This is a genomic window from Chryseobacterium sp. WG23 (genome assembly GCF_024586575.1).
Lineage (GTDB): Bacteria > Bacteroidota > Bacteroidia > Flavobacteriales > Weeksellaceae > Chryseobacterium.
The window spans coordinates 57,672-115,342 of the sequence record NZ_JALCZE010000016.1 but is presented as its reverse complement, the minus strand read 5'-3'; the positions used below and the strand labels follow the sequence as shown (position 1 = coordinate 115,342).

General features: G+C 35.8%; 54 protein-coding genes and 1 tRNA gene (2 of these 55 cut by a window edge). 15 read left to right on the top strand and 40 right to left on the bottom strand.

Annotation, left to right across the window (positions count from 1 at the left end; genetic code table 11):
* The 4 genes from MP477_RS21375 to MP477_RS21360 all read right to left on the bottom strand — a co-directional run.
* Positions 1–1,237: the 5' portion of a carbohydrate porin gene (locus MP477_RS21375; protein WP_257192022.1), read on the bottom strand. Its footprint begins 62 nt before the window's first position; the window shows 1,237 of its 1,299 coding nt (coding positions 1–1,237); it begins with the start codon at positions 1,235–1,237; its stop codon lies beyond the left edge, outside the window.
* A 562-nt stretch (positions 1,238–1,799) separates the two neighbouring features.
* On the bottom strand, positions 1,800–4,088 hold the full coding sequence (locus tag MP477_RS21370) for an NADP-dependent malic enzyme (RefSeq protein ID WP_257192021.1): 2,289 nt from the start codon (positions 4,086–4,088) through the stop codon (positions 1,800–1,802).
* Positions 4,089–4,103: 15 nt separating this feature from the next.
* Entirely contained in the window at positions 4,104–4,955 is an 852-nt protein-coding gene (locus MP477_RS21365; RefSeq protein ID WP_257192020.1) for an ATPase, read from the bottom strand.
* A gap of 84 nt (positions 4,956–5,039) precedes the next feature.
* Positions 5,040–5,303, bottom strand: a complete 264-nt coding sequence (locus MP477_RS21360) for a hypothetical protein (RefSeq protein WP_047496631.1) — start codon at positions 5,301–5,303, stop codon at positions 5,040–5,042.
* Between the two features lie 457 nt (positions 5,304–5,760).
* On the opposite strand from MP477_RS21360, the gene MP477_RS21355 reads away from it, so the two are divergent.
* From MP477_RS21355 to MP477_RS21320, 8 genes are all read left to right on the top strand, one after another.
* Positions 5,761–9,117: a T9SS type A sorting domain-containing protein gene (locus MP477_RS21355; RefSeq protein WP_257192019.1), complete on the top strand. Its 3,357-nt coding sequence runs from the start codon at positions 5,761–5,763 to the stop codon at positions 9,115–9,117.
* A 205-nt stretch (positions 9,118–9,322) separates the two neighbouring features.
* A complete protein-coding gene (locus MP477_RS21350; protein WP_257192018.1) occupies positions 9,323–9,781 on the top strand; it encodes a GtrA family protein in 459 nt (152 codons plus the stop codon).
* 3 nt (positions 9,782–9,784) lie between these two features.
* Positions 9,785–10,513 (top strand): lysophospholipid acyltransferase family protein, encoded by a 729-nt coding sequence (locus MP477_RS21345; protein WP_257192017.1) that lies wholly within the window; start codon positions 9,785–9,787, stop codon positions 10,511–10,513.
* A 40-nt stretch (positions 10,514–10,553) separates the two neighbouring features.
* Positions 10,554–12,323, top strand: coding sequence for an MFS transporter (locus tag MP477_RS21340; protein WP_257192016.1), 1,770 nt, complete (start codon positions 10,554–10,556; stop codon positions 12,321–12,323).
* Positions 12,324–12,414: 91 nt separating this feature from the next.
* Positions 12,415–13,371 (top strand): DUF3810 domain-containing protein, encoded by a 957-nt coding sequence (locus MP477_RS21335; protein WP_306552799.1) that lies wholly within the window; start codon positions 12,415–12,417, stop codon positions 13,369–13,371.
* Between the two features lie 708 nt (positions 13,372–14,079).
* The gene (locus MP477_RS21330; protein ID WP_257192014.1) at positions 14,080–15,588 is read left to right on the top strand and encodes a vitamin K epoxide reductase family protein; all 1,509 of its coding nucleotides are present in this window, start codon (positions 14,080–14,082) and stop codon (positions 15,586–15,588) included.
* Positions 15,589–15,934: 346 nt separating this feature from the next.
* Complete coding sequence (locus MP477_RS21325) at positions 15,935–18,127, top strand: peptidase domain-containing ABC transporter (RefSeq protein WP_230041061.1); 2,193 nt, start codon at positions 15,935–15,937, stop codon at positions 18,125–18,127.
* A gap of 54 nt (positions 18,128–18,181) precedes the next feature.
* Positions 18,182–19,480, top strand: a complete 1,299-nt coding sequence (locus MP477_RS21320) for an HlyD family secretion protein (RefSeq protein ID WP_230041062.1) — start codon at positions 18,182–18,184, stop codon at positions 19,478–19,480.
* Positions 19,481–19,541: 61 nt separating this feature from the next.
* Here the strand turns inward: MP477_RS21320 and MP477_RS21315 are convergent, their stop codons facing one another.
* From MP477_RS21315 to greA, 9 genes are all read right to left on the bottom strand, one after another.
* The gene (locus MP477_RS21315) at positions 19,542–20,915 is read right to left on the bottom strand and encodes a hypothetical protein (RefSeq protein ID WP_257192013.1); all 1,374 of its coding nucleotides are present in this window, start codon (positions 20,913–20,915) and stop codon (positions 19,542–19,544) included.
* On the bottom strand, positions 20,912–22,648 hold the full coding sequence (locus MP477_RS21310; protein ID WP_257192012.1) for a hypothetical protein: 1,737 nt from the start codon (positions 22,646–22,648) through the stop codon (positions 20,912–20,914). The genes MP477_RS21315 and MP477_RS21310 overlap by 4 nt, the downstream gene beginning before the upstream one ends.
* 877 nt (positions 22,649–23,525) lie before the next feature.
* A tRNA-Met gene (locus MP477_RS21305) sits at positions 23,526–23,599 on the bottom strand.
* A 44-nt stretch (positions 23,600–23,643) separates the two neighbouring features.
* Positions 23,644–24,936, bottom strand: a complete 1,293-nt coding sequence (locus tag MP477_RS21300; protein WP_257192011.1) for a TlpA disulfide reductase family protein — start codon at positions 24,934–24,936, stop codon at positions 23,644–23,646.
* 61 nt (positions 24,937–24,997) lie between these two features.
* Positions 24,998–25,210: a signal peptidase gene (locus tag MP477_RS21295; protein ID WP_257192010.1), complete on the bottom strand. Its 213-nt coding sequence runs from the start codon at positions 25,208–25,210 to the stop codon at positions 24,998–25,000.
* Positions 25,211–25,215: 5 nt separating this feature from the next.
* Positions 25,216–27,177, bottom strand: a complete 1,962-nt coding sequence (locus MP477_RS21290; protein WP_257192009.1) for a T9SS type A sorting domain-containing protein — start codon at positions 27,175–27,177, stop codon at positions 25,216–25,218.
* A gap of 73 nt (positions 27,178–27,250) precedes the next feature.
* Positions 27,251–28,438, bottom strand: a complete 1,188-nt coding sequence (gene clpX, locus MP477_RS21285; protein WP_209804660.1) for an ATP-dependent Clp protease ATP-binding subunit ClpX — start codon at positions 28,436–28,438, stop codon at positions 27,251–27,253.
* Between the two features lie 64 nt (positions 28,439–28,502).
* Positions 28,503–28,892 carry an HIT family protein gene (locus tag MP477_RS21280; RefSeq protein ID WP_257192007.1) on the bottom strand — a complete coding sequence of 130 codons (390 nt, stop codon included), beginning with the start codon at positions 28,890–28,892 and terminating at the stop codon, positions 28,503–28,505.
* Between the two features lie 56 nt (positions 28,893–28,948).
* Positions 28,949–29,419 carry a transcription elongation factor GreA gene (gene greA, locus MP477_RS21275; RefSeq protein ID WP_230041068.1) on the bottom strand — a complete coding sequence of 157 codons (471 nt, stop codon included), beginning with the start codon at positions 29,417–29,419 and terminating at the stop codon, positions 28,949–28,951.
* A 110-nt stretch (positions 29,420–29,529) separates the two neighbouring features.
* Here greA and MP477_RS21270 point away from each other — a divergent pair, with 110 nt between their 5' ends.
* Positions 29,530–29,970, top strand: a complete 441-nt coding sequence (locus MP477_RS21270) for a hypothetical protein (RefSeq protein ID WP_230041069.1) — start codon at positions 29,530–29,532, stop codon at positions 29,968–29,970.
* A 36-nt stretch (positions 29,971–30,006) separates the two neighbouring features.
* On the opposite strand, the gene MP477_RS21265 is transcribed toward MP477_RS21270, so the two are convergent.
* The gene (locus MP477_RS21265; RefSeq protein ID WP_257192006.1) at positions 30,007–30,843 is read right to left on the bottom strand and encodes a GLPGLI family protein; all 837 of its coding nucleotides are present in this window, start codon (positions 30,841–30,843) and stop codon (positions 30,007–30,009) included.
* A gap of 283 nt (positions 30,844–31,126) precedes the next feature.
* Between MP477_RS21265 and dtd the strand changes: the two genes are divergently transcribed.
* The 3 genes from dtd to MP477_RS21250 all read left to right on the top strand — a co-directional run bounded on the left by dtd (position 31,127) and on the right by MP477_RS21250 (position 34,094).
* The gene (gene dtd, locus MP477_RS21260) at positions 31,127–31,576 is read left to right on the top strand and encodes a D-aminoacyl-tRNA deacylase (RefSeq protein WP_230041071.1); all 450 of its coding nucleotides are present in this window, start codon (positions 31,127–31,129) and stop codon (positions 31,574–31,576) included.
* A gap of 8 nt (positions 31,577–31,584) precedes the next feature.
* Positions 31,585–32,181 (top strand): hypothetical protein, encoded by a 597-nt coding sequence (locus tag MP477_RS21255; protein ID WP_257192005.1) that lies wholly within the window; start codon positions 31,585–31,587, stop codon positions 32,179–32,181.
* 260 nt (positions 32,182–32,441) lie between these two features.
* Positions 32,442–34,094, top strand: a complete 1,653-nt coding sequence (locus MP477_RS21250) for a S8 family peptidase (protein ID WP_257192004.1) — start codon at positions 32,442–32,444, stop codon at positions 34,092–34,094.
* 57 nt (positions 34,095–34,151) lie between these two features.
* Here the strand turns inward: MP477_RS21250 and MP477_RS21245 are convergent, their stop codons facing one another.
* The 9 genes from MP477_RS21245 to MP477_RS21205 all read right to left on the bottom strand — a co-directional run bounded on the left by MP477_RS21245 (position 34,152) and on the right by MP477_RS21205 (position 39,555).
* Positions 34,152–34,664: a hypothetical protein gene (locus tag MP477_RS21245; RefSeq protein WP_230041074.1), complete on the bottom strand. Its 513-nt coding sequence runs from the start codon at positions 34,662–34,664 to the stop codon at positions 34,152–34,154.
* Between the two features lie 58 nt (positions 34,665–34,722).
* Positions 34,723–35,244, bottom strand: coding sequence for a hypothetical protein (locus MP477_RS21240; protein ID WP_257192003.1), 522 nt, complete (start codon positions 35,242–35,244; stop codon positions 34,723–34,725).
* Between the two features lie 79 nt (positions 35,245–35,323).
* Positions 35,324–36,013: a DUF1361 domain-containing protein gene (locus MP477_RS21235; protein WP_257192001.1), complete on the bottom strand. Its 690-nt coding sequence runs from the start codon at positions 36,011–36,013 to the stop codon at positions 35,324–35,326.
* Positions 36,014–36,020: 7 nt separating this feature from the next.
* Positions 36,021–37,391: a DUF4153 domain-containing protein gene (locus tag MP477_RS21230; protein ID WP_257192000.1), complete on the bottom strand. Its 1,371-nt coding sequence runs from the start codon at positions 37,389–37,391 to the stop codon at positions 36,021–36,023.
* Positions 37,392–37,428: 37 nt separating this feature from the next.
* Complete coding sequence (locus MP477_RS21225) at positions 37,429–37,722, bottom strand: hypothetical protein (protein WP_230041078.1); 294 nt, start codon at positions 37,720–37,722, stop codon at positions 37,429–37,431.
* Between the two features lie 11 nt (positions 37,723–37,733).
* Complete coding sequence (locus tag MP477_RS21220) at positions 37,734–38,219, bottom strand: ubiquinone biosynthesis protein COQ4 (protein WP_230041079.1); 486 nt, start codon at positions 38,217–38,219, stop codon at positions 37,734–37,736.
* 14 nt (positions 38,220–38,233) lie between these two features.
* Positions 38,234–38,530 (bottom strand): hypothetical protein, encoded by a 297-nt coding sequence (locus MP477_RS21215; RefSeq protein ID WP_230041080.1) that lies wholly within the window; start codon positions 38,528–38,530, stop codon positions 38,234–38,236.
* Between the two features lie 71 nt (positions 38,531–38,601).
* Positions 38,602–38,892 (bottom strand): transcriptional regulator, encoded by a 291-nt coding sequence (locus tag MP477_RS21210; RefSeq protein WP_230041081.1) that lies wholly within the window; start codon positions 38,890–38,892, stop codon positions 38,602–38,604.
* 45 nt (positions 38,893–38,937) lie between these two features.
* Positions 38,938–39,555, bottom strand: coding sequence for a hypothetical protein (locus tag MP477_RS21205; protein ID WP_257191998.1), 618 nt, complete (start codon positions 39,553–39,555; stop codon positions 38,938–38,940).
* A gap of 142 nt (positions 39,556–39,697) precedes the next feature.
* Between MP477_RS21205 and MP477_RS21200 the strand changes: the two genes are divergently transcribed.
* Positions 39,698–40,222 (top strand): hypothetical protein, encoded by a 525-nt coding sequence (locus MP477_RS21200; protein WP_257191997.1) that lies wholly within the window; start codon positions 39,698–39,700, stop codon positions 40,220–40,222.
* Between the two features lie 70 nt (positions 40,223–40,292).
* On the opposite strand, the gene MP477_RS21195 is transcribed toward MP477_RS21200, so the two are convergent.
* Positions 40,293–41,057: an enoyl-CoA hydratase/isomerase family protein gene (locus tag MP477_RS21195; RefSeq protein ID WP_230041084.1), complete on the bottom strand. Its 765-nt coding sequence runs from the start codon at positions 41,055–41,057 to the stop codon at positions 40,293–40,295.
* A 277-nt stretch (positions 41,058–41,334) separates the two neighbouring features.
* On the opposite strand from MP477_RS21195, the gene MP477_RS21190 reads away from it, so the two are divergent.
* Positions 41,335–41,880 carry a phage tail protein gene (locus tag MP477_RS21190; protein ID WP_257191996.1) on the top strand — a complete coding sequence of 182 codons (546 nt, stop codon included), beginning with the start codon at positions 41,335–41,337 and terminating at the stop codon, positions 41,878–41,880.
* A 19-nt stretch (positions 41,881–41,899) separates the two neighbouring features.
* Complete coding sequence (locus MP477_RS21185; RefSeq protein ID WP_257191995.1) at positions 41,900–42,721, top strand: T9SS type A sorting domain-containing protein; 822 nt, start codon at positions 41,900–41,902, stop codon at positions 42,719–42,721.
* Positions 42,722–42,801: 80 nt separating this feature from the next.
* Here MP477_RS21185 and MP477_RS21180 read toward each other — a convergent pair whose 3' ends face one another.
* The 16 genes from MP477_RS21180 to paaA all read right to left on the bottom strand — a co-directional run.
* A complete protein-coding gene (locus MP477_RS21180; protein ID WP_257191994.1) occupies positions 42,802–43,488 on the bottom strand; it encodes an SMUG2 DNA glycosylase family protein in 687 nt (228 codons plus the stop codon).
* A gap of 7 nt (positions 43,489–43,495) precedes the next feature.
* On the bottom strand, positions 43,496–44,272 hold the full coding sequence (locus tag MP477_RS21175) for a DUF4241 domain-containing protein (RefSeq protein ID WP_257191993.1): 777 nt from the start codon (positions 44,270–44,272) through the stop codon (positions 43,496–43,498).
* A 304-nt stretch (positions 44,273–44,576) separates the two neighbouring features.
* Positions 44,577–45,110 (bottom strand): SMI1/KNR4 family protein, encoded by a 534-nt coding sequence (locus MP477_RS21170; RefSeq protein ID WP_257191992.1) that lies wholly within the window; start codon positions 45,108–45,110, stop codon positions 44,577–44,579.
* A 795-nt stretch (positions 45,111–45,905) separates the two neighbouring features.
* Complete coding sequence (gene paaZ / locus MP477_RS21160; RefSeq protein WP_257191990.1) at positions 45,906–48,401, bottom strand: phenylacetic acid degradation bifunctional protein PaaZ; 2,496 nt, start codon at positions 48,399–48,401, stop codon at positions 45,906–45,908.
* Positions 48,402–48,544: 143 nt separating this feature from the next.
* Complete coding sequence (locus tag MP477_RS21155; protein ID WP_257191988.1) at positions 48,545–49,372, bottom strand: alpha/beta hydrolase; 828 nt, start codon at positions 49,370–49,372, stop codon at positions 48,545–48,547.
* 251 nt (positions 49,373–49,623) lie between these two features.
* On the bottom strand, positions 49,624–50,217 hold the full coding sequence (locus MP477_RS21150) for a transferase hexapeptide repeat family protein (protein WP_230041093.1): 594 nt from the start codon (positions 50,215–50,217) through the stop codon (positions 49,624–49,626).
* A gap of 178 nt (positions 50,218–50,395) precedes the next feature.
* A complete protein-coding gene (gene pcaF / locus MP477_RS21145; RefSeq protein ID WP_257191986.1) occupies positions 50,396–51,601 on the bottom strand; it encodes a 3-oxoadipyl-CoA thiolase in 1,206 nt (401 codons plus the stop codon).
* A 109-nt stretch (positions 51,602–51,710) separates the two neighbouring features.
* Positions 51,711–52,124 (bottom strand): PaaI family thioesterase, encoded by a 414-nt coding sequence (locus tag MP477_RS21140; protein WP_257191985.1) that lies wholly within the window; start codon positions 52,122–52,124, stop codon positions 51,711–51,713.
* 1 nt (position 52,125) lies between these two features.
* Positions 52,126–52,437, bottom strand: coding sequence for a hypothetical protein (locus tag MP477_RS21135; protein ID WP_257191984.1), 312 nt, complete (start codon positions 52,435–52,437; stop codon positions 52,126–52,128).
* 73 nt (positions 52,438–52,510) lie between these two features.
* Positions 52,511–53,641, bottom strand: a complete 1,131-nt coding sequence (locus MP477_RS21130) for a 3-hydroxyacyl-CoA dehydrogenase NAD-binding domain-containing protein (protein WP_257191983.1) — start codon at positions 53,639–53,641, stop codon at positions 52,511–52,513.
* A 40-nt stretch (positions 53,642–53,681) separates the two neighbouring features.
* Positions 53,682–54,035, bottom strand: a complete 354-nt coding sequence (locus MP477_RS21125; RefSeq protein ID WP_257191982.1) for a four helix bundle protein — start codon at positions 54,033–54,035, stop codon at positions 53,682–53,684.
* Positions 54,036–54,071: 36 nt separating this feature from the next.
* Complete coding sequence (locus tag MP477_RS21120; protein WP_257191981.1) at positions 54,072–54,872, bottom strand: enoyl-CoA hydratase/isomerase family protein; 801 nt, start codon at positions 54,870–54,872, stop codon at positions 54,072–54,074.
* A gap of 192 nt (positions 54,873–55,064) precedes the next feature.
* Positions 55,065–55,529, bottom strand: a complete 465-nt coding sequence (gene paaD, locus MP477_RS21115) for a 1,2-phenylacetyl-CoA epoxidase subunit PaaD (RefSeq protein ID WP_257191980.1) — start codon at positions 55,527–55,529, stop codon at positions 55,065–55,067.
* 100 nt (positions 55,530–55,629) lie between these two features.
* A complete protein-coding gene (gene paaC / locus MP477_RS21110) occupies positions 55,630–56,379 on the bottom strand; it encodes a 1,2-phenylacetyl-CoA epoxidase subunit PaaC (protein WP_257191979.1) in 750 nt (249 codons plus the stop codon).
* 73 nt (positions 56,380–56,452) lie between these two features.
* Positions 56,453–56,734, bottom strand: a complete 282-nt coding sequence (gene paaB / locus MP477_RS21105; RefSeq protein ID WP_123945289.1) for a 1,2-phenylacetyl-CoA epoxidase subunit PaaB — start codon at positions 56,732–56,734, stop codon at positions 56,453–56,455.
* A gap of 112 nt (positions 56,735–56,846) precedes the next feature.
* Positions 56,847–57,671, bottom strand: the 3' portion of a protein-coding gene (gene paaA, locus MP477_RS21100) for a 1,2-phenylacetyl-CoA epoxidase subunit PaaA (protein ID WP_230041100.1). It continues 114 nt past the right edge of the window; only the last 825 of its 939 coding nucleotides appear in the window; the start codon falls outside the window, past its right edge; the stop codon is at positions 56,847–56,849.

Below are 57,671 nucleotides of genomic sequence, written 5' to 3'. Positions count from 1 at the left end.
TATTGAAGTCTGATACTCCTGTTATTCCCATGAAGCTATCAGACCAATGGGCATAGGTAATAAACGGTCTTATAACCGGTCTTGAATAATATCCGTAATCCCACGAAATTTGAGGGGAAAATGTTACTTTCTGCAAACTTCCTTCTATTGCAGACCTGTTATCTTTCATATACTCAGTGCCAGCTTCCAGTGCCAGATTAAAATGTTTGTTAATATAATACAGATAACGAAAGCCTATACTCAACCAGTTTTTTGCTACTTTATTATCGAGTACCACTCCATTTTCATTGGTATTGCCAATTCCAAAATCTTTGTACTGATAAGTAAGTGATACCTGCACTGCATGTCTCTGTTTATCATCATAAACAAAATTATTAATGATATCCAATGAGTTGGCATGGTCAAGATTATACATTCTTTTTCTACCTGTAAAATCTGACACCGTTTTTCCTGTATAGAAATTATTTGTAATTGAGCTTCCTTTTCTAAATATTACGGTAGAAGTATGAGTAATATTCTTTTTGGAATAAGTCCACCATCCTCCAACTGCGTATCCAAAAGATTTTGGGGTATTTTCTATTTCATTTCCGGTTTTAAGACTATACTGGCCAAGGAGGTTAATTTTAGAGTATTCTGAAACGGGAATATCCAAATACCTAAGATCAGTTACATAGGAATGGGAATCATTATTTCCGTATTTAAATCTTATGAATGCAGCGTTTAAGTTCCCGGAATTTTTAATTTTATAATTTTCTATCCCAATACCTACCTGTGAGTTTTGCGCTGAATTAAGCCAAAAATAATCCAATAATTCACTATTCCGACGATCGTAATATCGTTTTCCTATCCATAGATTGGCATTTCTGACTACGTTATTTATTTTTCCATATAATTGGGCGGTCTGAGGAAACTGTTTATAATCATCACCTCCATAAGGAATAAATTTCGCCATCATATAGGTTACTTCATACACATTTACAGAATCTTTATTTTTATACCGGTAATTAAACTGAAGCTCTCCATAATGATTGGCCTCATTACCCATTCTGAATTTATGTACATTTTCCGGAGTTGTAAAATTGACCATTTGATTTCCATCAGTACCTCCTATTCCTGTTCTTAAGTATCCATTGATAGAAAATTCATGAGGGTTGAAGTTAAATCTTTGTGAATAGCACAGGGATGCAACCATCAGAAGCAGATGGCAGCCCAACGTTGTGAATGTCTTTTTTTTCATAGTGTTTCTTTACTAAAAAGAATCAACTAAAAACCATACAGATCTTTCAACAGCATAAGGGTAACTGTTGTTGTGTTTCATAAAAAAATCAAAGGATTTTACCAGAAAGGATATATGTAAATATCAGGATATTCAAAACCAATCTTTGATTTGGCAGTAATATTCTACCTTACATATAATTCCGGAATAAAAAAGGTTTTTTTTCATTTTTTCCCATGCATCTGTATTTGCTTTTAATCTCTCTTGTGTTTTACTTTCTAAGATATTAAATAAACCCGACACTCCTCAAAAAATCCATAACAACTCATCAGAAAACCTATATTAATGAATATTTTGAACTATTTATCACAAAAACCAATACATAAATTAAGCTAACAACAAAAAATAGCAAAAAGACAAACCTACTTATCTGCATAAATAGTAAAAATAAATGCCCATTAAATAACAGAAATACTCATATCGCTCTCAAAAGCAAAATTTTATATTTCTTCACATAAAAAAACCAGACGAATATTCGTCTGGTTCTATCCCGGTTTTTAGAAAAACCATAAATACTTTATTGTTATGCCTTCTTTTCTCTTCTCTGTGCATCAAGAACAGCAATGGTGGCAAGATTCACAATCTCATCAACACTTGAACGCATTTGAAGTACATGCACCGGTTGTTTTAGCCCCATTAAGATAGGCCCTATTACCTGTGCTACTTTCATTCCTCTGATAATTTTATAGGATAAATTGGCACTTTCAAGATTCGGGAAGATAAATGTATTGGCAGGTGTTGTTCCTAATTTGGAGAAAGGATAATCACTCAAATGATCTGCATTCATCGCAAAATCCGGCTGAATCTCACCATCTACAATCATTTTAGGATATTTCTCATGAAGGATACTCACAGCCTTCGCTACTTTTTTGGAAGTATCGGAAATTGCCGCAAAGTTTTCGAATCCTAGCATGGCAATTCTAGGTTCTATAGCGAAAGATTTCACAGTAAATTCTGCCATTTTAGCAATATTCACAAGGTCTTCTGCTGTAGGATTCTGATTGATGGAAGTATCTGCAAAGAAAATAGGCTTCTTTTCAGAAAGGATCATCATCATTGCAGCTACTTTATCTACTCCTTTATCTTTTTCAATAACTTCCAAAATAGGGCGTAGTACTGATGTATAATTTTTAGAGAATCCTACAATAAGACCATCGGTATCTCCATGCTTTAACATTAGAGGCCCAAAATAATCTCTCTGACGAACATATCTCTTCGCCTTGTACTCATTCATCCCTTTTCTCTGACGAAGTTTCCAAAGTGTTTCTCTGTATTTTTTTCTGTTTTCTTTTTGGTCATCATCACTCGGATCAATGATTGGAATATCCAGGGTAATTCCAAAGCGCTCCATTTGCTCTTTGATGTATTTTTTGTCTCCCAAAAGACTCGGGTAAGCAATTCCTTCTTCATAAAGAATTTGGGCAGCTTTCAATACGTTATATTCTTCAGCATTTCCAAGGGTAATTCTTTTCGGATTAGATTTTGCACGGCTCTGCATCATTCTTACCAATCTTTCATCTCTTCCCATTCTGTCTAAAAGCTGGTGCTCATATTCTTCAAAATCGGTAATTGTTTTTCTTGCAACACCACTTTCAATAGCAGCTTTTGCAACAGCGCTTGATACTTTTGTGATCAGTCTGTTATCAAAAGGTTTTGGAATGAAATAATCTCTCCCAAACTGTAAACTCTGAACGTTGTACGCCAGAATAACAGCCTCAGGTACCGGCTCTTTTGCCAAATCAGCAATAGCATATACCGCTGCCAGCTTCATTTCTTCATTAATTCCTGTAGCCTGAACATCTAATGCTCCACGGAAGATATAAGGGAATCCCAGCACGTTGTTAACCTGGTTAGGATAATCACTTCTTCCTGTTGCAAGTATAACATCTTTACGGGTCTCAATAGCAAGATCATAAGCAATCTCCGGATCCGGATTGGCCAATGCGAATACAATTGGATTTTCTCCCATGCTCGACAACATTCCGGGTGTCATTACATTTCCTTTGGACAACCCAACGAAAACATCAGATCCTTTTACCGCATCTTCCAATGTTTCAATATCTGTCTGAGCAATAAAGTCTAATTTTTCAGGAGTAAGATTTTCTCTTTTATGGTTGATGACCCCTTTACTATCACACATCAGGACATTTTCTTTTTTCAGCCCCAATGAAATATAAAGCTTGGTACAGGCAATAGCCGCTGCTCCGGCTCCATTCACCACCATTTTCACTTCATCAATATTTTTATTGGCAATCTGCAATGAGTTAATGAGTGCCGCAGCAGAAATAATAGCTGTTCCGTGCTGGTCATCATGCATCAAAGGAATATTCAATTCCTCTTTCAGTTTTTGCTCTATATAAAATGCTTCCGGAGCTTTAATATCTTCAAGATTGATCCCTCCAAAAGTGGGAGCAATACCTTTTACAATTTCAATAAATTTATCCGGGTCTTTCTCATTGATCTCGATATCAAAAACATTGATATCAGCAAAGATTTTAAACAAAAGGCCTTTCCCTTCCATTACCGGTTTTGAAGCTTCGGCTCCAATATCTCCCAATCCAAGTACAGCAGTACCGTTAGAAATTACAGCTACCAGGTTTCCTTTTCCCGTGTAGTCATAAACCGTTTCAGGTTTTTCGAAGATCTCCATACAGGGAACTGCTACTCCCGGAGAATAGGCCAATGACAAATCTCTTTGAGAAGAGTGTGGTTTTGACGGGATCACTTCTATTTTCCCTTTAGGTTCTGCTTTATGATAGTCTAACGCGGCCTGACTAAAGTTCTTTTCGTCGCGATTATTGTTACTTGACATAGGTTTTATTTTTTGTTAGAGTATATATTTAATGTGGTAATCTACTAAGCTTTCAATTGGTTTCTGAACAACATGTCCCACATTTAAATTAAGTTCTGTAGCAACAGAACGTAGAATATTTTCGTAATAATAAGCAATGGAGCCGATAAAATTAATCTCAGCCTCTTTCACTTCATCATAAGGAAGAACCTGGTATTCAAAGAAATTTTTCATTTCTTCAAAAACCATATCTCTTAGATAAGGATGATCTTTTCTATCCACAACAAATTTATTGAAGTTAGCCAAATAAGCATTTGGCCTTGGAGCATGATACATATTTTTCAATGCATCTTCTATGGTAAGTTGATAATCTGATTCAAATTCACAGTGAAGATCAGCAGGCAGCTTTTTCATAAAATACCTGCGCACCAGCTGTTTTCCAATAGCACTTCCACTTCCCTCGTCTCCTATAAGGAAACCAAGAGACGGCAATTCAATTTTAAGATTTTCACCATCAAAAAAACAAGAATTTGAGCCAGTCCCCAAGATACAGACAATTGCCGGCTTTCCGCTATATGCAGCATAAGCTGCAGCCATCAGATCTTCCTTGACAATAATTTCTGCTTTTCCAAATACTTTCTTAAGTTCGTTTTCAATGGTTTCACAGTTTTTTTGTACTCCACATCCAGAACCATAGAAAAAAATTCTGGTAATTGAATTTCTGACCGATATTAGATTGCTGTTTTTCTCTATTTCAGGAGTGATAAGTTCTTTGTTGATAAAATTCGGATTAAAGCCGATGGTTTCTGTTTTCAGAAAGACTTTTTTAAAGTCATCAAGTATTACCCAATCCGATTTGGTAGAACCACTATCTACAATAGCAACCATATTTTAGATTTTAATTTAAGGATGCTAAATTATGAATTTATCTTCAATTAGCGTTTAAAACAAACTGGAAGCTATTTAAAATTACTAATGTTTTATATCAGTTTTTTTTTCATTGAATTGCAAAAGCCAGTCTTCGATCTCATCTTCCAGATAAGACGTTTGTAAAACCATTGCATTGATAAAATCATCGGGAACAGGTTCGCCACTGGAATTTTCAAGATTCCAAAGTTCATTAGACATATTTTCATATTCAGAATACACTCTTTTGAAGCGGGAATTTTCTCTCTCAAGAGCCTCAATATTTTTCTGTTGAAGCTGGAATTTTCTGTATTTGTTTTGACGTTTCATACAAATATTATTAAAATTTGGGTCATTAAATATAGGGGTAGTATGCTTTCAACCACGCATTACAAGATAGAAAAAACCATCAACACAAGAAGTTGAAAATGAATTTATTATCAGGTTATTTTTACACTGTTTTGAATAATAAATTTAGAAATAAATTTTATTAAAAAAAATATTTTAACATCTTTTTTCAGTGTTTAACATATAGTTATCACAATATTACCTGAAATAACTTCAGACTTACTATTTGTATTTACCTTATAAATTATCTCTTAATAAAGTATAGTGCAATGATAAAAATAAACAGGCTGCTATCATTTCTTTTGCAGTGGAATAAAAATTCATATTTAATATTGCCCTTTAACTATTTTTGTATTTTATAACAAAGTTCTACATAAAAAAAGACACTTAAAATCAACACATTAAACAACGAAATTAAATTATTACATTTTATACAAACATGAATAAACATCGATCACTTATTATTTGCAACAAAGTAGCCTTAACTTTAGGATTACTATCTTCTCACATTCTCTTTTCTCAATTTCAACAGAATACATTTCTGACAGGTGTATATTGGCCTCCAAACATTCAACCTTTTTTACATGCTGTCCCTGAAGATTACGATGGTGATGGAAAAGCAGATTTAGGTATAAAAACAGATGGAGGATCTTGGCTCATAGACTACTCCGGGAATGGATTCAATGGATGGGAATGGACTGGAACATTAAGAGGAGGGTCAGAAGCCCATCCTGTACCTGCCGATTATGATGGTGATGGAAAAGCAGACCTAAGTGTAAAAACTGACAATGGAAACTGGCTTATTGACTATGCCAGCGACGGATTCAATGGATGGGAATGGACTGGAACATTAAGAGGAGGGTCGGAAGCCCATCCTGTGCCGGCTGATTATGATGGTGATGGAAAAGCTGACCTTAGCGTAAAAACTGACAATGGAAACTGGCTTATAGATTATGCTAAGGATGGATTTAATGGATGGGAATGGACTGGAACATTAAGAGGAGGGTCGGAAGCCCACCCTGTGCCGGCTGATTATGATGGTGATGGGAAAGCTGACCTTAGCGTAAAAACTGATAGTGGCAACTGGCTTATCGACTATGCTAAGGACGGATTCAACGGATGGGAATGGACCGGAGTTCAGAAAGGAGGTATTGAGGCAAAACCTATTGCAGCAGATTATGATGGTGATGGGAAGGCTGACCTAAGTGTGAAAACCAATGAAGGAAACTGGCTTATTGACTACGCTAAGGATGGATTCAACGGATGGGAATGGACCGGAACACAAAGAGGTGGAAGCGATGCAAAGCCTGTACCAGCTGATTATGATGGCGACGGAAAAGCAGACATTAGTATTAAAACTGATTCGGACAGTTGGTACATTGACACCTATGCAGATGGAATGTTCAGCGGCTGGAATAGTATCTATAATTTGGATGAGATTACCCCATATAATCTGTTAGGGTTAAACCCTGCAGACCTTAGTAACTTTAATAGGGTTAAATCTGCCTATATAGATCTTTTAATAAGCCCGGAATCCATATTTAATAATACTCATTACACAAAAGTGGATTATTATTTAAATTTAGCTGCCCATGAGTCTTTAAAAGTACTTATTTCAAATAATAAAATTATGTCTTTTTCAGATCCAGCTTTATCAGACACGAACAATCAGCAGTTCATCAATCACTTCAAAAACAATATACCATCATTGCTTAAAGAAGCCATTTTTGGAATAAATTTAGGCGATGAACCTGCCCCTACAAACCTTCAAAATGTTAATAAGTGGAATCTTTTTTTTAAAAATAACTATAATCAAAAACCAACTTATTATAATTTATTGCCAAGATATGGGGATTTCGCGAGCGATACTGCTTACGAAAACTATCTAGACAATTTTATTAATTCAAACTCTTCAGACATCGTATCTTTTGATCATTATCCGTTTGACGGCAGTATTTTTTTAAACAGCTATTTTTATAATTTATCCAAAGTAAAAGAAAAGTCTCAAAACAAGCCTTTCTGGATGGTAATACCTTCTCATAAAGATTATTCGCCTGTACCTTATGAAGCAAAACTTAAATTTCAGGCATTTTGTCCCATTGCCTATGGTGCTAAAGGGTTGATGTATTGGTCATATGTAGATGGTTTTGAAAATGATCCTATTAAATATGAATCTATTCAAAAAATCAACCGTTTCTTAAAAGAAATTGTTGGGCCAGTTGTAATTAATAATAAAAATACTGCAACCCTGCATAAAAATAATACACCTCTAAACCAGGGTTATCCTTTTTCCACACACGAACTTATACAAGACAATAATACAGTTATCAGAGATGTAAAGAACGAAGATATTCTATTGGGTGTTTTTGAAACAGAAAAAACCAGTAATACCAAAACATCTTATGTATGGATTGTTAATAAAAATGTAAATACATCTGCTTCACAAACAAAAATTTACTTAAAGGGATATCTTGTAGGAAAGATCTTGATATCACCCCGAGTAGATAGCTATGATCCACAGTCCCCAAATTATCAAATCATTTCTGACGCATATTTTGATAATCAAAACAATCAAACAATAATTAATCTTCCGGATCTCTATCCTGGTGAAGGTATTATGTTAAAAGTCAATCAGTATATAAGTAGTACCAACAAAGATTATGATGGTGATGGAAAAGCCGATATAAGTATAAAAACAGATACCGGAAAATGGCTTATTGACTATGCTAAAAATGGATTTAACGGTTGGGACTGGACTGGAACACAAAGAGGTGGTGTCGATTCTCATCCTGTTTCTGCGGATTATGATGGTGATGGAATAACAGATTTAAGTGTAAAGACAGACACAGGAAATTGGCTTATTGATTATGCTAAAAATGGATTTAATGGTTGGGACTGGACTGGAACACAAAGAGGTGATGTCAATTCTCATCCTGTTTCTGCGGATTATGATGGTGATGGAATAACAGATTTAAGTGTAAAGACAGACACAGGAAATTGGCTTATTGATTATGCTAAAAATGGATTTAACGGTTGGGACTGGACTGGAACACAAAGAGGCAATGTCAATTCTCATCCTGTTTCTGCTGATTATGATGGCGATGGTGCTGCAGATTTAAGTGTTAAAACTGATGATGGAACTTGGCTCATTGACTACGCAAACAATGGATTCGATGGATGGGAATGGACTGGAACATTAAGAGGAGGGTCGGAAGCCCATCCTGTGCCGGCTGATTATGACGGTGATGGCTTGGCAGATCTAAGTGTTAAAACAGACGCTGGAACTTGGCTTATTGATTATGCCAAGAATGGATTTAACGGATGGGACTGGACTGGAACACAAAGAGGAGGAGGTAATGCGCATCCAGCTCCAGCTGACTATGATGGTGATGGCATGACAGATCTGAGTGTAAAAACTGATGATGGAAAATGGTACATTGACTATGCCTATAACGGTTTCGATGGATGGGACTGGACAGGAACAGATAGAGGAGACCTTGATACTTCAGTTGCTAGAAAAGCTGTGGCAAATAATATAGAGAACAAACTTTATCAAAACACACCTAATCCTTTTAATACTTCTACAACGATAGAATACTTTCTAGTTGACAGTACTAAAAATGCCGAAATAAATGTTTTCAACCAACAGGGAATACCTGTAAAAAAATATACTCTTGATAAAAAAGGAAAGGAAAGTATTAGATTAGAATCTTCCATGCTTCCTTCCGGAATCTATTATTATAATCTCATCGTTGATGGCCAACAATTGGACACTAAAAAAATGATCATACAATAACATGATTAAGTAAATAGGCTGCCTCGTACAGCCTATTTGCTTAAATTTACTGTTATAAATAATATATAGTTCTCATAGTAAGATATTCAGCCAACTATATATAGGCCTAAAAATCAAAACATTACACTAACCCCTTATTTTAAAATAATCTTTTATTCTTACATTATTAACATATAGTTATAAATTTGCAGCTCATATCTATTGAATGAAAGAATTACTCATACGCCAGAAACAGGTTTTGTTTTTTATCATAGCTGGAGGACTCAGTGCAATTGTAGAAATTGGGAGCTTTAAGGTATTCAGCACCTATCTTCCTCAATTTCTTGCCAGAGAGACCAATTTCCATGGCATTCATTATCCTTTAAGTAATATTTTCTCTACCAGCTGTGGAATTATTACCAATTACTTTCTCAGTATATGGTTTGTTTTTGAAAGAGGAAAACATTCCAAGAAAAAAGAGTTTGCCTATTTCATGGTAGTTTCCTTTATCTCCACTTTATTCAGCTTAGGTTTCTTCCAGGTATTTTACAGCTTTGTCTTTAAGGATAATATCAATTTAATTTTTTATACCTTAAGCCCTGAGATGATCAGTAAGATTGCTGCCATTCTGCTGGTTTCTATTCTCAATTATTCTGTAAAAAAGAAAGTAATTTTTAATGGTTAAACTGTGACAAAAATTTTAAATTATCTCTGGAGGTTCTGGTTGCTGTTACTTGCATTTATCCTAACAGTTACGATGGGAATCCCTGTTTATATTTTATCCTTTAATAAAAAGCATTATAAATACGCTTATAAATTTATAAGGATCTGGTGTTTCGGAATGTTCTATGGAATGGGGTTCAGGTATGACCTCATAAAACTTTCTGAACAGAAGAAAGATAAGAATAAACAGTATGTTTTCATTTCCAACCACACTTCTATTATGGATATTATGCTTACCTGCATTCTTTTTCCGGATCATCCGGTTTGTTTTGTAGGAAAAAAAGAGCTTGTAAAGATCCCTATCTTTGGAACCATCTATAAAAGAATATGCGTCATGGTAGATAGAACCAGCGCAAGAAGCAGGGCCGATGTATACAGGAGATGTGCCGAGAAAATGGGAGAAGGAAACAGCATTGCTATCTTTCCTGAAGGCGGAGTGCCTGATGATACCAGTATTATCCTGGATGAATTTAAGGATGGGGCATTTATGTTGTCTTCAAAATACCATTCTCCCATTGCTGTATACACCTTTATAGGACTTAAAGAAATGTTTCCTTTTGACAGTTCTCAGGGCTACCCTGGAAGAGTGAAGGTCTATTTCAATGGAATTATAGAACCCACAAATTCTCCAAAAGACTCAAAAGCAGAGGCTTACCACGAAATTAAAAAAACCTTATTGGAGCATTCTATTTAAAAGAAATAGTTATATTTGTTTGCGAAATTTTCAATAAAATATGTCAAAAACCAATCAGCCGACTAATTACCCGGCGCTGTACACACTTGTACTTGTATTTTTTTTCTGGGGTTTTATTGCTGCCGGCAATAGTATTTTTATCCCTTTCTGTAAAAACTATTTTTCTCTTGACCAATTTCAGTCTCAGTTAATAGATTTTGCATTTTATACAGCTTATTTCCTGGGAGCATTGGTGCTCTTTATATTCAGTACTATAAAAGGGACTGATATAATTGGTAAATGGGGATATAAAAAGAGTATTGTTTATGGGCTTCTGCTTTCTGCCGTAGGTGCTGCCATTATGATCATTGCCGTTAAAAGCAATGTTTATTACGGGATGCTGATAGGGCTTTTTGTAGTTGCATTAGGATTTTCAATTCAGCAGACTGCCGCCAATCCTTTTGCGGTTCTACTGGGAGATCCTAAAACCGGAGCAAGCAGACAAAACCTTGCAGGAGGGATCAATTCCTTTGGAACATCCATAGGACCTATCATTGTAGGGCTGGCCCTGTTCGGAACTACAGCTACTGTAGATGATGACCAGATTAAACATTTGGCTCTTGATAAAGTTATTTTACTGTATACGGCAGTGGGAGCGCTTTTCTTAATTGCTGCCGGAATTTTTTATTTTTCGAAGAAACTTCCTGACGGAATCTCTACAGAACCTATGGAAAAAGCAGGAAAAGCCAGAAAAACACTGGTTGTAATGACTATACTGGTTATTCTTTTCTTTATTCCTGTGTTCAGCAGTTATAATTCTGCAGAAGCTAAAAATATTGAAATACTGGGTAATGAAATCACGGTATTGGATCAGACTTTAGAAAAAGAAACTGATGCTGCAAAAATCACAGCAGTCAAAAAACAGATCACTGATAAAAAAACAGAACAGGAAACCATCAAACACCCTTTAGAAAAGAAGAGAATGCTTTATCTTGGAGGAGCTTTACTTGCCGTAGTGGTTTCTCTTTTATTTGCTAATAACAGTGCCAAGAAAAATTCTGAAGGCTGGGGAGCCATGAAGTATCCACAGCTTTTATTAGGAATGATTGCTATTCTGGCCTATGTGGGTGTAGAAGTTGCCATAGGAAGTAACCTTGGAGAACTGTTAAGCATGCCTGAGTTTGGCGGACACCAATCTTCTGATCTTGCCCCTTATATTTCTATGTACTGGGGAAGTTTAATGATTGGACGTTGGACCGGTGCCATTGCTGTTTTCAACCTTAATAAACAACAGCAGACTATTGCCACAATCATTGTTCCTTTTATTGCATTTTCAGTGATTATCGGGATCAATACGATTGCACAGAAAGATATGTCCCATTTATACTATTATGCAGTTTGTGTAGCCATTCAGGTTATATTATTCCTGATCAGCAAAAATAAACCTGCCGTTACCCTGATTATTTTCGGTTTATTCGGAACTGCGGCTATGATTACCGGATTACTTACAACGGGTAATTTTGCCATCTATGCATTCCTTTCCGGAGGTCTTGCCTGCAGTATTATGTGGCCATCTATTTTCACCTTAGCCATTACCGGTTTAGGAAAATACACGGCTCAGGGTTCCGCGTTCTTGGTCATGATGATTTTAGGTGGAGGTATTATTCCTCCATTACAGGGGAAACTTGCTGATATTATCGGTATTCACAGCTCGTACATTATTCCTGTGTTATGTTTTGTTTACATTACAATATTTGCTTATTTGGCTAAAAAATCTTTATTTAGACAAGGAATTAATGTTGACGTTTTAGAATCCGAAGGTGCTCATTAAGAATATACACACATATAAGAAAAAGAGATTTTGGGCAGGTTTATTACTTGCCCAATTTCTTTTGTTTTACTGTTTTTCAAAATTGAAACTGATGATTTCTCTTTTTGAAGGATTTTTTGAACTTCAAAAGCCTCTTCACCAGGTTCTTTTCAGCTGGCTCCCTTTCTCTGCAGGAGATGTTATTTATATTGCATTAGGTATCTTTTTTCTGTATCACTTCTGTGCATTATTCAGGAAGAAAACGCGGAATAATTCTATCATCCGGATGCTGGGGGTTATTAATATTTTTTATTTTACATACCAGCTATTCTGGGGAATGCTGTACTTCCAGACCCCTATTATTAAAAAGCTATCAAACCAGGACGCACCGCACCTGAATAAGGCAAAAACACTGGCTTTAAAGTATCTTGAGAAGTGTAAAATAACCCGGCAGCATGTAAAAGAAGATCATAATGGGGTATTTGTGATTACTGATCTGAAATCTATACAACAGGAAATTCTCTTTCAGCAAACCAGGCTCCCAAAATATATTTCGGGTAAAAAAGCTCCGGAGATTCTCACTATTAAACCAAGCTTATTTAAAAATATAATGAGTTTTACAGGGATTCTGGGCTACTACAATCCCTTCACTGCTGAAGCACAGTATAATTCTGAACTGCCCTCTACCTTGATCCCCTTCACAACTGCTCATGAAAGTTCTCATCAACTTGGATTTGCCAGGGAACAGGAAGCTAATTTTGTGGGATATTTAATAGGAACGCAATCTGACAATACTGATTTGCGCTACAGTACTGAATATTTTACTTTAAAAAGCCTTTTAAGATTCATTGCAGAACAGGATCCTGATTTTGTAAAATCTGCTCTTCTGGGCTACTCTCCTGCCATGAAAAGAGACCGGGCTTATGAAAAGGCATTTATTACCAGTCATCAGGGCTGGCTGGATGATTTTTTTGGGTTCACCAACAATCTATTCTTGCAGAGCAATCAACAGGAAGGCTCCGTTACCTATTCCTATTTTATAGATCTCCTTTTAAATTACGAAAAATAATATTGTATAAAAAAAAGAATCGTATCAGGCGATACGATTCTAAAAACACAAATGATGAAAAAAAATTTATTACCTTGACTTGTTCCCTCATTCAAGGCGATGTAAAAGTACAATATATTTTATAAATACAAAAACATTTAATCCCTTTTTTAAAACTTTATGAAAACTTTATGATTTTTTAAGTTTTTTTGAGTCCAAACGCTCTTATTATTAACTTTAAAAATTCCCTTATTTAATAAGAAAACATCATTAAAAGTGGCTACAGGCTATAAAAAATCTATGAAATAAAATATTTGTTTAAAGATAAAACATCCGACTTATTCTCTGTTTTTTATGAACAAAAAAATTAGAGTTATCTATCAAAAAATAAAAGTATTTCAAAAAAAATTATGCTATTTATCCTCGAAAATATTAAACGGAAATTTAACTATTTTGACGTTTAATTTCGGAATTCCGACATTATTTGTTCGATGTAATAATTAAAATGATTAGGAAAAAAATTTACTGTCCGGGCCTAAAAATGTTTTGATCTGATAGATAACAGTCATTTTTAAGATCAAAAACAAAGCAATGACAAAGAAAGCAATCGTATCAACAAAATATTGAAAGTCAAACCAAATCCTATAAGATTAAGTTATATCTCACTAATAAAAGAAAAATATTTTTGTATATTTAAAACATCTATGTATTTTAGATGAAAATATTAATATGATTTTCGACAAACTAATTAACTATCTAAAACTTGATAAACAGGAGTTTATTTTCCAGTTCAATTCCCACCCCAATTACCCTTCAGCACTGGCTTTCAGTGATACTTTAAATTTCATGGGGATAAAAAATGATGCTTATGAGCTGGATAAAGAATATTGGGACGAATTGCCGGAAGAATTTATTGCCATAGTTGAAAATTCTTTTTCATTGGTAAAAAAGTCAGGAAATAGTTATGCTGTCTATTCAGAAAAATCAAAAACGATTGATAAAGATGAGCTTTACAAAAACTCTACGGACTTTGTGCTTTTATTTGAAAAAACTGTAGCTGCAGAAAATAAGCTTACGTTTAATTTTAAACCTATTCTCTATTTTATTTTTGCAACAGTTCTTATATATTCTTTCTTGAGTCAGACCATCTACGAAGCATTATTTAATTTACTTTCTCTTGCCGGGGTATATATATCTTTGGAAATCTTTAACCAAAAATTCGGAAATACCTCTGCTGTTATTGGAAGTATCTGCGGTGGAGCATCTACGGTCCAGACCGCAAATTCATGTGATAAGATTATCAAACAGGATAAAACCAGTATTTTTGGGCTAAAATTTTCGGATTTTTCATTAATATACTTTGCTGGGCTTGCGGTATTAGGACTTTTCCTTCCTTCCACTGCTTATATCGTAAAAGGATTTACCTTTGTTTCAGTAATTGCTATAGCTTATTCCCTTTATATACAGGCTTTTGTAGAGAAAACATTTTGCAGGGTTTGCTTATTGATTATTTCTGTACTGATTGGTCAATTGGTGATCAGCAGCCTATTTTTCCAAAATCTGTCTTTTGGAATAGGAGCACTTTTATTAACCGTTATATTATGGGTTCTTATTTTCTCGGCCATATTATATTTCAATAATCTTCTTGAACAAAAAGAAAATCTTCAAAAATCAAATGCTAAAAATCTTAGGTTCAAAAGAAATTATGAACTTTTTAAAAGTCAGCTACTGGAAAATGAAAAAATAACATTTCAGGATACACAAACTTTTTCCGTAGGACAAAAAGATTCAAAGCTTCGTATTTCTATAATTTCCAACCCTTATTGTGGTTTTTGCAAAGATGGCCATAAAATAATGGAAAACCTTCTGGAAAAATATCCAAACGATATTTCCGTACAAATGAGGTTTAATTATACCCCTGAAAGAGCCAATGAAAAATATACTCAGCTTATTTCAGACCTCACTCATATTTACAACAACAAATCGGAAAAAGAATTCCTGCATGCGGTAGAAGAATGGTTTGAAAGCAAAGATGAGAATAAGATCAACCTATTATCCGGAGGAGCTCCTACTTCTGAAAACCTGAGCCCTTTAATAGCGATGTCCGCAGAAAATAATAATGCAGGGCTGAACTTTACCCCTATTTTTCTTATCAATGGATATCAGTTCCCGGACAAATATGATCGTGAAGATATTTGGTTCTTCATTGATGAATTAATAGAGGATGAAGACTTTTAAACTAAGAAATACAATTGAATTAAAAATTTCACTATCTTAGGAAAAGAAAAATAACGTTCTAAAAGCTACATGAGAGCTGCAAAACTAAAACTAATAATATGAAACATATAAAGAATCTTTCAAGAGAGAATCTAATACCTCCAAAACGAGGAATTGCTCCAGACTGTACTTTAATACAGGCTTTAGCATACTATCACGGATCGAAAACAGAACCATCTAAAGAAGGTACTACAGATACATGCAACAAATGGTGCTATTTCTAGTAATCCATTTTATTGAGTTAGAACATTGAATAAAGTAAAAAATGTCGTCACCTTATGACGGCATTTTATAATGAGTATTAGTTTTGAAGAAATTTCCTTTTTATAAGCAACCAGATGCCAAAGACTGCGGCCCTACCTGCCTCAGGATTGTAAGCAAATATTATGGCAAAAGCATATCGTTACAGCAAATTCGTGCCCTTTCTGAAACCACCCGTGAAGGAAGCAGCCTTCTGGGGCTAAGTGATGCCGCAGAAAACTTAGGATTCCGTTCCTTAGGTGTACAAATAGATTTTAATACCCTTACACAGGAAGTTCCATTTCCCTGCATTGCCCATTGGAACAAAAACCATTTCGTAGTTATTTATAAGATTGATAAAAATAACAAGGTTTATATATCCGATCCCAGCTATGGGCTCATCACCTATGACCGTGATGAGTTTATCAAATTCTGGATTGGTGAAAATGCCAATGAAAACACGGAAGAAGGTATTGTTCTTATTCTGGAAACAACACCCACTTTTTTCCAGACTGAATTTGATACTGACCAAAGTAAGGCCAGCTTTTCTTTTCTTTCCAGGTATTTATTTAAATATAAATCATTGGTCATTCAGCTGGCGGTAGGTCTTCTCGCAGGAAGTTTACTATCCCTGATTTTCCCGTTTCTTACCCAGAGTATTGTAGACGTGGGTATTCAAAATCAGGATATTAATTTTATTTATCTTGTACTTACTGCACAGATTATGCTTTTCCTTGGAAGAATGGGAATAGAAATGATCCGAAGCTGGATCCTGCTCCACCTCTCTGCCAGAATTAACATCTCCATTATCTCAGATTTCTTTATCAAACTGATGAGGCTTCCTATAAGCTTCTTCGATACGAGAATGACTGGAGATATCATGCAGAGAATTAATGACCATCACAGGATAGAACAACTTCTTACAAGTTCTTCATTAAATACCCTGTTCTCATTAGTCAATCTTATCATCTTTAGTATCGTTTTACTTTTGTATGACTACAGATTGTTTCTGGTTTATTTTGTAGGAGCTATCTTATACATAGGCTGGATCAGCTTCTTCCTTAAAAAGAGAAAGGAACTTGATTATAAGCGGTTTTCTCAGGTTTCTCAGGAGCAGAGTAAAGTAATTGAGCTTATCAACGGTATGCAGGAGATTAAAATGCATAATGCCGAAAAACAGAAAAGATGGGATTGGGAGTTTTTACAGGTAAAGCTATTTAAAATAAGAATAAAATCTCTCAGCCTTGAACAGTGGCAGTCTGTAGGAGGAAACTTTATCAACCAGATGAAAGATATCCTGGTCAGCTTCCTTTCTGCAAAATTGGTTTTAAGCGGAAACCTTACTCTAGGGATGATGCTTTCTGTACAGTATATCATCGGACAGCTTAACAGCCCACTGCTTCAGTTGATCGATTTTATAAAACAAACCCAGGACGCTAAGATCTCTCTGGAAAGATTAGGTGAAATTCATGATAAAGATGATGAAGAGGATAAAAATGAACAGTATGCTACGGATATTCCTCATAAAGATATTGAAGTAAAGGATATTTCCTTCAGATATATCGGTTCTGATGTTCCCGTTTTTGAAAATTTAAGTCTTCGTATTCCTTTTCAGAAGACTACTGCCATCGTAGGAGCCAGTGGAAGCGGAAAAACAACGCTGCTTAAACTATTAATGAAGTTTTACGATCCTGATCAGGGAGAGATCAGAATAGGAAGTACCAGTCTGAAAAATATCTCACCAAGACACTGGAGAGACCATTGCGGAGTGGTTATGCAGGAGGGTTATGTATTCAATGATACTATTGCCAACAACATTGCTGTAGGAGAAGACCATATTGATAAGAAAAAACTCAGACGTGCGGTAGAAATTGCCAATATCAAAGACTTTATAGAAAGCCTTCCCCTTAGCTATAATACAAAGATAGGAAATGAAGGAGTTGGGGTAAGTGGAGGCCAAAAGCAGAGGCTTTTTATAGCAAGAGCAGTATACAAGTCACCTGAATATATTTTATTTGATGAAGCAACATCAGCACTGGATGCCAATAATGAGAAGATTATTATGGAAAATCTTGAGCAATTCTTCAAAGGTAAAACTGCAGTAGTGATCGCCCACCGTCTTTCAACCGTAAAACATGCCGACAATATCATTGTATTGGATAAAGGAAAAGTTGTGGAAGAAGGCAGCCATGCCGAGCTTGTAGATATGCGGGGAGAATATTACAGACTTGTTAAAAACCAACTGGAATTAGGAAATTAATAAAACCGTAAAAATTGTTTCTCCCGGAACATTGATGAAATTTTACTTTAAAACATGAAAGAAGACATTTTAGACAATATAGAACTCCGCTCAGAAAGCGTACAGGATATCCTTACCCAGCCGCCACATTGGATGATACGCTGGGGAAATACCATTATTTTTGTTATTCTCCTGCTCATCCTTGTAATGAGCTACATTATAAAATATCCGGAATTTGTTCCGGCTCCCATTATTGTAACTTCTCAAAACCCTCCCGAAAAATTAGAGGCAAGAACGAGTTCCAAAATTGAAAAAATATTTATCAAAGATCATCAGGAAGTAAAGAAAAATGACCTTCTGATGGTGATGCAGTCCGCGGCTAATTATAAAGATGTACTGGAGCTGAAAAAGCTGGTAGATTCTACCGCACCTAATCAACTCTACTCTTTTCCTCTTTCCGTAACTTCAAGATTTAAACTTGGAGAACTTCAGGGGGATTATAATAATTTTGCAAAAGCATTTCAGGATGAGGAGCTTTTTACAAGACTTCAGCCTTATGCACCGGAAAACCTGGCTGCTAATCAGAGTATTTTGGAAAACAGAGGAAGAATATCTACCTTAAGACAGCAAAAAAATCTGGAGCTCGCTAAATATGACCTTACGAAGAAAAACTTCCAGAGATCTCAGGAGCTTTTTAATCAAGGGGTAATTTCTTCTTTGGAGCTTGAAAATGAAAAAATAAAATACATCCAGGCTCAGCAGAACATTGAAAACCTTAACATTTCCATCTCTCAGATGGAAGAAGGCATTTCCAATCTTAATAAAACCAAAAGCGGTACGGCCATTAATACAGAAAAAGATAAGATCACCTATTCTTCTCAAACCCTACAATTGTTTGAGCAATTGCGTAAATCTTTAAAACAATGGGAACAGAATTTTCTTGTGATCTCTTCTACAGATGGTATCGCCAGTTTCCAGCAGTTTTTCGGAGAAAATCAGTTTGTAAAAGTAGGAGACCCTATCCTATCTATTCTTCCTGAGAATAAGGAAAAATTAGTTGGCAGAATGTCTGTTCCTACCGTAAACTCCGGAAAGATTATTCCTGGAGAGAAAGTTCTTATTAAACTTGATAATTATCGTTTCCAAGAGTATGGTATCATAGAAGGTAAAGTTCAGAATATCTCACTCATCCCTGATGATAAAGGTAACTATTACGTGGATGTGGTTTTGCCGAAAGGATTAAAGACAAGCTATAATAAAACGCTTACCTTCGATAAAGAGCTTAGAGGAAGTGCTGAAATTGTCACTCAGGATTTAAGGCTTATTGAAAGGTTCTTCTACCAGATCAGAAAATTACTTGGCTACCAAAGCTAAACATAAAAATAAACCCGCAGATTTGCGGGTTTATTTTTTATAGACTTTGTAAATATTAGATTTATTTTTTAGGTTTCACTTTTAAAAAGATAAAACTATAATCTGTAGGGATATTGGTACCAATCACAGGAGCATTTTTATGACAGTCCATACACTGTTTGCTCTGAGCATAGGTTTCCATGGTTGTATTTGAGATCTGGTTGGGCTTTATTCCTCCTTCCATAAGTGGAGTCTGCTTGTTATTATCTTTATCGGCAACCGGATTTTCCGGCCATTGGATATTCACAAGCTGATAATACTGCCATACTGATTTCGGATTACTGGCCCTGATCAGCTGTTGCATCTGGGCATTCAATTTTTGAACACTCTGGCTTATTTTATTTACCCTTACCACCTGAACAGGTTTATTTAAGCTGTCTTTTCCGGGAACCGGAGACTGATTAGCCGGATCTTTACTGTTTGGATTGTAAAAACTGTACTTTACAGAAGGATCAGCAGGTCCGGGTCCGGGGGCATTATTAACGTGTTCGAAGGTCATCCAGTTCAGCTGAGGAGACTGTGGCGTTTTACGGATAATATGTAAACCTACCAGTCCGAGATATTTTTGTGTATATTTCCCATAGATAGGTTTTTTCCCGTTAAACCCTTTAATTTCCGGCACCATAGCCTGGGATATTTTATAATAATTTTTCAGGGAGTCTAATTGATCATCAGGAATTACACGCCATGCTGCTTTTAATTCCATAGATTCATTCGGCAGCCATACTCCATTATTTTTTGTACCAAAAGCTTTCAGATTATCATAATCATAAAGTTTATTTTGCCGGATAAAATCACTTTCAAGGTTATTGATCTTAATTTCATACCAGACTATATTTCCATTCTGATCAGTAAGCCAGGCTCCTTCAGCCTGCATGATTTCATCTACATTACTACTGCCTACTGCAGCTCTAAGGGTAGCTTTAGGAAGACTTGAGATGATATCCGTAAATTTATTGATCTCATTAATTCTCTTGATATAGCCTGTTTTACTTTTAAGATTCCATGCCAAAGGCGGCTTAGAAGCAAATACATCATCAATACTTAAAAAACTTTCCCATACTGTAGGACTGTAATCTCCGGGCATCCCATAATTGGCAGCTGTTGCTGTAGTATCCGGAATACCGCGCTGCGCAGAAGCAATCCAGTTTAAGGCAATAAAATTTTTCCAGGCAAAACAATTCAGCACTTCCTGGGAACTGTGGGCACAGGTAGAATCTGCAGCCAGTTCATAACTTATTGCAGGTGGATTACAATAAGCTCCACAGAAAATTGTTTCACCGGTTACTTTTTTCGAAAAGCCTGTTGCAGAGTTTAGCTTCTTATCCTTTTTACTGGATTCGCATGAGGCTATACTCACTATGGCAAGTGACCATATTAAAATTAAAGCTTTCATTTCAATATTTTTTTAACCTGTTCTATTTGCTGGCTGGAAAGTAACGTACGGTTTGGAGTACGGTCTGCTTTAGGTAACGAACCTGCTGCAACTACTTCCAATACTCCTGATAATGCAAATTTGGGATCCGAAGCATTATTATACAGGGTAAGCGGTTTTTCTCCCAAAGCCACACCAGTGTCCGTTGTTATGTTAATCAGGAAAAGCTGTGTATATTCATCCAAATTCTGAAAATCCGTTACAGTAGCCGTAATTCCCGGGCCAAAATCAAAACCTGCTTGCTGAGTGGCTCCGTTAGCCAGGACTGCAATCCCTTCTGTGGTTGTTCCGGCCTCAACCTGAGTAATACAGGAAGTCAGGTTTGAAAAAGTATTCAGTTTATTATAAAGGCTGGCCTGTAGCAAATTGTTATCCAGCAAATATTGTACACTTGGAAGCGTGGTGGCAGGTATTCCCACCGGAGGAAATTTTTCAGGCTGCTGTCCCTGTGCGGGATTCAATCCCGTGCCGGCAAGCTGTACGAAAAAAGTATCTGCAATTTGGGAACCCCATTTCAGAGGTTTTTTATTGACCAATATATCACTCAGCTTAAAGTTCGCATCAGCAGGTACAGAAAATCTTGTATGAAGCAACATATTGTGAGGATAATAGGTAATTCCTTTGTTTTTCAAAGCTCCCCTTACCACAGTATAACAGTCTTCAATCTTATAATTGGCAGAAGCCGGCATTTCAAATTGATCAAAATGAGGAACCTGTCCATATAATGCAATTGGATTTGTTAAAGATACCTGCACATTATGATTATACACCAATGAATTTACGTTCTGCCCGATGCGGGGATCACTGTTTCTATAGATCTGCCCATACTGAGCTGCACAAATCAATGTATTGGCATCGGTTATTACATGTCCGTTTTGCACTCTGAGTATGGTAGCTGCTGCCCCAAGATATATTTCTGCTCCTAATGAGTTGGGAGGACTTGTAAGATGTACGGCCCCACCTCCTGAAGGAGTAGCATCCGGTCCGCTGTTCCATTTATTGATTGGATTATAGGCAGGAAGCCCGGTTTCTCTTACAATAACAGGATTTCCATGACTGTCCAGCAGATATAAATCTTCTTTCTGAACATTTTCATTATTAAGAATTTCCTGATATAATGAAACTACTGTATCCGGAGAGACTTTCCACATGTGGAACCAATATTCCGGATTTTCATGCGTAAAATTAACGGCAATGATATCTCCATTCTCATCCCTTGTTACGGCCCATTCGCAATATTCATCCTGCCACCCTCTGGGGCCTGCAGGTCCGAAAGCTTTAGTTCCCGTATCAGTAGGATCACAGGGGTTTCTTGGAACCGTAAGAGTCATATTATACTTTTGTCCAAAAGCTATGGGACCGATATCTGCCAGTTCGTGTAATTTATCCTCATAATCCAGCTTACCAAACTTTTCGGTAAAAAGAGTAGTAAAATAGTGATTGATTCTGTTGGGAAAAGCATTCCATTGGATAGGAACCGTATTATTTTCATCAGGGATCGAAGGAGTCTCTAATGGGTTATAATACCAGCTTCTGGGATTATCATATGTACTTGACCATGGATTTCCCATTATCGAATTTACCGTACAGTATTTCACATAATTACTCCATGCATTATGAAGCTGTTCTCTCAAATCCGGATTGTCTTTAAAATCTTTTTCTGCCTGATAGGCTGGGGTGTCAAATGTTTTCATGGTGTTAAGTTTTATTATAGTTTTATCTTGAATAAATTATTTTAATCTAACCCATGCAGATAATACATCGGTAAAACCTTGGATAGGTTTTCTGGAGATCAATCAAAATGGTTATTGCTATTTCAAAGCTAGAAATTATCTGTGGGAATAGATTACGTATTTCTACCCATTTTCTCCAATCCGTGAAAAATACGAAACCCTAAAAAAAATCAGTCAGTTTACCATTTTAAGTAAACTGAAAAAAATGTTTGGAATTATTGAGATTAGCAGCCGAAATTTACAGTGATAATATTTTTGAAAGTTGTATGGTAAAGAACTCAGTCAAATGATACGTACTCAATAAGTGAATCGGATTTTGCTGTAAGTTTTATGCCTTTAAAAAATGTAAAGACTATACATATGGTAAGCAACATTTGGATCAGGTTATAAACTTTGGATTAAGCAAAAACCTCTTGTTGGGATAACATTCAGAAACTCATGCTGCATTGAATAAAATATGTGGTTTTTATATTTTGATTTGAAAATAGGGTGGAAATAACATTTTATTTACGCAAGAGAATAGTAATTCGGATGTACTATTGTAAGAAAGCAAAGAAAAGTGACTTTGTCGCCGAATAAGTGATATAAAAAGTTAGTTTCATCAAAATCGATTCTAATCGATTCATTCTTGGCTCATTTAAAATCAAGCATACTAAAATAGAACTTTGCATCAAAGAGAACGTGCATTGATGTAAGTTTATATTACTTCAGCTTTTGCACCTGGCCAACTTTTTGCCTAGCCCCAACTTTTGTATCTGATCCCGAATACTGAGAAAAAAAAGAATAAAGTATATATAAAAGAAAAACGGAAAAGTAATGATTACTTTTCCGTTTATTGTAGCGAAGACGGGAATTGAACCCGTGACCTCAGGGTTATGAATCCTGCGCTCTAACCGACTGAGCTACCTCGCCTTTTTGGTGGTGCAAATATAGAAAATATTTCTTTACCTCCAAAATTATTTTAGCTTAAAATACTCTAAAACATCGCCAACATGGTCTGGTTTGTTGATTATCTTATTGTTAGCATCTAAAATAAAATACGTTGGTGTTGCATGAATATTGTAAGTATCTACATACGTACTGTTCCATCCTCTCAATTCCGTATCGTTGATCCAAGGAAAAGCAGCAATCTTGGTAGCATAAGAATTCTTATCAACATCTAAAGATAGGGCAACAACCTGAATATTTTTTGCTTTAAGCTCATTGTATTTTTCCAACAGCTTCGGAAGTTCACTTTCACAGTGAGAACATGTGGATGACCAGAAGATAATCACTTTTTTATCTGCTTTTACATCATAAAGTGACTTAGCATTGGTGTTAGCCGGTGCCTGGAATTTATAATTAGGGAAAGCAGCTCCTATTTGAACATTAGCATTAGATTTCAGTGTAGAAGCCAGCCTGTCATTAATGGTACATTTAAGGTTCTTGGCAAGGCCCAGATATTTATCCTTAAACTCGTCCATCTGGTATACATCAAAGATATCTATCAATTCCGACAAAACAGTCTGTCCTCTTGGAGTTTCTACCTTTAAGCGGTCTAAAAGCTTATCTACAGATCCTCCTACATTGGTATTACCGCCTGAATTCAGATAGGCAACCAGTACAGGTCTCAGCAAAGATGAACTTTCAAGCATATCATTCGATTTATCCAGGAAATTGATAATATCATCAGGATTAACCTTTTTAGCAGGATCAGATGAATTGGACAGGAACTTACTATAATTGCTGTTGTAATAAGAAATAAACGGATGGTTTGCTGCATCAATAGAAGATGAAGTACCGGAAAGTCTGCCAATCTCGGCATTTAAAGCTTTTCCAAACTCCGTATTATCTTTATAATATTCTTTAATCTGAGCTAAAGCAGGAAGAATAAGCTCTTTTTTTTGTGAACCTTCCTGTTGTTTGCTCATCAGCTCATTCGCTTCGTCCAGATAGAAAACATCTTTGATTTTATTATTTTGGATATCCAGTTTTACATTGACATTTTTATTTTCAGAAATAAAATTGATTGTATTATTACTACTGGGGAAGTAAACTTTCATCATTCCCATATAGTTACTGGGATATTTAAAAGTCCATGTATTACTCTTACTTTGTTCTTTGGTAACAATAATATCCTTTGAACCGTTTAATGTATATAGAATAGCATCCTGATCTTTAAAATCTGCCGGTGTCTGCACTGTAACAGTAAATTGTGCCTGCAGAGAAAATGCGGCTAAAACCGCAGATAATATATAAATCTTTTTCATATAGTAAAAATAAAAAAACTCTCTGACTAATCAGAGAGTTTAATATTATTTTAATAAAATTTTATGCTTTTTGATTTTTGTACTTTTTTGTAAAGAATACAATAAATGTAATTGCAATAGCAGAAAGTACAAATACATACATATCAATTGGTGAGGATGGTGCTCCTGTACCATTTCCTCCATTTCCTCCTCCTCCTGGTATCGGGGGAGCAGCGTTCACCAACAATATGGTGAAGAGAAAAAAAGCGGATGCTAGTTTACTAATAGTTTTCATATTGATTATTTTAAGATTTTTGTGTTAACAGTTTCACCCTTGTCAGAGACAATTTTTACTATATAAGAATTTTTAATAGAGTTATTAAGCTCGATTACAAAATCCCTAGATGCATCAACCGCTTTTTTAGAGATTACCAGTTTACCGCTCATATCATAAACTTCAATATCTGCTTTTTTCCAGTTTGGATCAAATCTAACAATATAATTTGTAATTGACGGATCGTATACCACCAACGTTCTTGATGGTGATGCCGTTGTTTTCTTATCTTTAATAGCTAAAGTAGCATCATTAGGCTGTCCATAATATAAATTTGCTTCTTCATTGGTAACAGGAACAATATCTCCCTGTTTAGCCTGTAGTATACTTCCGTTTTCTGCTTTATAGTAGAAACCGATACCTGAAGATAACTGGTGCACTCCTGCAGGAATTAATTCTGCATTTTCTCTCACCTCAAATTTATAAAACTTAACTTTATCCTGATAATAGTTTACTAACTTAACATTTTTACCTTTAAAAGTGTCTTCATTAGCTTCATTGATATATAACCAATAATTCGTATTGTTATTATCATACCCTCCATTTATTGATTCTTCAAAAGTACCGATGATGTTCTTACCGGCTGAAGCCTGTACTGTAGTTGCTACAGAAACCTGATGACCTGTTGTAAATTCCGGAGAAACTACATAATAAGTTCTTGCAATTTCTTTTTGATTGGCATCAAGACCAATAACTCCAAGTTGTTTGATAGTTCCTCTGTCGTTAGCATGTCTTGCTGCTGTTACAGTATAATCAGTACCCGCTGCTCTTGCCGTTTCCTTAAATCTCCTTAATGTATTAAAATTTAAAGTCTGAACATTGTTGTTTCTCAACTTTATTTTAAATGACTGCATAGGTTTGATGACCACTAAATCTACATCTCCAATTGCCGGAGCTACACCATCCCCTGTAGGGAAGAAGGTAACTACTCTTGAATCGGTAGAATAGGTAGAGCCAGTAGAAAGAGTATGAACCGTACCTGGATTGTATTCAACACCCCAGATGTTTGTCACAGCATTCCCGTCAGAACCCGTAGGGCTCTCGGTATATCCTATTTTAGATAAGTCAATGTTCGTTAAGAATGGATTTCCGAATTGGTAGAAATTTTTCCCATATGTTCCAGCCCATGGAGCAATAGTATATTCAAATGAGTCGTCCAGATAAGTATTGTACTTCTCATTATATGCATTGTTTGTACTTCCGTTTATTCCGAAGTTCACATTTCCTGCATTTTGAAGCGTTGTAGTACCAGCAAACTGAGCATACGGTACTCCGTTAATGGTGTACACATTCCCTGTTGCCGGGGCACTTGCGCTCCAGTCATTGTTGGTCACTTTCAACATATAGTATCCAGGACCATCAGTGGTAGTGGTAGCTAAGTTGGTGAAGTGATTAGATACAGCTGCAGTATTATCCCATTTCAAAATTGGATTACCGTATCTTGCTGTATTAAAGGTTTTACCAAGTTCAGTAGATAATGTATTCAACGCTTTACCGTAGAAAGGCAACGCTATTTGTTGATAATAACTCGCAGTAGTAGAACCTCCATGGTTTGTTGTTCTATACTCTTTACTTACAACACCTGTAATATTGGATTGGGATAGTCCATCAATGTACAGTTGTCCATAAGTAGAAGTTGCAAAGGAAGCTGGAGTGTTCATTCTTAAAACAATATTTCCACCATCGGTTTTAGCTGCACCTGCAGCATCAATTGTTTTAAAAGCATCTCCGGTTGCTCCTACAACCATAATATTCCCGTGTACATCCAAAAGGCCATTACCTCTGGTTTGTACACCACCACCGCTATATACTAGGGTGCCTTCGCTCACATACATATTAGCGTTAGTGTCTACGTGACATAAAACATTCTGCGCCTGAACAGAATAGCTAACGGCTAAAAGACCTATAGCAAATAAACTTTTTCTCATTGTATAAATAATTTGTGTGTTAATACAATCTCACCCGCAAAGGTATATTTTTTTTCTTTAAAAAAAAAACATTTTATCTATTAATCAAAATATTATCTCCTGTTAACACAATATTTTTCTCTTCTCCGATTGAGAACATATAGTCCTCCAAAACCTTTTCGGTTGTTCCTCGAAGCCCTCTTGCTCCCAACCCTTTTTCCATGGTTTCTTCTACAATTTTTTCAATTGCGCTTTCTGTGAAAACCAAATCCGTGCCATCCATCTTAAAAAGCTCCACAAATTGATTCACAATTGAATTTTTAGGCTCATTCATGATTCTTACCAACGTTTCTTTTGTGAGTTTATCAAGGTAAGTGATGATTGGAAATCTTCCTAAAAGTTCGGGAATTAATCCGAAAGAACGAAGATCGACAGCATTAATATTTGTTAATACATACTCATCTTCATCTACTTTATTGATTTTTTCAGAGCTGAAGCCTATGGCTTGCTTGTTCATTCTTCTTTCGATAATCTCCTTGATCCCGTCAAAAGCTCCTCCGGCAATAAACAAGATATTCTGGGTATTTACCTGAATATATTTCTGGTCAGGATGCTTTCTTCCTCCCTGTGGCGGAACATTTACAATACTTCCCTCCAGCAGCTTCAGCAATCCCTGCTGTACTCCTTCTCCGGAAACATCTCTTGTGATACTGGGGTTATCTGATTTTCTTGCAATTTTATCAATCTCGTCGATAAATACAATTCCTTTTTCTGCTTTTTCCACATCATAATCTGCTACCATCAGCAGTCTTGATAAGATACTTTCAACATCTTCCCCTACATATCCCGCTTCTGTAAGAATGGTAGCATCTACGATACAAAACGGAACATTAAGTTCTCTCGCAATAGTTTTTGCAAGAAGTGTTTTCCCTGTACCTGTCTCCCCTATCATAATAATATTGGACTTCTCAAGCTCTACTTCTCTGTTTTCATCCTTAGCATGAAGGAGTCTTTTATAATGGTTGTATACCGCAATGGAAAGTTGTTTTTTTGCCTGATCCTGTCCAATTACATACTGATCAAGAAATACTTTGATTTCTTTTGGCTTTTTAAGCTCCTCCATATTATCCGCAGGTGAATATTCTGTTTTGGAAGCACCGTCTTTTACGATAGTGTGTGCCTGCTCTATACAATTTTCACAAATAAAACCGTTCTGCCCAGAAATCAGCATCTGTACTTCATTTCTTTTTCTACCGCAGAAAGAACACTGGTTTGAATTCATAATATATATATAATGTATATGTTAAAGAAAATCGTAAAAAATTTCTTTTTTACGATTTATGTTTTTAAGAATTAATAATTGAGTTTTGAATCTCTGTATATTCTTCGTTCGTTAATTTTAATCTCTCATTTCTAAAGTTCATATCTTCCATCTTATTCAAAGGGATGAGATGGATGTGGGCGTGAGGTACTTCAAGTCCTACTACCGCTACTCCTACTCTTACACATGGAACTGCAGTTTTGATCTTCTTGGCTACCTCCTGGGTAAATCCCCATAGGTTTTTGTATTCTTCACTTTCAAGATCAAAAATTAAGTCCACTTCTTTTTTCGGAACTACTAAAGTATGTCCTTTCACCAAAGGCATTGCGTCTAAGAATGCTATAAAGTTTTCATCCTCAGCAATTTTATAAGAGGGAATTTCGCCGTTGATGATTTTTGTGAAGATAGTGCTCATTTTGTATGAAGTTAGCGTTATATATGAGAAGTTAGAAATAGAAATTTTATATCAGACTATAGAGAAATGTCTAATACTTCAAAAGACAGTTTGTTTCCGTTTGGTAAAGTAATTTCTGCCGTTTCGCCAATCACTTTTCCTAACAGACCTTTTGCAATAGGTGTGTTTACAGAAATTTTCCCTGTTTTAAGATCGCTTTCATTATCAGGCACTAATTTAAATACCTGTTCCTGGTTTGTAGCGTTGTTCTTAAGCTTCACTGTTGTTAAAATGGAAACTTTTGATGTATCTAGTTGACTTTCGTCTATAATTTTAGAACTTGCTACAGCATCTTTCAGCTTTGAAATTCTCATTTCAAGCATTCCCTGCGCTTCTTTAGCCGCATCATATTCAGCATTTTCAGACAAATCTCCTTTATCTCTTGCTTCTGCGATCTGCTGAGTAATTTTTGGTCTTTCCACAGTTTCCAACTGTTCCAGCTCAGCTTTCATTTTCCCTAGTCCCTCCTTGGTTACATAGCTTGCCATAATTTTCGAAATTTAGTTTTAGTATAAAAAAATAATCCGACATTTGCCGGACAATGTTTTACGTGTTATAATCGTTTAACTTTTACAAATATATAAAAATTTAAATTGAAATGAAAAAAACTTTCTCAATAATATCTATTTTCACCTTATTGATTTTCAGTAATTTATCTATAAACTCATGCGGAAGCACCCAAGATACCGTAAGTTGTTTTCCAACAGTTCCAATTGATGTTACCTTACTGCCTAACCACTATAATGACCTTCTTACCAAACAATGGACCTACGTAGATATAGCCGGCGCCGGGACCCGCGGATTAATAGTAGTGAAGGTAAGCAATGGCTATAAAGCCTACGATAGAAATGCTCCTCATATTTGTCCCGGTGAAAATACAACCCTGAAGGTAGAATACCCTTTGGTGATTTGTCCGAAAGACAATGCAAAATGGAATATTTTAAATGGCGGGCCCACCGATGTTGCTCCTTTACCTCTTAAAAGCTATTTCTGTGAAGTTAATCCCGGAACCAATACCATTAGGGTTTATAACTATTAATCATCAAACCCGCAATCATTGTATTGCGGGTTATATTTAATGGTTAGGATATTTAACGGCTTTATCCAGTTCTATCGGATTATTAAAAGACCTTATCTTTTCTCTTTCTCTTTTCTCGGCAGGTTTTAATTCTTCTTTGCTTAAGATCGTTCCATCATCCAGTAACAGCTTTTTTCCTTCCGGAATACTCAGTTTTCCGTTAAAAACATATTTAAAAGGGTCCTTATATAATTCTAATTTTAAGTGATCCAGTTTTTTATAATTTGTTTTTATCGCGTTAGTCTTGCGTGTTTTCAAGGTATGGCTTTGGTAATTATCCGCAATTTTCTCACTTTTAATCAGTTGAAAAAAATAATTTTTACGGGTATCGTATATTTCTATAATCAGCCCTGGTAACCCGTTAAATTTATAAGGTCCATAGGACAATGGGATTTCCGGAGTAAACCAGGCAATCCATTTTCTTCCACCAAAGTTCGTTTCTGCCTGTTGTACCTTTAACTCATTGATACGTTTTGTATGATCGGTAATTTTCCAATCAAGGGTAACAGCCTCTTCTATTTTATAAAAATTAACGTCTCCTATGTATTCATAATTTTCATACAAAGGATTATTGAGTTTTTTAGTAAAAAATGAAGTCAGTTTAAATCCTTTAAAACCATCTTTTCCGGTACTTGCGAATACAGAATCATTAATATAATCAATGCGGTTATAATACGTAAGGTCTTCTTTGGTAATATCTAAAATATAATTCTCTCTGGTCATATCCTGAGATGTTGAGTCTTTTTTGTAGTCGACTGCATAAATAAACCTGTCATTCTGGGCATGCAGCCAGCATTGATTAACGAATAATACTAATGCAACAATCTTTTTCATAAATAATTAAAATGTTTAAAAAAATTTCACCCTGGTCAATAATTTTTTAATCTCACAGAAATACGACCTGATAATACTTTCTTTGAGTCACCTCTTGCTTTTCCGTAGTAAGATGTATTCCTTAAATTGAGTATGAAAGGCAATGATATGAATAAAATCCAGTATTTTTACAGATAATATAAAAAAAGAAAGAGGGCAGGTTCTCACATACTGACATCTACTCTCGTGATTAAGATCAGGAATGTTTCTTTCCTACTTTTTTTAAAGCACAATTATAATTAAAATGAAGATCGTTATACAAAGAGTTTCTGAAGCCCGTGTAAAAGTAGATGAGAAAACCGTTGGAGAAATCGGGAAAGGATTAATGCTTTTGGTAGGCATTGATGAAAATGATGAAAAAAAAGACGCCGACTGGCTTGTACAGAAAATCTTACATCTCAGGATTTTTGGTGATGAAGAAGACAAACTTAATCTTTCTGTAAAAGATATTTCAGGAGAACTCCTCTGCATCAGCCAGTTTACATTGATTGCAGATTATAAAAAAGGAAACCGTCCTTCTTTTATCAAAGCTGCAAAACCAGATAAAGCTATTCCTTTATTTGATTATTTTAAAGAAGAAATAGCAAAATCAGGATTAAAAATGGAAAGCGGAATCTTTGGTGCTGATATGAAAGTTTCTCTGATCAACGATGGTCCTGTTACTATTGTTATGGATTCAATCACAAAAAACTAATGACCTTGATGAAAAGTAAACACCTGCCTATTATTTACGTGGCCATTACTGTTTTATTTGTTATTGAAATCATTTTAGGCTGGAAGCAATATAGTTTCGCTGGTTATTATACTGATAAAGTGATTAACTGGGCCTGGCTTGCGATGACTGTATTTATGATCATCAGATTTTGGAAGAGAAAAGCAGCAAAAGCTTACTTTACATTGCTCGTTTCTGTCATTATTTTAAGCATACTTCCTATGATGATTCCTTTCTTTGGGATCATCTATTATTTTTCAACAATCGATGATTATCAGCAGGTGGAACTTAATGATAGCTACAGAATTGAGAGAACAAGGCCCGGGGCCTTAAGCAAACCCCAAATTTATATTTACCAAAAAGAAGGTATCCTTGAAAAAAAAATCTACAAAACCCCGTATTTAGAAATTGTAGAACATGTTATTCAAAACCCTCTCAAACGTGAACCCGGTCAAAAAGATCCTCAGATTCAACAGGCAAAATTAATCAGCAGCAATAAAGACAGTATTGGAATTGAGTATCAGATTATGGATAAAAAGCATGTCTTTTATCATAAAAACCAAGAAGATAATGAGTTTTATAACTGATCACATTATATCTGGAATCTGAGTATTTTGCTTTGATTCACCAATCTAAAAAACACCTTTCAGTGACACTGGAAGGTATTTTTTTATTATATGATTTAATAAGTCCGGCTAAATACTTTATTACAGCCCAAAGAACCTAACCGTCTGTTTAAAAGGAATCTCTCTCTTTAAATAAATTCACAATATTGTGATTTTGTTTTGATTTTATTACTATTTTTACTACAAACAAACTTAATTCACAACCATTTAACAATTATTTTATGAAAACAAAAATTAATCTTTTAGCATTACTGCTCTTCTGCTCTCTGTCTTTCGGTCAGCATTCTTCAGGCCGGAATACTGATCTTAATTCAAATATTTATGTATGTTTTTCAAAAGGTATCACCTCAGAGAAAGCGGCATTCGATCAAAATCCGGATTTGGAAAAATTCATCAGTGAAAATAAAATTTCATTTACTTATGATCTTGGCTTCAGTGATGCCAAACTGGATGAAATGGCAAAAAACAGCAGAATGAACGGTTTTTCCGGGGAGTCTGTGGAAAAACTGAAAAGGATTTTTAAAGCCGATGTCCCGGTTCAAAATGAAGATATGGCTAAAAAACTTATTCAGACACTTGAAAGGTTTCCTGAAATAGAATATGTATCGGTCATGAGCAGTGAGCCTATTGAACCGCCATCCATTACTACATTTGCAATCACCCCTAATTTAGAAAGTCTGCAGACTTATCTGACCGACAATCCGGGAATCAATGCAACTTATGCATGGTCCAGGGGAATTACGGGGCAGAATATCAGAATCCGTGATGTTGAATATGGTTTTTACAAAACACACGAAATGCTGGCTAACCAAAACTCTATACAACTGGAGCCCGGATACAGTCCCAATTCCGGTTTATCAAACAATAACTACCGTGATCACGGAACTGCGGTGGTAAGTATTTTAGGGTCTGTAAAAGACAATATCGGACTTTCCGGAGCCGCCTACAACGCCTCTGAGATAAAGGGATATATGGAATGGACTACTTTAGGCTACAACAGAGCTTCGGCAGTAAGCAGATCGATCAATGCTTCTCAGGCCGGTGATATTATTTTATATGAAATGCAGACAGGAGGAAAAGATAACCAATATTGTCCTGCAGAATATGACAGCGTTATCTGGGATCTTACAAAAGCGGCTACTGATTCCGGAATAATTATCATTGCGGCAGCAGGAAATGGTAATCAAAACCTTGATGATCCTTTCTATGCCACTTATTTGGCAAGAGGAAATAGTGGAGCCATTATTGTAGGAGCAGGTTCTCCCAACACTACCCATTCAAAACTAAGTTTTAGCACCTACGGAAACAGAGTGGATGTACAGGGCTGGGGAAGTAATGTTCTGGCGGCAGGATACGGTTCTTATCAAAAGTATGATAATGACAATAACAGGACTTATACTTATTTTAATGGAACGAGCTCGGCTACTCCGGTAGTAGCCTCCGCAGCAACGCTGATCCAGTCTTATTATTATCAGAATACAGGCCAGTACCTAAGCCCGGCTGCGATGAAAAACCTTTTAATCAGTACAGGAATTCCTCAAGGTGGCACAGTGGCCAACCAAAAAATAGGGCCTCTTCCTAATGTAAAAAATGCCATCTTACAATTGGAAGGTAGTCTTCCGGGCAAAATGAAAAGCAAGCTTCCTTTAGAAATTAAGATTTATCCTAATCCTGCAACAAGCTATATTGCAGTTCAAAGCAAAGAAACTAAGAATCTTGATTTTGAAATTATCAATATGAATGGACGAACTGTTAGCAAAGGTTCCATTGTTCCTGATGAAAAAATCAATATTTCACAACTTCCGCAGGGCCAGTATATCATCAACTTCAATGATGGCCAGCGAAGAGCCGTAGAGAAATTTTCAAAATTATAATAAGCAAAAACGTCTTTCAACTATTTGAAAGACGTTTTTTAATTTGTTTTTATACTCTTATTTTGCAGGAACGCTGCTGAAATTAAGAGCTACTTTTATGTTCATGTCTGAAGTGGTTTGATTTTTCAGCTCATAAACTGTTCTTACGGTAAGCCCTGAACTTTTTACTATTTCATCAAGAAATCCCGTATCATTCAGATCTAAATTTAAGCTGGATGAATTGGAGGATATATTGGAACGTGAAGCAATAAGCCTTTCATTAGATCCTGTAGAAGAAACATATATCTTAACGGACTTGAATGCGCTTAGATTACCTCCAGCAGGAGATATTACAGATACTTTGGCATCAGAAATCCTTACATCTTTAATCCTGGCATTATTATTTCCTCCAAACCACGTTTGTACGTTGGTAGCCGTTGCTGTAGAAGAAACTTCTTTATCGGCTGGCACCCCTGTAGAAACTAAAACATTCGTTGTGTATGGGAAGGTATTCTGAACCAGCGATTGTACGGTTCCGCAGCTTACAAGTACAGCTGAAGCAGCCATTGCGGTTAGAACTATATTTTTCATAATATTAAATTTAAACTTTAAAGTTTAGTTTGCAGAAATTGTACCAAATTGGTTGACCTTAGTCAATACTTACTGTAAAGTTTCCTTTTGTATTTCCTGAAGCCATATTACTTTTTCCAATAATCAGCCACACTTCTCCTTTCCCGGAAATTTCATGGGTAATTTCTCTTCCGAAAGGTCCGTCATAATCTCCGTTTGGAAGTTTAATCTGGTTAAAACGGATATTAAAATCTTTTTGTTTGGTGGTAATTACTGCCTTGATAGCAGGTTTCTCATAATTGGTAATCTTTAAGACCAGTTCCTGACCCTCTTTCGTAAATTCTTCTCCCAATGTAAAAGGAAGCTGGGAAGCATCTGCAGTTCTGATGATCTTTCCGTCTTTTTCACTTCTCATTACACCTTTACGGAGTACTTCTTTTGTAGCAGGCGCATTGTTAATGATTGAATCTTTTTTTCTCAATGCTGCAGAATCCGGCATTTCTGTTACCACCGCAGAATCTTTATCTGATATTGCCGGTACATTGGCTTCTTTTTTACAGGAGATAATAATCAATGGTATTAACAATAAGCTTTTTTTCATAATAATTAATTTTAAGAATGTCTGCAATCAGCATTCTGTTAGATATTGTCCATTGTAAATGCTAAAACTGTTCCAACTCTTATAGATTGTTTATATTTTCCGGCTGTACAATTCTTTCATTATTATTTTTCACAAGCTTAAACGTGAAGTACATGAAATTGAGCAAAACACCCATTAAAATGGTAACACCCCAGGTTTTTGTATATTCCAGAGGGTAAATAAATCTTACCACAATATCATTGAATAATCCAAAAGGATTATTGAGAATATCCCAGCTGTTCCATCTGAGAAATCTTCCCAGATAAACTCCGAAACTGCTCATAAAAAGGAAACTAATAACAATACCGTTGATCACAGTTCCCTGGCAATACTCTGAAAGCCGTTTTTCGATATCGTTGAGGCTTATAAAACCACAAACTAACCCTGTCCAGGCATATGAAAGGATAACAATAAGATCATACCATATAGGAATGGCACTTCTTACTTTTAAATGAAAAAGGTCGGTCAGAATATAGGGAGAGTTGGGGAAAAACAAGATCCAAACTACTATAATCAATGATAATGAAACTTTACTTCTAATCGTAAAGGCGACGAGAAAGCTACTTAAAGCCAAAGGAATCCATGCAAGGAATAAATTCCAGTTCAGAAAAAAAAACACTTTAGTTTCACTGATATAATACCTGAAAACAGACAGGCTAAGACAAAATAAAGTCATGGATATGAGCAATAAGGTTATTTTAAACCTTGGAGGTTCAGTGAGCTGTTTCATATTAAAATTATTCTATGGTTTGATAATAGATGACCTTTGAAAGAAAAGTTTTTGACTCTTCATTTTTAATCCTCTGCTCCAGCTTCTTTTTGAGCTTGATATCATTCTTTTCTTTTGCATATTTCCATAGTCCTTTCTCACTGAAATTTACAGAGTTAAAATGATAATTAACAGCAAAGTCTTTGCGTTTCATATTCTGAGAAGTAATAAAGCCACCCCAGTTGATAGAACTACAAACCAAAATTATCCCATAGATGTACCAAACCATAGTATTGAACAGAAAAGCATTCCTTTTTTTCTTCTGAATTTTAATATAGGTAAGTGCCAGCCCGATCAGTGATAAAAGCAGAAAGGCAAAGACCCCCAATCTTTTATAAGTAAAGGCATAACTGACAATATATTCATAATTTTTCACTGCAGCTGACAATACCAGAACAGCATTCAGGAAGATCCATATTTTGGCTAAAACTTTCATCAGACCAGCTTTGGGATCAAAATTAAAGCCACCTTTAAAGTAAAACATGATCACCAAAATAGCCATGATAATGGACATGATAACAGCATTTACTCTCTCATGGGTTTCTTCTGAAAGCTGTACGGGAGTTTTGGTCACTTCATAAAACTGTTCGTAATTGTAGGTAATAATAAAAAAGACCAACAGTATATTAAGTAAAAGTAAAGACATCACTCCGCTTATCCTTTCAGAATTAAGGTCGAGAAAAGAATAGGTAGATTTCGGGACCTGGGAATCTTTCTGAAATTCGTCATTCAGGATATGATGGTTTTTATAGATCAGTCTTTCCACAGCATAATTCCAGTAATTAAAGGCTATAAAAAATCCTAACGCAGAAAGACAGAATATCTGCCAAAGGTTTATGTCCAGCTCATAGTCTGTAAAAAGAGCGGCAAAATGATCACTTCCTGCTGAATAAATCCCAAAAAATACGGAGAGCAATACGAGGGGAATTAGGATAAAAGACAATATTTTCTGCCATAAGCCGGAAATATTTCTTTGAGGCAGCCATGCGTCAAAACTGAAAAACCGGCAGAATGAGGTACAGCTGTTCACAATAAAGACAGGAATGAGGAAAAGTATTTTCATTGTTCTGTTCTTCGATTTATAGGACAGCAGTAAAAGTGAACTTACAACTGCCAGAAAAGACGGAAAATCTCCATACCATGCAAAAGCTATGCTTGAGAGAATACTTGCTCCGAACAGCAGATACAAAGTTCTGGTTTTATTTTTTTCTGCTGTTTTAAATAGAGTTAAGACGGCATATACTGTTCCCAGAATTCCGAGGTTCAGTCCCATGTCCTGATCATAAAATACAAAGACAAATAAGGCAGTTGTAAGAAATATATAATGATGTGTTTTCATAATAATAAATATTTAAGGATTAAAAAGTCATCAATAACTACAATGATTCATAGACTACAAAGAAATATCCTATTGTAACCGGAATATTGATTAATAATAACAGCACAGCGTTTCCGGAACTTTTATTTTCAGCCGCATTGTTGGCATATTCTATCAATTCATACAGAAGGATAAGCAGGTTTACGACTGCTGCACCTACCACATAATAAAAGCCTGTTATAAGCAGAAAGTCTAGTCTTGTGAAAAGAAAGGATATGAGTAAAAAGGTGCCGCAAAGGAAGGATATAAGGAACGTTCGCCTTCCCAGCTGACTGAATATTCTGTTTTTCATAAGAATAATTTTTAATGAAGTACAACATGATCTTTCTGGTGAATAAAATCTTTCAGATGGTCAAAATTTTGCCAAAGCAGGCCTTCAAAGTCCCATGTATGGAAAGCTTTCATACGCTGTCCCTTCTTATAGGCTTTGATATAAATTTTCACATATTCCGGTAAAATAAATGTTCCCAATACGATTGCTGCCAAAAGATGAGCATTGAGTTTTCCATTCCCCAACAAAAGGTACTGCATGGCGATTTCATCTTCGAAATTGGTTCCGCAACCGGTGATCAGGTGATGAACATCGTGGTTTTCCATTTTAGGGATCATTGAGAATCCGTACTTTTTATAGAATTCCCCAAGTTTTCTCCCTAAGGAATCTTCCTGAAATTCCAGCAGTTGTTTTTCTGTAAACTGCCACTGTCTTTTTTTCTTTTTAAAATATTTCCTGTATAGCTTTTGAGTTTTATCATACACAAAAAGCAGGAACTGAACGCGCATTTTTTTCATACTATGTTGTTTGTTTATTTTAAATGGGTAATTCCTATCATCGTATAAATAATGGCAATCGGTATATTGATCAGAAGGATGCCGACAGATTGAAAACACGTTGTACGTTTAGCTTTTCTGATCGCTCCATAGATCAATAATCCAGATACGATCATGAGGTTGACAACGGTTCCATACACCAGCAACAAGAATCCTGAATCGGCAAACCAAAAATTTTTCGTTATCAGATATCCAAACAGGCAGGTATTTCCTGCCAGAAAAGACAGTCCGAATCCAGCTTTGCCAAGTTTTAAAATGTTTTGATCTTTCATTATTTATCTTAAATTAAATTTTAATGCAAAGAACTTTGAATTACAAAGTAAAATTTCAAAAAAATATAGGATCATCGTCCCAATAATTTTTCCAGTGCGTCCAGGTGATCGGTAAAAGCCTGTCTCCCACTCTGTGTAACACGATAAGATGTTTTCGGTTTCTTTCCCACAAATTCTTTTTTCACTTCAATATAACCGTTTTTTTCCAAGGCACTGCTATGACTAGCCAGGTTACCGTCTGTAATCTCCAGTATCCCTTTCATTTCAGAAAAATCAACCCAGTCATTAACCATAAGAACAGACATAATGCCCAATCTTACACGACTTTCAAATTCTTTGTTGAGTTGATTTATTTTTATCATAACAAATAGATTGCAGATGCATCCGACGAACTGCAAATTTAGTTTTTATTTATATTTTTTATGCATAATAAGGCCATACACAATATGCAGAACTCCAAAACCAACAGACCAGAAAACTAATCCCCAACCGAGAAAAAATAATGAAAACAACCCTAAGATGATTTCGCAATATCCAAGGTATTTTACATCAGTCAAAGTATATCTTTCTGCACTTACCAACGCCAAACCATAAAAGATCAGGGTAGTAGGGGCAATCCAGACAAAAAGGTGGTGAAAAAGCAGTGCTAAACAGAAAACCCCGCCAGCCAATAATGGCACTGCAAAAGTAATCAAAAGCCTTTTGGTTGTGGCATCCCAAATCTTCAGTCCCTTCTTTTTGCTTTTATGAGCTGTAAAAATATAGCCACTAAAAACTGCTGCCAATAAAATTATGGTTCCAATAAGGGTCAATTCTTTAACTAATGCCGGAGCAAAAAAGTTTCTCTCCCCCTGAAAGTAATCAATTCCTTCTCTTTTAAAAACAAAGTATACATATGTTGCCCCAATAAGAGCTGTAAACCCAGCAACAACACCAGAAAGTCCACTTAGTGAAATGAATCTGGAAGACCGCTCCATCATGGAACGGATATGAGATAAGTCTTCGTGATAGTTTTTTGTCTCCATAAAAAAGAACTTTGAATTACAAAGTTATAATTTATTTTGAATGTGCAAAATATTTTTAAAAATTTAATCGCTTTTTCTCACCGGGTCTTTTAATGTCTTATCTTTAAGAAAGCTGAGATAAGTGCTAATATTATTGAACCTTATGGAAAAAATACTAGTTGATTATTCACAAATTCATTTACAAGAGAATATTCCCTTACATGAGGAAGAGATCAACAATATTGCCACTCAGAAAAAAGATTTTTTCAAAAATACTCCAGCTTCCCTATTAGTAGCGCTCATTATCATGGTACTTATTGCCTGCTACTTTTTGCAGAATGATTTTAAGAATTTCAAATACTACCATTATCTTTTATTTATCGGTATCGTATTGGCATTGTACGCATTCTTCTATTTCCTGATATGGCTGACCTATAAGTATTATCTACGAAACTGGAAAAAAGATATTGAAACTGGAAAAAATCAACTGACCAGTATTGTTATTTCCCGTCACAAAACTGAAAATGATGAATACATGATGACCTTTGCAGGACGTAGCCAACATGAGAAAATAAGGCTTCCCGCTGAAAAAGAAGATTACTACCGCTATGAAACAGGAACAAAAGTAGTCGTAAGCTATTTAAAATACAGCAAAGTAATACTCTTCATTCATGAGCTGGATACATAATAAAACCGAAATACAAATTCATGGCGAAAAAAAACCACTGAATTAATCAGTGGCTTTTGGTTTTGCTTATCTATTTTGCTCTTAACCTTTCTTTAATGCTTTCTATATTTTTCTTTGCGGAATCTTCCAAGATAAGGCTTGCGCTCATATGGATTCTTGCCGGCATCAATTCATTGAAATGATCTGTTCCTTCCCAGGAAACTTTTTTGATTAATGCTAAGGCATCGCTGCTTCTTGAAGCTAAGGTCTGTAAGAATTTCTCAAGCTTTTCATCCATTTCCTGAATCGTATCTGACACAGAATGATAAACATTATGCTGTTCTGCCCATTCTGCTGATCTGAAATCTGCATCAATCGCCATAGCAGAGAACTGTGATTTTCCTATTTTTCTTTCCACATATGGGCCTATTACAAATGGGCCTATTCCCAGATTAACTTCAGTAAGTGCCAATGCAGAATCTTTTGTGGCAAAGCAATAATCTGCTCCGCAAGCAATTCCTACTCCGCCACCTGTTGTTTTTCCCTGAACTCTTACCACCACAATTTTACCACAGTTTCTCATTGCATTTAAAACCTTAGCAAATCCTCCAAAAAACTTTGTAGAAGCTTCCAGTTCTTCAATAGCCAATAATTCATCAAAGCTTGCTCCTGCACAAAATGCTTTTTCACCTTCACTCTTCACTACAATTGCTTTTACCTCATCTTTTGCCGCTTCATCTAAGATCGTTTGAGCCAGTTTTTCTAAAATGGCACCGGGAAGTGAGTTACTTTTTGGGGTTCCGAATGTAATTTCGGCAATATTGTTTTTAATTTCTGACGCTACAAATTCGTTCATTTTTACTTTTATTGGATTCTTACAAAAATACTAAATAGAAGGCTTTTAACGAAAATTAAATGACAGAAATTACGTATTAATGATCATTTCAAATTATTCTGCTTCCCTGGTAAACCAAAACAAATTACGTATAAATACGGACTGTGAAATTTGGTATTTTCTACTCTAGTCTTGCCTTATCATTAATTGTTCCTTTGGCTTAGAAAATAAACAATCAATGGCCGAATCCGAAAAGCCAGGAAGAGAGTAGGAAATTTAAAATTGAAAAACTATTATTATGGAAGAATACATGGGAATTGTAAAATTATTTGCAGGAAGTTTTGTACCTAGAGGCTGGATGCTTTGTGACGGCAGGCTTCTGAGTATTGCTCAGAATTCAGCGCTGTTTTCTCTGTTAGGAACCATATATGGCGGTGATGGTGTTACCTCTTTTGCACTGCCCAATTTAATTGGACGTATGGCTTTAGGAGCAGGATCGCAGACTGGAAAATCATACCCGGTAGGGATTGTTTCGGGAACTGATAAAAATACGATCTTAGCACAGAATTTACCTAGTATTGGAAGCGGATTTCAATTAAAGATATCGAATGCTAATGCAACTACCTCTACTCCATCCATTAGCACATCCATTGCAGTAACAGGAAATCAGATAGGAAGAGATTTCACTGCTGTACCAAGTTTTGTACAGGCAGAACCCAATACAACAATTGACCCAAGAGCAATTTCATTTACAGGGCAAAACCTTCCGATGAATAATATGCCTCCTTATTTAGGACTTAACTATATCATCTGTGTAGAGGGGATTTATCCTCCCCGAGATTAATCTCATTAAAACCTAAATCATGAAAAGAACTATCTTTTTTATCATCTGCTGTCTGTTCACTTCTCTATTGTCTTTCGGACAGACAAGCACAGAAACATTTGAAACAGAATCACACGGAAGCTCCAGTTTCATTGATAACGGCGTGATTTTTAATCTCATTTCCCATATAGGAATTTTTGATGTTCAAGCCAATTATCCTTCAACAGGCTGGAACGGCACCAGTATTGACAACAAATATATTGATAACTCTAATGATACTGCTTCACCACCATCATTCAGTATTAAAACAACCTCCAATTTATTTAAAGTAAACAGGTTCTGGATGTATCTTTCAAAATTAAACCTGGATCTCAATGCAGCAGGAACCCTTACAGTCGCAGGAAAATTGAGTGGAGTAACAAAATTTATCCAAACTAAAACGACAGGGTTTGCTACTTCTATGGTTCCTTCAAACGGATATACATTGATTGATCTCACCAATCTGAATGGGCAAAACTACAGTAATATTATCATTGATGAACTTCAAATTACCCTGGGAGGTGAATTCAGATATGCAGGTTTTGATGCTTTTACCTGGGTAAAAGATTCTGGCATAGTACTAAGTACGGCAGAAACTAAAACCGCCAAACAAAAGATGACCATTTATCCTAATCCTACCAACGGTCCGCTTACGATATATGCAGGGAAAGCTACCGATGCCCAGGTTTATAGTGCAGACGGAAAACTGGTAAAAACACTTCCGATAAGTAAAGGAGCTAACGACATCAATATTTCAGAGCTTCCAAAAGGAACCTATTTTATAAAAACATCCACAGAAAGCACTAAAATCATTAAAAACTAACAGTTCAGACACAGTCATCCCCCGATAAAGATTCTAATACATGAATGACAATCCCTTGATCAAAACTGATTGAGGGATTTTTACTTTTTCAGAGCCAGGATGTATTTGTCAATATACAATTGTTTCTCTTTTGATTTATACTGTTGGATATACCTGGGATGTTCAAGGACGGTCATTGTATCAAACAGCTTTTCTTCTTTATTTAATTTTGAAATAAACTCAGCATTCTTTTTTCCTAAAACAAAAACCTCTGAGGTATCCAGGTTCAGGCTGATATGTTTTTTCAGTGAATCAATCATAAAGTCTTTGACTGCTTCAAACAGTTTTTTATCATCATAATAATTGGCATTAACCCATCCATTTTTTGCCTTTTTTACGATAGCCAGAGGAAATGGGGAATTGATATAAATATCTTTATAGAATAGATCTGCTCCACCATAGTCTTCTATCATATCATATATAAAAACAGAAGATACTTCATGAGTGCGGGCCGATTTCATTTTTATACCACATACAGCTTCCAGTCTTTTGGTATCTGTAAACGGAACCCCCGTTACCCCTGCGCCGTGACGGCTGGGATTAATCCCTATGAGAAACTTTCTTTTATCGGAATCATTATAGTACTTGTGATAAAACTTTTGCATGACCTCTATTGTTTCCGGATTATCAAGATACGGATTCAAAGCTTCAAAACCTTCCGGAAGCTCTCCGGAAAAAGTAAGGTGTTCATTGAATGTAATAACCAGATCAGCAAAAGTTTTATTCATTGTGAAATTATTTTAAAAACACGAAATTATCCGGCTGATCTGAAATTTCATCTTCGTCATCATCGTCCTCTTCTACTTCGGATAATTCCATTTCGATATCAATAAAATGAATATAAAGACTGCAGATTTCTTCGTTAGCATCATATCCAAAGTATACAGGATATACCCCATCTCCCAAACCACTTGCAAATATTGGAATATGATATTCTGTCTCCGGTACTTTCCAATTGATCCAATCTCCTAAATCTCTCTGATTTGTTGGATTTTCTTTGTAGTTTTTAGCAAAAAGTTCTGCGAAATAATCATCATAAATATTCTCTACATCGAGTTCTGAAATAAACTGATCCACATAAGGTACTATCTGTGTATCTGTAATACATGCCAACCCCGCGTCTACTACAAAGCCAAAATAATCTTCTTCTTCAGAATCCCCAAGTTCTTCTTCACCTATTAATGCCTCTCTGTATACAACAGCCTTTTCTTTTGTAAATTCTACTTTTACGGCAGCATAACGGTTTCCCCAATCTTCTAATTTTGCCACAGCAATCTTAACGGGAAAATTACCTTTGGGTACATCAACAAAATAGGGTTTTTCCCTTGTATTTAAATAGACTAAAGGATCTCTTACAATTACTTTTCCGGAAGGCAGGGAAACATTTCCTATTTCCATCACTTCCATTTTCTGATCCATAATTTCATCAGCAGTAAAATAGGTTTCAATATCTACAGGGGATATAAGTCTATCTTTTACCTCTTCCCATTTTTGCATCCATGCCTCATTCATAATTTTATGTTTATAGTTGTATTAAAATTTAAAAATACTTTTTTATGTAAAGCCTGTTTAAACTAATTAGAAATTGAATCACAAAAGCTGAGTAAAACACTATAAACACTTTAGTTTATTTTAAGTTTAAACTGATTGAAAATAAAAAGTACACTTAAGCAAAAAATCTTTGATTTTTTTTAAAACTTACGTGAGCTTATTTTCACAGCTTTATTAAGCTTAAGTGTTCAAGAAACTTTGTGACTTTTGACTACGTCCAATCTTCGATTTGTGGTTAAAATAAAAAGTGTAAACAAGTTCGTAATCAATTGTCAAAATCATCTTCATCTTTCAGTCCTTTAATAAAGGTCTCAAAATCTTTAGCCAGAAATGTTTTCCTGTAATTATCTTCCTGATCAACATGTACCACTTCCGGTTCCCCCGTTTTTCCACATTTTGTGTAATCGAGAAGAATCATATCATGGCCTGCTGAAGGGCAATCTCCAATATAAACTCCATCATCAGGATAGCCCCATTCTTCCATCATAAACCGACTTCCCAGTTCTCCACAAACAGAATAGGTCTTTTCTCTTCCAATCCCCATAATTCCGGTAACAGCAATATGATCATCAGCCCAGGAATTAGGTTCTGTGGTGGGAAAGCAACATCTGTCTACCATTCCTCCATTCTGAATTTTCATCAATTCGATATATGAAGCAGGAAGTTTATATCCCAGTTCTTCTTCTATTGAAGCTATCATTTCGTCTTTGGGAAAATCTTCAATATAATCTCTTTGTGAATAAGTACTTTGATCCCAGAAGCCTGTAAAGTCAAAGCCCTTGAAAAATTGTAATTCCATATTGTTTCAATAAGTGATATTGTAATATAAAGGTAAGTATTATCCGTGTAAAGTTTTAAACCTTTGACACGGATAAAAACTAAAACTCTTCTTTAAGGTTAATTATCCTTTGATGGGACAGCTTAAAATTTTCTACACCATCAAATAATTCAATAACCTCATCTCTTTTTAAAAGAGTGCGCGACGTACTCAAAATGGATTGATAAGAGGAAAAATTATATTTTGAAAACTGATGCACGATAGAGTGATTTTGCGGATTTTGATGAATATAAATTATCATATTAATTAAATATTTATCCGAAGTAATCAATTTCCTTTTAAATGGGGATTCAATAAGAGCACCATGTCTTTTGTATTCCTTATTAAAAGATTGGGAGTAAGAATTGAAAAGTCGGGCAAATTGTTTTGAGAAAATATTCTGGGGAGAATGAAGTCCTACTCAATTCAAGATCAGATTTAATCTTAACTAAAAGATGAAAATGATTAGGCATAAGGCAATATGCATATACATCACAGGTGGGAATAAGAAATTCAACTACTTTATTCAAAAAGAATGAATAATTTCGATCCGATTTAAAAATATTTTCTCCGTTAATACCACGATTATAAATATGGTAAAAACAGTCTGCTTCAATTGGAGTAGTTCTGATATCTGCCATCTTTGTGTTTTTAATTTAATCTTAGAAAGATAAAAAAAACTTTTAAATTTAACCGTGTCAAGGTTTTGAACCTTGACACGGTTAAAAAAATCCCTTTAAGTAAAAACCTAAAGGGACTATAAATTTATATTTTGAATTAAATTAATCCAAACTGCTCAAAATGATGGGTAAAATGTTTTTTATGCATCAGTTCCCACATTTCCCTGTTCAGCTTACCAAACACAAAATTCAGATGTTCTGCCTGGGGATTTTCTTTGTAGTAGATCACAAATCGCTTCAGGTTATCAATGAATGACTGTTTTGCTGCATCCAGATTCTTATGTGTGAGTGCCGGAAGTGAGCCATTCTGTGGTAAGAACGGAGCAATAAATTCTTTCGGCATTTTTCTGTGGTTGTAAAGAGAGTCCTGGTATTTTTCAATATTCTCCTCCGGAGTGAAGCATTTTTCAGCTTCCGGTTCTCCAAGACTTACTAAAATTCCGTGTTCCAAATGCTCAATCATCTGTTGTGGAGACATTTTTCCCCATTGAGACGGAGTATTTTCGGTTAAGCCATTCAGTATTTTCTGAACATTTTTCACATTAAGATCAATGAAAGGAGATTGTTTCGCTACTAATGTTAAAATTGTAGCTACACATACGATCTCATCTCTTTGATTTATCACCTCAACCAGCCATTTAACAACTCCTGAAGGAATGTTTCTGCCTTTTACTCCTCTGTTGATTTTTTCTTTTGCTGTTAGGTAAACAGTAATGGTATCACCAGCATATACAGGTTTAAAGAAACTGCATTCTTCTAATCCGTAGTTGGCAATAACAGGTCCTTTTTTACCGGAAACAAACAATCCTGCTGCTGCTGAAAGGATGAAATATCCATGGGCAACAGTTTTATCAAAAATAGTTCCTGTTAAGCTCGTAGCATCCGTATGAGCATAGAAGTGATCCCATGAAACATTGGAGAAGTTAACGATATCTGCATCGGTAACGGTTCTGCCAGCTGTTTCTAGAGAATCTCCCACTTCAACTTCTTCAAAATATTTCTGGAAAGGATGTTTGTCTGAGAATTTCTTCTCAGCACCCTGCTGATAAATCTTGGTAATTGCTTTCAGTACATCCGGAGATCCCTGAATTGCTGTTTTCTGCAAGAAGAAATGAAGACCGCTCAAACCTCCCATTTCCTCACCTCCGCCTGCTCTGCCAGGCCCTCCGTGCATCAGCGTAGGAAGTGGTGAACCGTGCCCTGTGCTTTCTTTAGCATTATCTCTGTTCAGGACAAAGATTCTTCCGTGTTGGGAAGCCATTTTCCATGACGTTTCTGCAATAAAGTTCTCATCATGAGAAATGATGGATCCCACTAAACTTCCTTTTCCTCTCTTTGCCAGTGCAGCGGCTTCTTCAGCATCTTTATACGGCATTAATGTAGATACCGGCCCGAAAGCTTCTACATCATGAGAGATATTTTTCTCAAAAGGCTTATCATTCAGGAATAGTTTAGGACTCATAAATGCTCCGTTTTCATAATCTGCATCTACCAGTTCATGCTTTCCGTCATACACAAGCTCTGTTTCTGTTTTTAAAATATTTACTTTTCTTACTACTTCTTCGTATTGCTGTCTTCCCACCAAAGAACCCATTTTGGTATCTCTGCTCAAGGGATTTCCTATTTTTGTCTGATCCAAAGCTTTAGACAAAGCATTCTGAACATCACCGATTAAATGTTCCGGAACGATAATTCTTCTGATAGCCGTACATTTCTGTCCTGCTTTCGTGGTCATTTCGTTACGAACTTCTTTGATAAATAAATCAAATTCAGGAGTTCCCGGCTTTGCTTCCAATCCAAGGATTGAACAGTTCAGAGAATCCGCCTCCATATTGAAACGTACTGCATTCCCAGCGATAGAAGGCATTGATTTTAATTTTCGGCCTGTATGAGCTGAACCTGTAAATAATACAGAGTCTCCGTCTTTAATATAGTCCAGGATATTTCCAGGTTCCCCACATACCAACTGAACGGCTCCTTCAGGAAGCACTCCACTCTCAATCATATCCTGAAAAACAGCATTTGTCAAATAAGAACCAAAAGGAGAAGGTTTTACAATAGAAGGAACACCCGCCAATAATGACGTTGATAATTTTTCCAGCATTCCCCAAACAGGAAAGTTATAAGCATTGATCTGTACTGAAACCCCTTCACTTGGAGTCAGAATATGAGTTCCTAAGAAAGTTCCGTTTGCTGAAATTTTCTGTGTATCTCCGTCTACCCAAAACGGAGTATTGGGTAGCATTCTTTTTGCCAGTCCCGAATAGGTAAAGAAGGTACCGAAACCTCCTTCAATATCTACCCATGAATCTACATGCGTAGCTCCTGTTTTATATGATAATTCGTAATATTTTTTCTTTCTTTCCAATAGATACAGCGCCACTTTTTTCAGCATTTCCCCACGATCATAGAAAGTCATGGAAGAAAGGTTTTTGTATCCTACTGTTCTTCCATAATCAAGAGCCTGTTCAAAATTAAGTCCTTCCGTATCTGAAACAGCTACCTGCTCTCCTGTAACGGCATTGTATAAAGGGATGCCGTTTCCGGATCCTTCTACCCATTCTCCGTAGATATAGTTTTTTAGTTTTTCCATATTTATTTTTACTTTATTTTTTGCTTCTGTTGAAACCTTATAGGTTTTAAAAACCTATAAGGTTTGAGTCCGTACATATATGATTAAAATATCAATACTAAAAGCCATTATTTTTTTTAGAATTTTGATCAATTGAAACTAATTTACTTCTGTTCCTGATATGGAAACAGTTTCACTAATCCTTCATACAAACTTCTGTGAAGAATGGTTGCATGATTATCCGTTTCCATCATTTTATACTCTAATGTCCAGTTTTTCTTATTTGATTTTTTAAGAATATCATAGAACGTTTCTGCATCTTTAATCATGACAGGATGTTCTCCTTTTCCCACAGAAACATAAACAAATTTCTTAGTATCGGGAGACTTTGCAAGCAGTTGACCAGCCTGTTTTAGCAAACTTTCATCATCCCACCATAAGCTTGGACTAATGATAAAATAGTTATTGAACATTTCCGGTTTCTTTAAAAGAATTTCTGTTGCTAACAGCCCACCTAGAGATTGTCCGAACAGATACTTCTCCGTAGTTTTAAACTGACTTTCAATGTAAGGCTTTAATTCTTTTTCAAGGAACGTTATAAACTTATCAGAATGCCCTGTGGTAGGATAATCTTTCTGCAAATCCTTTAAATTTGTATAAAATGTGAAATCTCTTTTTCTGTCAACATTAGCAATTCCTACTACAATTGTTTCCGGCATCGAGTACATTTGATTAAAGAACTGCACTAATCCTGAAACATGGATAAAGTCTTCATTCATACTTCCGTCCAACAAATAGATCACCGGATATGACTTAGCTTTATCAAAACCTTGAGGCAGGTAGATATTTAGAGTTCTTTCTTCATTCAGAGTTTTAGATTTAATGGTCCTTACCTCTCCCATCGTAAGCGGTTTTACTGTTGCAGTTTGCGCTGATACCGTAAAATTGGCAGCAAGCAGTATACTGCAGATAATAAAAGCTTTTTTAATCATATTTAATTTTTGTCTTCTCGTTTATTCTTAGAAATTTTTATTCTAAATCCATACAATCATATTCCACATTAGAAAGCTGATAATTTTCATCTTCACGGAAAATCAAATCTTTTCCATTAGCGTGGGAATATATATGATAGATATCCCGCATTCAAAACTTTCTGTATTATTAACCATTTATTTCTCATTTTGTGTTTTATTTTACTGAATTCAAACCTTATAAGTTTTAAAAACCTATAAGGTTTAGACAATTATTTTACGTCATCCCAAATGCTGTAATCAACAATTTTTGTTGGGATCTGCTGTACGTATTCTGTAAAGGGCTCGCAAGGTAAAATCGCTTCTTTCCCTTCTCTGGCCAATTCCTGATATAATTTTGTACCTTCTGTTTTCCAGTGGATCATTTCATCAGAAACATCACGGATGATTTTTGCGGGGCTTCCGACAATCAGTTTTCTGGGTTCGCATCTGAAATTAGCAGGAACAAAAGCTAAAGCACCGACAATACTTTCGTCACCGATATAAGCTTTATCCATTATTACAGAATTCATTCCTATTAAACAATTCTTCCCGATATGCCCGGAATGAATAATTGCCCCATGACCGATATGTGCAGATTCTTCTAAGATGGTTTCTATATTTGGGAAAACATGAAGCGTACAGTTTTCCTGTACATTAGCCCCATCTTTAATGATAATTTTCCCCCAGTCGCCACGAATTACCGCATTGGGACCAATATAAACTTCTTCACCTATTTCTACATTCCCGATAATGACTGCTTGCGGATGAATGTAAGCAGAGGGTTTTATAATGGGACGGATACCATGGTATGAGTAGATATTCATATTTATTAATTTGAAAATTTGAAAATGAGATAATTTGAAAATCAATTAAATAATGTTTCTGTTTTTCGATGTTTGTCTTTTGACTATACTGTCCAAAGTCCTACAAAGCAGCTACTCTTTACGGAGTATCTTCCAATAAACATTTTCACATTCTCAGATTATCCCATTTTCAAATTGATTATACTTTTTCAATGATCATTGCATAGCCTTGTCCAACGCCGATACAAAGGGTACACAATGCATATTTTTTATCCTGCTTCTGTAATTCTATAGCCGCAGAACCCACAATTCTTGCTCCGGAAACTCCCAGTGGGTGGCCAATGGCAATAGCACCTCCGTTCGGGTTTATTCTTGCATCGTCATCTTTTAAACCTAAGCTTCTTGTTACCGCCAGGGCCTGTGCAGCAAATGCTTCATTGAGTTCAATAATATCCATATCTTCCAGTGAAAGATTCAGTCTTTTCAATAGTTTCTGAGTAGCTTCTACCGGTCCTATTCCCATAATTCTTGGTTCAACGCCTGCTACGGAAGATCCTAATATTTTTGCTTTTGGTTTTAATCCATATTTTTTAACAGCTTCTTCACTTGCTAAAATAAGTGCAGCAGCTCCATCATTCATTCCCGATGCATTTCCGGCTGTTACCGTTCCTTCTTTCCTGAAAGCCGGACGAAGTTTCCCCAGACCTTCCATGGATGATGTAGGTTTAATGAATTCATCTTTTTCAAAAATGACAGGATCACCTTTTCTCTGAGGGATTTCTACTTTTACAATTTCTTCTGCCAGTCTTCCATTTTCCTGTGCTTTGGTAGCTTTCTGCTGAGACCAAAGAGCAAATTTATCCTGATCTTCTCTGCTGATCTGATGCATATCTGCTAAATTTTCTGCAGTTTCTCCCATCCCATCAACGCCATACATTTCTTTCATTTTCGGGTTCACAAAACGCCATCCGAAAGTAGTATCAAATAGCTGACTGTCTCTGCCAAACGCCGCACTTGGTTTTGACATTACATACGGAGAACGCGTCATATGCTCTACTCCACCTGCAATATAAATTTCACCTTCTCCTGCAGCAATGGAACGAAAAGCATTCGCTACAGCCGACATCCCGGAAGCACAAAGTCTGTTTACCGTTTCACCTCCAATTTTATAAGGAAGACCTGCCAATAAAAGCCCCATTCTTGCCACATTTCTGTTATCTTCCCCTGCCTGATTGGCACATCCGAAAATCACATCTTCAATTTCATGTACGGGAACGTCAGGATTCCTTGCCACCACTTCTTTGATAACAATAGCAGCCAAATCATCTGCTCTTACTTCTGATAATCCTCCCTGTAGTTTTGAAATAGGAGTTCTGACATAGTCTATGATGTATACGTTGTTCATATTTTTAATTTGAAAATGAGTCAATTTGAGAATTTGAAAATTTAAGGGAAGTAAAATTAAAGGTGTTCGATAATTTTCAAATTACCTCATCTTCAAATTTTCAAATTCTTTATAATTCTGTTACTTTTTTTCCGATTTTGTAAACTGTTCCTACAAATTTTGCTATCAGCTCCTGATTTTGATTGGTAATCTGAATATCATAAACAGCTGTTTTTCTGGTATCATTCACCAAGATACTTTCTGCTCTGAAAACATCGCCTTCTTTTCCGGCTTTGGTAAAGTTGATAATACAATTCAAAGCTACAGCAGCATCCCCTGTATTATTGGATGAAAATGCCAGTGCTGAATCTGCAAAAGCAAATGTAACCCCACCATGAACTGTTTTAAGCCCATTGATCATATCTTTCTTAATGGGCATTTCTATTAAACAATAATTTTCTTTTACTTCAATCATTCTGATATTCATCCACTGGGAAAAATAATCCTGATTGAACATATAATCTGCTACCTGTCTTGGATTCATTTTACTGTACGTTTGTTATTTCTTCATATAATTCATCCGATAATCTATCGTAAACACTCATCGTTTTACCCAGAATGATTTGCTCATAGGAGAGATTTGATGAACCTGATGAATTTTCAGTTGGATAAGAAGCACTTAAATCAATTCCGTTTTCATTGGCCAATCTTTTGATAAGCTCTTTATATTTCTCATTAAACTTCCCCAATAATTCAAGCCTTTCCTGATCTTCAATAGAAGCAGCCTCCTGAATCAAATAATCTTTCTCTATTGAAAGCCTCACTCCCAATTCGGCTCTGAATTCATCTATATTCATTAATTCTTCACTATCATAATTGAGCAATGCACCAGTTGCTGTTATTATACAACGGATACATGGCCGTATTTCTTTATATTTTACGAAGCAAAGGGCTCTGTCTGTACCTTTCTTCCTGATATTCTTCGTAAAGGTTCTGTAGGGTTTCTGAAACTTTTGCATATCCAATTTCTTTACCCCAGCTTAACAGTCCTTTTGGATAATTAACGCCTTTCTGCATCGCTAGTTCAAGATCATCATCATTGGCAACACCTAATCTTTTAGCTTCAACAGCTTCATTGATCAACATTGAAATAATTCTTAAGAAAATCTGCTCATACAATGCCTCATCTTTTTGAGCAACCGGTTTTTGTGCCCCCTCACTATAATCATAGAATCCTTTTCCTGTTTTCCGGCCATGGAGCTTAGCTTCAGACATTCTTTGCTGAAGTAAAGAAGGCTTATACTTTGGATCATAGAAATAATCTTTGTAAACCGTTGTCGTTACTGAAAAATTGACATCAATACCAATAAGATCCATGAGTTCAAAAGGCCCCATTTTGAAGTTACCCAATGTTTTCATTGCCTCATCTACCTGTTCCGGTGTGGCTATATTTTCTTCAACAATTCTTAACCCTTCCCCATAATAGGGACGGGCAATTCTGTTCACAATGAACCCCGGAATATCTTTGGCGATAACAGGTATTTTGCCCCATTCTTTCATGAGGTTATATATTTTTTCAGCTAACGTTTGTTCTGTTAATAAAGAAGGAATAACTTCCACTAAAGGCATCAATGGAGCTGGATTGAAAAAGTGAATTCCGATGAAACGCTCCGGTTTCTTGAGCTCTGCCCCGAGGGAAGTGATGGAAATGGATGAGGTATTGGAACCGATGATACAGTCTTCTGAAACATAATTTTCAAGCTCTGTAAAAACCTTAGTCTTAATTTCTTTGTTTTCAATAATCGCTTCAATAACCAGATTTGAATCTTTTAAATCCTGAAGGACTTCTCCTTTTACGATGTTGTTTCTGATTTCAGAGGCTTTTTCCTGAGAAATTTTGCTTTTTTCAACCAGTTTCTGAAGTGTTTTTTCTAAGCCTGAAAGTGCTTTGTCTATTTGTGGAGCATTAGCGTCGAATAAAACAACTTTGCATCCTGCTGTGGCAGCTACCTGAGCTATTCCTACGCCCATGGTTCCTGCCCCAATAATTCCAATATTCATAGTTTTAATTTGAAAATTTGAAAATGAGTTAATTTGAAAATTATTTAAATTTTGATGTAGAAATAATTTTAGACAGAATTAATATAATTTCTCTTAAATCTTTAAATAACTTCTCATCAGGCGAACACAAATATTCTGATTGCAAACACAATGATAACCAATATTCTGTTTCATCAGCTTCTTTAGCTGCAATTTTTACTTTATGAATAAAATCGGCCCTGCTTTCTGCATTTTGAGCTTCTCTTACATTAGCTCCGATTGAAGTTCCTGATTTAAAAATCTGATTCGCAAGTGGAAATTTATTAACCTTATACAGTTTTTCTGAAAATTCAATAATGTTCAATGCAAAATCAAAAGTTTTATTTACTATAATATTTTCTTTGTCATTTCTCATTTTCAAATCCTCAAATTAACCCATTTTCAAATTGATTTATTTTCCTTTATAATTAGGTTTTCTTTTCTGTAAAAAGGCATTTACCCCTTCGATGAAGTCTTCTGTTTCTGCAGCTTCCTGCTGTAAATCTCCTTCTAACTCCAATTGTTCTTTTAAGGTATTATTGTAAGACTGAGCAAAAGCTTTTTTGGTAAGCTTAAGCGCTGCAGTGGGCATATTTGACATTTTCTCAAGAATTTCCATAGATTTTGGAGCAAATTCTTCTTCATTGAAAACCTCAGCAACAAGACCGTATGATTTAGATTCTTCAGCAGATAGTTTTTTACCTGTGAAAGCTAAATAATTTGCCAATTGTCTACCTAAAAGCTTCGGTAAGAAATAAGTTCCTCCCGTATCAGGAATCAATCCGATATTGGAAAATGCCTGGGCAAAATATGATTTATCAACTGCTAACACAAAGTCACAAATTAGGGCCAGCATTGCTCCGGCTCCTACTGCAGGACCATTTACCAATGCCACCACAGGTTTTTTGCAATGTGTAATTTCTGTAACCAAAGGATTATAGTAATCTACTACAATTTTTCTGATGATGTCGTTATCATGGTGTTCATTACCCTGTACAAAGGCATCATCTAAATTTTGACCTGAGCAGAACGCTCTTCCTCTACCTGAGATCGCTACACATCTTACCGTGTCATCTTCATTACATTCTTTAATGAAATCTTTCAAATCCGACAGAGAAGGTTTTGTAAGGGCATTCATCGTTTCAGGTTGATTAAGATATGCAATTTTAAGCTTCCCGTCAAAATGCGTTTCAATATCAAGTTGTGTATACATAGTTTTTTATTTATTATTTAACAATGCTCTAATTTAACAATATAAATTAACCTAACAATCTACTATAACGTAACAATCTAACAGTTTAACAATGCAACAAATAAAATAGTTCTGATAAAACTGATCACACCTTATAAACTACTATGCACAAAGCATTTTATGGGTATATTGATTGCTAAATTGATTCATTAATTAATGGCATTTAAAATAATCAAAAGGTTCAAGACAGTCTAAACACTGGTAAGAAGCCTTACACAGGGTAGACCCGAATCTGCTGATCTGTTTGGTATGCTCGGAACCACAACGCGGACATTTTTTCGGCTTCCCGATATGATGTTCGTCTGCTCCTTTTTCAGGAGGTGTAATTCCGTAAACACGGAGTTTTTCTCTCGCTTCATCTGTTATCCAGTCTGTTGTCCATATCGGAAACATTTTAGTAACCACCGTCGCATCCCAGCCGTTTTCCTTCATCATTTTAATGATATCCTCTTCAATGGTAAACATTGCAGGGCAGGCAGAATAAGTAGGCGTGATCGTCACTTCACAGGTATTTTCACCTGTAATGCTGGCCTCCCGCACAATTCCTAATTCCACAATATCAATGACCGGAATTTCCGGATCGGGGATTGTTTTTAATAAGCTTAATAAATCGTTCATTATTAATTTTGAGCATTAGATCATTTGAAAATTTAAAAAATGAAAGGTACGAACAGCTCATTTCCAAATTAACTCATTTTCAAATTGCCTCATTGTTTTTTTACCACGTACATCCCGGATATGCACGCTGCATATACTGAAGTTCACAAAGAATATAACCGAAATATTCTGTATGATATCCTGTTCTTGATTTTGGCTGCATGAAAGGATTCGCAGGATATTCTAAACCATATTCTGCAAAATCTTTTTGTGTAATGGAAAGAAAATTCTCATAAAGCACATCAACATTGGGAACAATATTTAAAATAACTAAATCCTCCTCCCTTTCTACTTTTGCAAATAATCCTTTTGAATATTCCCAAATATTTCCAATCGCTTTTTCCAAACGGGTTTTACTTTCTTCTGTTCCCTGAGCAAAAATTTTCATCCAGGAAGCAGCGTGGGTATAGTGGTATCTTACTTCTTTCAAAGATTTCTGAGCAATTGCAGAAAGCTCTTCATCCGCAGAATGAGACAGGGCCTCATACATTAGTTTTTGATATACTGCAAAAACGTAAACTTTAAGAATGGTCTGGGCATAATCTTCATTAGGAAGCTCAGTCCAGTGGGCATTTAGATATTCATGCTCATATCTTAAAAATGCCAGATCATCTTCACTTTTACCGTTATCAATCACTTTTGATGCGTAAACATAAAAGTTATTGGCCTGACCCAGCTCATCCAATGCAATGTTTGTCAATGCAATATCTTCCTCCAAATAAGGACCTTCACCACACCACGCAGACAATCTCTGCCCCATGATGAAACTGTCGTCTGCCAGTTTTAATAAATAATTATATAATGGGTTCATTGTTTTTTCTTTTTGTAAAATGTAAAATGTCGGTTGTACAGTGTACTTTTTACAGCTGACATTTTACAGAAAATTACATATTCTTTACATCATTAGGAATGTCATAAAAAGTCGGGTGACGGTATAATTTATCATCAGCCGGATCGAAGAAAGCTTCTTTATCTACTCCTTCAGAAGTGATGATATATTTGCTTGGAACTACCCAAACAGAAGTTCCTTCTTTTCTTCTGGTATAAACGTCTCTTGCATTCTGCAAAGCCATTTCTGCTGTTGGTGCCTGTACTATTCCAACATGTTTGTGAGATAATCCCGGTTTAGTCTGAATAAACACTTCCCACATATCTAAATTTGCCATAGTCAAATTAATTTAACAATGTATCAATGTACCAGTTTACCAATATGAATCTTCGTTTTACTCAGAATGACAATTGATTGTTACATTTTTACATTGGTATATTGTTACATTATTATATTACTTCTTTTTGTTGTTTTTTTGCGAAAGCTGCAGCTGCTTCTTTTACCCAAAGGTTTTCCTGCTGAGCTTTTACTTTGGTATCCAGCCTCTTTCTGTTGCAAGGGCCATTACCTTTTAAGATTTCCATAAATTCACCCCAGGGAAGTTCTCCGAAATCATAATGCTGTCTTTCCTCATTCCATTTCAGATCTTTATCAGGAATCGTTAATCCTAAGAATTCAGCCTGAGAAACAGTAACGTCAATAAATCTCTGACGAAGACTGTCATTACTTTCACGTTTTACTCTGTAATTCATAGAAATTTTAGAGTTGGGTGAACTGTCATCATTAGGTCCGAACATCATTAAAGCCGGCCACCAGAAACGGTTTAACGAAGCCTGGGCCATTTCTTTCTGCTGTTTGGTACCACGGCAAAGGGCCATTAAGATTTCATACCCCTGTCTTTGGTGAAAAGATTCTTCTTTACAGATCTTCACCATCGCTCTTGAATAGGGACCATAAGAATTTCCCATCAGCATTACCTGATTCATGATGGCTGCACCATCTACCAGCCAGCCGATGGCTCCAATATCTGCCCAGCTCAATGTAGGATAATTAAAAATACTTGAGTATTTTGCTTTCCCTTCCAACATATCTTCATAAGTGGCGTCCCTGTCCGCCCTGATCGTTCCGTTTCCTAATGTTTCCGTGGCAGAATACAAGTATAAACCGTGTCCCGCTTCATCCTGAACTTTAGCCAAAAGGGCCATTTTTCGCCTCAATGAAGGTGCTCTGGAAATCCAGTTGGCTTCCGGTAACATTCCAACAATCTCAGAATG

Bases quoted from the DNA above. Each gene is read 5' to 3' on its own strand.
- clpX (WP_209804660.1), bottom strand. From the start codon at position 28,438: ATGAATTCAAACCAGTGTTCTTTCTGCGGTAGAAAAAGAAATGAAGTA.
- paaD (WP_257191980.1), bottom strand. From the start codon at position 55,529: ATGAACGATTTATTAAGCTTATTAAAAACAATCCCCGATCCGGAAATT.
- MP477_RS21195 (WP_230041084.1), bottom strand. From the start codon at position 41,057: ATGAACGAATTTGTAGCGTCAGAAATTAAAAACAATATTGCCGAAATT.
- MP477_RS21280 (WP_257192007.1), bottom strand. From the start codon at position 28,892: ATGAGCACTATCTTCACAAAAATCATCAACGGCGAAATTCCCTCTTAT.
- MP477_RS21350 (WP_257192018.1), top strand. From the start codon at position 9,323: ATGAAAGAATTACTCATACGCCAGAAACAGGTTTTGTTTTTTATCATA.
- MP477_RS21365 (WP_257192020.1), bottom strand. From the start codon at position 4,955: ATGGTTGCTATTGTAGATAGTGGTTCTACCAAATCGGATTGGGTAATA.
- MP477_RS21120 (WP_257191981.1), bottom strand. From the start codon at position 54,872: ATGTATACACAACTTGATATTGAAACGCATTTTGACGGGAAGCTTAAA.
- MP477_RS21125 (WP_257191982.1), bottom strand. From the start codon at position 54,035: ATGAGAAATGACAAAGAAAATATTATAGTAAATAAAACTTTTGATTTT.
- MP477_RS21255 (WP_257192005.1), top strand. From the start codon at position 31,585: ATGAAAAGTAAACACCTGCCTATTATTTACGTGGCCATTACTGTTTTA.
- MP477_RS21245 (WP_230041074.1), bottom strand. From the start codon at position 34,664: ATGAAAAATATAGTTCTAACCGCAATGGCTGCTTCAGCTGTACTTGTA.
- MP477_RS21235 (WP_257192001.1), bottom strand. From the start codon at position 36,013: ATGAAACAGCTCACTGAACCTCCAAGGTTTAAAATAACCTTATTGCTC.
- MP477_RS21205 (WP_257191998.1), bottom strand. From the start codon at position 39,555: ATGGAGACAAAAAACTATCACGAAGACTTATCTCATATCCGTTCCATG.
- dtd (WP_230041071.1), top strand. From the start codon at position 31,127: ATGAAGATCGTTATACAAAGAGTTTCTGAAGCCCGTGTAAAAGTAGAT.
- MP477_RS21190 (WP_257191996.1), top strand. From the start codon at position 41,335: ATGGAAGAATACATGGGAATTGTAAAATTATTTGCAGGAAGTTTTGTA.
- paaB (WP_123945289.1), bottom strand. From the start codon at position 56,734: ATGGCAAATTTAGATATGTGGGAAGTGTTTATTCAGACTAAACCGGGA.
- MP477_RS21290 (WP_257192009.1), bottom strand. From the start codon at position 27,177: ATGAGAAAAAGTTTATTTGCTATAGGTCTTTTAGCCGTTAGCTATTCT.
- MP477_RS21220 (WP_230041079.1), bottom strand. From the start codon at position 38,219: ATGAAAAAAATGCGCGTTCAGTTCCTGCTTTTTGTGTATGATAAAACT.
- MP477_RS21210 (WP_230041081.1), bottom strand. From the start codon at position 38,892: ATGATAAAAATAAATCAACTCAACAAAGAATTTGAAAGTCGTGTAAGA.
- MP477_RS21175 (WP_257191993.1), bottom strand. From the start codon at position 44,272: ATGAATGAGGCATGGATGCAAAAATGGGAAGAGGTAAAAGATAGACTT.
- MP477_RS21355 (WP_257192019.1), top strand. From the start codon at position 5,761: ATGAATAAACATCGATCACTTATTATTTGCAACAAAGTAGCCTTAACT.
- MP477_RS21180 (WP_257191994.1), bottom strand. From the start codon at position 43,488: ATGAATAAAACTTTTGCTGATCTGGTTATTACATTCAATGAACACCTT.
- MP477_RS21330 (WP_257192014.1), top strand. From the start codon at position 14,080: ATGATTTTCGACAAACTAATTAACTATCTAAAACTTGATAAACAGGAG.
- MP477_RS21155 (WP_257191988.1), bottom strand. From the start codon at position 49,372: ATGATTAAAAAAGCTTTTATTATCTGCAGTATACTGCTTGCTGCCAAT.
- paaC (WP_257191979.1), bottom strand. From the start codon at position 56,379: ATGAACCCATTATATAATTATTTATTAAAACTGGCAGACGACAGTTTC.
- pcaF (WP_257191986.1), bottom strand. From the start codon at position 51,601: ATGAACAACGTATACATCATAGACTATGTCAGAACTCCTATTTCAAAA.
- greA (WP_230041068.1), bottom strand. From the start codon at position 29,419: ATGGCAAGCTATGTAACCAAGGAGGGACTAGGGAAAATGAAAGCTGAG.
- MP477_RS21200 (WP_257191997.1), top strand. From the start codon at position 39,698: ATGGAAAAAATACTAGTTGATTATTCACAAATTCATTTACAAGAGAAT.
- MP477_RS21240 (WP_257192003.1), bottom strand. From the start codon at position 35,244: ATGAAAAAAAGCTTATTGTTAATACCATTGATTATTATCTCCTGTAAA.
- MP477_RS21295 (WP_257192010.1), bottom strand. From the start codon at position 25,210: ATGAAAACTATTAGTAAACTAGCATCCGCTTTTTTTCTCTTCACCATA.
- MP477_RS21185 (WP_257191995.1), top strand. From the start codon at position 41,900: ATGAAAAGAACTATCTTTTTTATCATCTGCTGTCTGTTCACTTCTCTA.
- MP477_RS21270 (WP_230041069.1), top strand. From the start codon at position 29,530: ATGAAAAAAACTTTCTCAATAATATCTATTTTCACCTTATTGATTTTC.
- paaZ (WP_257191990.1), bottom strand. From the start codon at position 48,401: ATGGAAAAACTAAAAAACTATATCTACGGAGAATGGGTAGAAGGATCC.
- MP477_RS21150 (WP_230041093.1), bottom strand. From the start codon at position 50,217: ATGAATATCTACTCATACCATGGTATCCGTCCCATTATAAAACCCTCT.
- MP477_RS21320 (WP_230041062.1), top strand. From the start codon at position 18,182: ATGAAAGAAGACATTTTAGACAATATAGAACTCCGCTCAGAAAGCGTA.
- MP477_RS21140 (WP_257191985.1), bottom strand. From the start codon at position 52,124: ATGAATCCAAGACAGGTAGCAGATTATATGTTCAATCAGGATTATTTT.
- MP477_RS21170 (WP_257191992.1), bottom strand. From the start codon at position 45,110: ATGGAATTACAATTTTTCAAGGGCTTTGACTTTACAGGCTTCTGGGAT.
- MP477_RS21315 (WP_257192013.1), bottom strand. From the start codon at position 20,915: ATGAAAGCTTTAATTTTAATATGGTCACTTGCCATAGTGAGTATAGCC.
- MP477_RS21300 (WP_257192011.1), bottom strand. From the start codon at position 24,936: ATGAAAAAGATTTATATATTATCTGCGGTTTTAGCCGCATTTTCTCTG.
- MP477_RS21230 (WP_257192000.1), bottom strand. From the start codon at position 37,391: ATGAAAACACATCATTATATATTTCTTACAACTGCCTTATTTGTCTTT.
- MP477_RS21215 (WP_230041080.1), bottom strand. From the start codon at position 38,530: ATGAAAGATCAAAACATTTTAAAACTTGGCAAAGCTGGATTCGGACTG.
- MP477_RS21130 (WP_257191983.1), bottom strand. From the start codon at position 53,641: ATGAATATTGGAATTATTGGGGCAGGAACCATGGGCGTAGGAATAGCT.
- MP477_RS21335 (WP_306552799.1), top strand. From the start codon at position 12,415: ATGATTTCTCTTTTTGAAGGATTTTTTGAACTTCAAAAGCCTCTTCAC.
- MP477_RS21310 (WP_257192012.1), bottom strand. From the start codon at position 22,648: ATGAAAACATTTGACACCCCAGCCTATCAGGCAGAAAAAGATTTTAAA.
- MP477_RS21135 (WP_257191984.1), bottom strand. From the start codon at position 52,437: ATGAATATAGATGAATTCAGAGCCGAATTGGGAGTGAGGCTTTCAATA.
- MP477_RS21340 (WP_257192016.1), top strand. From the start codon at position 10,554: ATGTCAAAAACCAATCAGCCGACTAATTACCCGGCGCTGTACACACTT.
- MP477_RS21225 (WP_230041078.1), bottom strand. From the start codon at position 37,722: ATGAAAAACAGAATATTCAGTCAGCTGGGAAGGCGAACGTTCCTTATA.
- MP477_RS21360 (WP_047496631.1), bottom strand. From the start codon at position 5,303: ATGAAACGTCAAAACAAATACAGAAAATTCCAGCTTCAACAGAAAAAT.
- MP477_RS21250 (WP_257192004.1), top strand. From the start codon at position 32,442: ATGAAAACAAAAATTAATCTTTTAGCATTACTGCTCTTCTGCTCTCTG.
- MP477_RS21265 (WP_257192006.1), bottom strand. From the start codon at position 30,843: ATGAAAAAGATTGTTGCATTAGTATTATTCGTTAATCAATGCTGGCTG.
- MP477_RS21370 (WP_257192021.1), bottom strand. From the start codon at position 4,088: ATGTCAAGTAACAATAATCGCGACGAAAAGAACTTTAGTCAGGCCGCG.